The 55,723-nt window shown below is 52.4% G+C and carries 59 protein-coding genes and 3 pseudogenes (2 of these 62 running past the window's edge); 41 read left to right on the forward strand and 21 right to left on the reverse strand.

The genetic code is table 11. The features are described 5' to 3' along the window. On the forward strand, positions 1-15 hold the 3' end of the coding sequence (locus NRG23_RS08760) for a hypothetical protein (protein ID WP_041988511.1). Its footprint begins 405 nt before the window's first position; only the last 15 of its 420 coding nucleotides appear in the window; its start codon lies off the left edge, out of view; its stop codon occupies positions 13-15. A gap of 61 nt (positions 16-76) precedes the next feature. After that, complete coding sequence (locus NRG23_RS08765) at positions 77-493, forward strand: DUF4952 domain-containing protein (RefSeq protein ID WP_257374370.1); 417 nt, start codon at positions 77-79, stop codon at positions 491-493. A 12-nt stretch (positions 494-505) separates the two neighbouring features. Here the strand turns inward: NRG23_RS08765 and NRG23_RS08770 are convergent, their stop codons facing one another. Then, positions 506-1,342: an arylamine N-acetyltransferase gene (locus NRG23_RS08770; protein ID WP_124339846.1), complete on the reverse strand. Its 837-nt coding sequence runs from the start codon at positions 1,340-1,342 to the stop codon at positions 506-508. A 187-nt stretch (positions 1,343-1,529) separates the two neighbouring features. Between NRG23_RS08770 and NRG23_RS08775 the strand changes: the two genes are divergently transcribed. Further along, positions 1,530-2,120, forward strand: a complete 591-nt coding sequence (locus tag NRG23_RS08775) for a GNAT family N-acetyltransferase (protein ID WP_257374371.1) — start codon at positions 1,530-1,532, stop codon at positions 2,118-2,120. A 3-nt stretch (positions 2,121-2,123) separates the two neighbouring features. Here NRG23_RS08775 and NRG23_RS08780 read toward each other — a convergent pair whose 3' ends face one another. Beyond that, the gene (locus NRG23_RS08780) at positions 2,124-3,686 is read right to left on the reverse strand and encodes a sensor domain-containing diguanylate cyclase (RefSeq protein ID WP_257374372.1); all 1,563 of its coding nucleotides are present in this window, start codon (positions 3,684-3,686) and stop codon (positions 2,124-2,126) included. Positions 3,687-3,943: 257 nt separating this feature from the next. Here NRG23_RS08780 and NRG23_RS08785 point away from each other — a divergent pair, with 257 nt between their 5' ends. After that, complete coding sequence (locus NRG23_RS08785) at positions 3,944-4,432, forward strand: hypothetical protein (protein WP_038631255.1); 489 nt, start codon at positions 3,944-3,946, stop codon at positions 4,430-4,432. Positions 4,433-4,484: 52 nt separating this feature from the next. On the opposite strand, the gene NRG23_RS08790 is transcribed toward NRG23_RS08785, so the two are convergent. Then, positions 4,485-5,339, reverse strand: coding sequence for a LysR substrate-binding domain-containing protein (locus NRG23_RS08790; RefSeq protein WP_009048077.1), 855 nt, complete (start codon positions 5,337-5,339; stop codon positions 4,485-4,487). 94 nt (positions 5,340-5,433) lie between these two features. Here NRG23_RS08790 and NRG23_RS08795 point away from each other — a divergent pair, with 94 nt between their 5' ends. The 3 genes from NRG23_RS08795 (at position 5,434) to NRG23_RS08805 (ending at position 8,392) form a co-directional block, all read left to right on the forward strand. Next, entirely contained in the window at positions 5,434-6,072 is a 639-nt protein-coding gene (locus NRG23_RS08795) for an FMN-dependent NADH-azoreductase (RefSeq protein ID WP_016704927.1), read from the forward strand. A gap of 875 nt (positions 6,073-6,947) precedes the next feature. Beyond that, positions 6,948-7,241, forward strand: a complete 294-nt coding sequence (locus tag NRG23_RS08800; protein WP_257374373.1) for a hypothetical protein — start codon at positions 6,948-6,950, stop codon at positions 7,239-7,241. Continuing rightward, complete coding sequence (locus NRG23_RS08805) at positions 7,238-8,392, forward strand: relaxase/mobilization nuclease domain-containing protein (protein ID WP_257374374.1); 1,155 nt, start codon at positions 7,238-7,240, stop codon at positions 8,390-8,392. Before NRG23_RS08800 ends, NRG23_RS08805 begins: the two co-directional genes overlap by 4 nt. A 461-nt stretch (positions 8,393-8,853) precedes the next feature. Here NRG23_RS08805 and NRG23_RS08810 read toward each other — a convergent pair whose 3' ends face one another. After that, complete coding sequence (locus NRG23_RS08810) at positions 8,854-9,714, reverse strand: hypothetical protein (protein ID WP_257374375.1); 861 nt, start codon at positions 9,712-9,714, stop codon at positions 8,854-8,856. A 99-nt stretch (positions 9,715-9,813) separates the two neighbouring features. Between NRG23_RS08810 and NRG23_RS08815 the strand changes: the two genes are divergently transcribed. Together NRG23_RS08815 and NRG23_RS08820 are read left to right on the forward strand one after the other, a co-directional pair. Further along, positions 9,814-10,113, forward strand: a complete 300-nt coding sequence (locus NRG23_RS08815; protein ID WP_257374376.1) for a hypothetical protein — start codon at positions 9,814-9,816, stop codon at positions 10,111-10,113. Continuing rightward, positions 10,103-10,528 carry a hypothetical protein gene (locus NRG23_RS08820; RefSeq protein WP_257374377.1) on the forward strand — a complete coding sequence of 142 codons (426 nt, stop codon included), beginning with the start codon at positions 10,103-10,105 and terminating at the stop codon, positions 10,526-10,528. Before NRG23_RS08815 ends, NRG23_RS08820 begins: the two co-directional genes overlap by 11 nt. Positions 10,529-10,607: 79 nt before the next feature. Here the strand turns inward: NRG23_RS08820 and NRG23_RS08825 are convergent, their stop codons facing one another. Next, positions 10,608-10,835: a hypothetical protein gene (locus tag NRG23_RS08825; RefSeq protein ID WP_257374378.1), complete on the reverse strand. Its 228-nt coding sequence runs from the start codon at positions 10,833-10,835 to the stop codon at positions 10,608-10,610. 309 nt (positions 10,836-11,144) lie between these two features. Here NRG23_RS08825 and NRG23_RS08830 point away from each other — a divergent pair, with 309 nt between their 5' ends. From NRG23_RS08830 to NRG23_RS08855, 6 genes are all read left to right on the forward strand, one after another. Next, on the forward strand, positions 11,145-12,095 hold the full coding sequence (locus tag NRG23_RS08830; RefSeq protein WP_257374379.1) for a hypothetical protein: 951 nt from the start codon (positions 11,145-11,147) through the stop codon (positions 12,093-12,095). 69 nt (positions 12,096-12,164) lie between these two features. Further along, the gene (locus NRG23_RS08835) at positions 12,165-13,151 is read left to right on the forward strand and encodes a hypothetical protein (protein ID WP_257374380.1); all 987 of its coding nucleotides are present in this window, start codon (positions 12,165-12,167) and stop codon (positions 13,149-13,151) included. Positions 13,152-13,604: 453 nt separating this feature from the next. Continuing rightward, positions 13,605-13,847, forward strand: coding sequence for a hypothetical protein (locus NRG23_RS08840; RefSeq protein WP_257374381.1), 243 nt, complete (start codon positions 13,605-13,607; stop codon positions 13,845-13,847). Positions 13,848-13,875: 28 nt separating this feature from the next. After that, complete coding sequence (locus tag NRG23_RS08845; RefSeq protein WP_257374382.1) at positions 13,876-14,340, forward strand: hypothetical protein; 465 nt, start codon at positions 13,876-13,878, stop codon at positions 14,338-14,340. A gap of 336 nt (positions 14,341-14,676) precedes the next feature. Next, a complete protein-coding gene (locus tag NRG23_RS08850) occupies positions 14,677-15,342 on the forward strand; it encodes a histidine phosphatase family protein (protein WP_257374383.1) in 666 nt (221 codons plus the stop codon). A gap of 189 nt (positions 15,343-15,531) precedes the next feature. Next, positions 15,532-16,083 (forward strand): hypothetical protein, encoded by a 552-nt coding sequence (locus tag NRG23_RS08855; protein ID WP_257374384.1) that lies wholly within the window; start codon positions 15,532-15,534, stop codon positions 16,081-16,083. A gap of 171 nt (positions 16,084-16,254) precedes the next feature. Here the strand turns inward: NRG23_RS08855 and NRG23_RS08860 are convergent, their stop codons facing one another. Further along, complete coding sequence (locus tag NRG23_RS08860; RefSeq protein ID WP_257374385.1) at positions 16,255-16,443, reverse strand: hypothetical protein; 189 nt, start codon at positions 16,441-16,443, stop codon at positions 16,255-16,257. Between the two features lie 260 nt (positions 16,444-16,703). Here NRG23_RS08860 and NRG23_RS08865 point away from each other — a divergent pair, with 260 nt between their 5' ends. The 3 genes from NRG23_RS08865 (at position 16,704) to NRG23_RS08875 (ending at position 19,382) form a co-directional block, all read left to right on the forward strand. After that, a complete protein-coding gene (locus NRG23_RS08865; protein ID WP_257374386.1) occupies positions 16,704-18,125 on the forward strand; it encodes an alpha/beta hydrolase in 1,422 nt (473 codons plus the stop codon). A gap of 197 nt (positions 18,126-18,322) precedes the next feature. After that, positions 18,323-18,541: a hypothetical protein gene (locus NRG23_RS08870; RefSeq protein ID WP_257374387.1), complete on the forward strand. Its 219-nt coding sequence runs from the start codon at positions 18,323-18,325 to the stop codon at positions 18,539-18,541. 532 nt (positions 18,542-19,073) lie between these two features. Continuing rightward, positions 19,074-19,382, forward strand: coding sequence for a hypothetical protein (locus tag NRG23_RS08875; RefSeq protein ID WP_257374388.1), 309 nt, complete (start codon positions 19,074-19,076; stop codon positions 19,380-19,382). Between the two features lie 506 nt (positions 19,383-19,888). On the opposite strand, the gene NRG23_RS08880 is transcribed toward NRG23_RS08875, so the two are convergent. Then, the gene (locus NRG23_RS08880) at positions 19,889-20,383 is read right to left on the reverse strand and encodes a GGDEF domain-containing protein (protein WP_373922250.1); all 495 of its coding nucleotides are present in this window, start codon (positions 20,381-20,383) and stop codon (positions 19,889-19,891) included. Positions 20,384-20,452: 69 nt separating this feature from the next. On the opposite strand from NRG23_RS08880, the gene NRG23_RS08885 reads away from it, so the two are divergent. From NRG23_RS08885 to NRG23_RS08895, 3 genes are all read left to right on the forward strand, one after another. Continuing rightward, a complete protein-coding gene (locus NRG23_RS08885; protein ID WP_257374389.1) occupies positions 20,453-20,887 on the forward strand; it encodes a YeeE/YedE family protein in 435 nt (144 codons plus the stop codon). Positions 20,888-20,889: 2 nt separating this feature from the next. After that, positions 20,890-21,309, forward strand: a complete 420-nt coding sequence (locus tag NRG23_RS08890; RefSeq protein ID WP_257374390.1) for a DUF6691 family protein — start codon at positions 20,890-20,892, stop codon at positions 21,307-21,309. A gap of 100 nt (positions 21,310-21,409) precedes the next feature. Beyond that, the gene (locus tag NRG23_RS08895) at positions 21,410-21,775 is read left to right on the forward strand and encodes a YidH family protein (RefSeq protein ID WP_257374391.1); all 366 of its coding nucleotides are present in this window, start codon (positions 21,410-21,412) and stop codon (positions 21,773-21,775) included. A 526-nt stretch (positions 21,776-22,301) separates the two neighbouring features. Here the strand turns inward: NRG23_RS08895 and NRG23_RS08900 are convergent. Continuing rightward, the gene (locus NRG23_RS08900) at positions 22,302-23,759 is read right to left on the reverse strand and encodes a TrkH family potassium uptake protein (protein ID WP_257374392.1); all 1,458 of its coding nucleotides are present in this window, start codon (positions 23,757-23,759) and stop codon (positions 22,302-22,304) included. Between the two features lie 627 nt (positions 23,760-24,386). Between NRG23_RS08900 and NRG23_RS08905 the strand changes: the two genes are divergently transcribed. Together NRG23_RS08905 and NRG23_RS08910 are read left to right on the forward strand one after the other, a co-directional pair. Then, complete coding sequence (locus tag NRG23_RS08905) at positions 24,387-25,874, forward strand: SulP family inorganic anion transporter (protein ID WP_257374393.1); 1,488 nt, start codon at positions 24,387-24,389, stop codon at positions 25,872-25,874. An 11-nt stretch (positions 25,875-25,885) separates the two neighbouring features. Further along, the gene (locus NRG23_RS08910) at positions 25,886-26,737 is read left to right on the forward strand and encodes a universal stress protein (RefSeq protein ID WP_257374394.1); all 852 of its coding nucleotides are present in this window, start codon (positions 25,886-25,888) and stop codon (positions 26,735-26,737) included. Positions 26,738-26,800: 63 nt separating this feature from the next. Here NRG23_RS08910 and nhaA read toward each other — a convergent pair whose 3' ends face one another. Continuing rightward, positions 26,801-27,997 carry a Na+/H+ antiporter NhaA gene (gene nhaA / locus NRG23_RS08915; RefSeq protein ID WP_257374395.1) on the reverse strand — a complete coding sequence of 399 codons (1,197 nt, stop codon included), beginning with the start codon at positions 27,995-27,997 and terminating at the stop codon, positions 26,801-26,803. Between the two features lie 295 nt (positions 27,998-28,292). Between nhaA and NRG23_RS08920 the strand changes: the two genes are divergently transcribed. The 3 genes from NRG23_RS08920 to NRG23_RS08930 all read left to right on the forward strand — a co-directional run bounded on the left by NRG23_RS08920 (position 28,293) and on the right by NRG23_RS08930 (position 34,137). Continuing rightward, on the forward strand, positions 28,293-30,503 hold the full coding sequence (locus NRG23_RS08920; RefSeq protein WP_257374396.1) for an LTA synthase family protein: 2,211 nt from the start codon (positions 28,293-28,295) through the stop codon (positions 30,501-30,503). Between the two features lie 399 nt (positions 30,504-30,902). Then, the gene (locus NRG23_RS08925; RefSeq protein ID WP_257374397.1) at positions 30,903-33,635 is read left to right on the forward strand and encodes a cation-transporting P-type ATPase; all 2,733 of its coding nucleotides are present in this window, start codon (positions 30,903-30,905) and stop codon (positions 33,633-33,635) included. Positions 33,636-33,702: 67 nt separating this feature from the next. Then, on the forward strand, positions 33,703-34,137 hold the full coding sequence (locus NRG23_RS08930; RefSeq protein ID WP_257374398.1) for a universal stress protein: 435 nt from the start codon (positions 33,703-33,705) through the stop codon (positions 34,135-34,137). Between the two features lie 489 nt (positions 34,138-34,626). Here the strand turns inward: NRG23_RS08930 and NRG23_RS08935 are convergent, their stop codons facing one another. Both NRG23_RS08935 and NRG23_RS08940 read right to left on the reverse strand, forming a co-directional pair. Continuing rightward, positions 34,627-35,268: a haloacid dehalogenase type II gene (locus tag NRG23_RS08935; protein WP_257374399.1), complete on the reverse strand. Its 642-nt coding sequence runs from the start codon at positions 35,266-35,268 to the stop codon at positions 34,627-34,629. A 278-nt stretch (positions 35,269-35,546) separates the two neighbouring features. Beyond that, a complete protein-coding gene (locus NRG23_RS08940; protein ID WP_257374400.1) occupies positions 35,547-36,119 on the reverse strand; it encodes a carboxymuconolactone decarboxylase family protein in 573 nt (190 codons plus the stop codon). 321 nt (positions 36,120-36,440) lie between these two features. Here NRG23_RS08940 and NRG23_RS08945 point away from each other — a divergent pair, with 321 nt between their 5' ends. Together NRG23_RS08945 and NRG23_RS08950 are read left to right on the forward strand one after the other, a co-directional pair. Beyond that, complete coding sequence (locus NRG23_RS08945) at positions 36,441-36,971, forward strand: TetR/AcrR family transcriptional regulator (protein ID WP_257374401.1); 531 nt, start codon at positions 36,441-36,443, stop codon at positions 36,969-36,971. A gap of 58 nt (positions 36,972-37,029) precedes the next feature. Next, on the forward strand, positions 37,030-37,713 hold the full coding sequence (locus tag NRG23_RS08950) for a haloacid dehalogenase type II (RefSeq protein ID WP_257374402.1): 684 nt from the start codon (positions 37,030-37,032) through the stop codon (positions 37,711-37,713). Between the two features lie 157 nt (positions 37,714-37,870). On the opposite strand, the gene NRG23_RS08955 is transcribed toward NRG23_RS08950, so the two are convergent. From NRG23_RS08955 to NRG23_RS08970, 4 genes are all read right to left on the reverse strand, one after another. Further along, positions 37,871-38,572, reverse strand: coding sequence for a TIGR04283 family arsenosugar biosynthesis glycosyltransferase (locus NRG23_RS08955; RefSeq protein WP_257374403.1), 702 nt, complete (start codon positions 38,570-38,572; stop codon positions 37,871-37,873). Further along, positions 38,562-39,248 carry a DUF2064 domain-containing protein gene (locus NRG23_RS08960; protein ID WP_257374404.1) on the reverse strand — a complete coding sequence of 229 codons (687 nt, stop codon included), beginning with the start codon at positions 39,246-39,248 and terminating at the stop codon, positions 38,562-38,564. The genes NRG23_RS08955 and NRG23_RS08960 overlap by 11 nt, the downstream gene beginning before the upstream one ends. 96 nt (positions 39,249-39,344) lie before the next feature. Then, positions 39,345-39,986: a DUF1109 domain-containing protein gene (locus tag NRG23_RS08965; protein ID WP_257374405.1), complete on the reverse strand. Its 642-nt coding sequence runs from the start codon at positions 39,984-39,986 to the stop codon at positions 39,345-39,347. Continuing rightward, positions 39,983-40,555, reverse strand: a complete 573-nt coding sequence (locus NRG23_RS08970) for a sigma-70 family RNA polymerase sigma factor (protein WP_257374406.1) — start codon at positions 40,553-40,555, stop codon at positions 39,983-39,985. Before NRG23_RS08970 ends, NRG23_RS08965 begins: the two co-directional genes overlap by 4 nt. Positions 40,556-40,803: 248 nt before the next feature. Here NRG23_RS08970 and NRG23_RS08975 point away from each other — a divergent pair, with 248 nt between their 5' ends. The 7 genes and pseudogenes from NRG23_RS08975 to NRG23_RS09010 form a co-directional block, all read left to right on the forward strand. Next, on the forward strand, positions 40,804-41,076 hold the full coding sequence (locus tag NRG23_RS08975) for a DUF2282 domain-containing protein (RefSeq protein WP_257374407.1): 273 nt from the start codon (positions 40,804-40,806) through the stop codon (positions 41,074-41,076). A gap of 27 nt (positions 41,077-41,103) precedes the next feature. Further along, positions 41,104-41,958 (forward strand): DUF692 domain-containing protein, encoded by an 855-nt coding sequence (locus NRG23_RS08980; RefSeq protein ID WP_257374408.1) that lies wholly within the window; start codon positions 41,104-41,106, stop codon positions 41,956-41,958. Then, positions 41,955-42,737, forward strand: coding sequence for a DNA-binding domain-containing protein (locus tag NRG23_RS08985; RefSeq protein ID WP_257374409.1), 783 nt, complete (start codon positions 41,955-41,957; stop codon positions 42,735-42,737). The genes NRG23_RS08980 and NRG23_RS08985 overlap by 4 nt, the downstream gene beginning before the upstream one ends. 15 nt (positions 42,738-42,752) lie before the next feature. Continuing rightward, positions 42,753-43,226, forward strand: coding sequence for a DoxX family protein (locus tag NRG23_RS08990; protein ID WP_257374410.1), 474 nt, complete (start codon positions 42,753-42,755; stop codon positions 43,224-43,226). A gap of 293 nt (positions 43,227-43,519) precedes the next feature. Then, complete coding sequence (gene arsS, locus NRG23_RS08995) at positions 43,520-44,497, forward strand: arsenosugar biosynthesis radical SAM (seleno)protein ArsS (protein ID WP_257374411.1); 978 nt, start codon at positions 43,520-43,522, stop codon at positions 44,495-44,497. 11 nt (positions 44,498-44,508) lie between these two features. Further along, positions 44,509-46,338 carry a hypothetical protein gene (locus NRG23_RS09000; RefSeq protein ID WP_257374412.1) on the forward strand — a complete coding sequence of 610 codons (1,830 nt, stop codon included), beginning with the start codon at positions 44,509-44,511 and terminating at the stop codon, positions 46,336-46,338. Positions 46,339-46,522: 184 nt separating this feature from the next. Further along, positions 46,523-46,816, forward strand: a pseudogene (locus NRG23_RS09010) (chromate resistance protein ChrB domain-containing protein); the annotation flags it as partial. A gap of 48 nt (positions 46,817-46,864) precedes the next feature. Here NRG23_RS09010 and NRG23_RS09015 read toward each other — a convergent pair. Then, a complete protein-coding gene (locus NRG23_RS09015; protein ID WP_257374413.1) occupies positions 46,865-46,996 on the reverse strand; it encodes a YHYH domain-containing protein in 132 nt (43 codons plus the stop codon). 298 nt (positions 46,997-47,294) lie between these two features. Between NRG23_RS09015 and NRG23_RS09020 the strand changes: the two genes are divergently transcribed. Beyond that, a complete protein-coding gene (locus tag NRG23_RS09020; RefSeq protein WP_257374414.1) occupies positions 47,295-48,377 on the forward strand; it encodes a 2OG-Fe(II) oxygenase in 1,083 nt (360 codons plus the stop codon). Positions 48,378-48,457: 80 nt separating this feature from the next. On the opposite strand, the pseudogene NRG23_RS09025 reads toward NRG23_RS09020, so the two are convergent. Further along, positions 48,458-48,712, reverse strand: a pseudogene (locus NRG23_RS09025) (YqaA family protein); the annotation flags it as partial. On the opposite strand from NRG23_RS09025, the pseudogene NRG23_RS09030 reads away from it, so the two are divergent. Together NRG23_RS09030 and NRG23_RS09035 are read left to right on the forward strand one after the other, a co-directional pair. After that, positions 48,710-49,279 (forward strand): annotated as a pseudogene (locus tag NRG23_RS09030) (transmembrane anchor protein); the annotation flags it as partial. The pseudogenes NRG23_RS09025 and NRG23_RS09030 sit on opposite strands and share 3 nt — an antisense overlap. A gap of 92 nt (positions 49,280-49,371) precedes the next feature. Next, entirely contained in the window at positions 49,372-49,500 is a 129-nt protein-coding gene (locus NRG23_RS09035; protein WP_256556348.1) for a hypothetical protein, read from the forward strand. Between the two features lie 45 nt (positions 49,501-49,545). Here NRG23_RS09035 and NRG23_RS09040 read toward each other — a convergent pair whose 3' ends face one another. Together NRG23_RS09040 and NRG23_RS09045 are read right to left on the reverse strand one after the other, a co-directional pair. Continuing rightward, entirely contained in the window at positions 49,546-51,093 is a 1,548-nt protein-coding gene (locus NRG23_RS09040) for a TerC family protein (RefSeq protein ID WP_257374415.1), read from the reverse strand. A gap of 600 nt (positions 51,094-51,693) precedes the next feature. Then, positions 51,694-52,059 carry a histone-like nucleoid-structuring protein, MvaT/MvaU family gene (locus NRG23_RS09045; protein WP_257374416.1) on the reverse strand — a complete coding sequence of 122 codons (366 nt, stop codon included), beginning with the start codon at positions 52,057-52,059 and terminating at the stop codon, positions 51,694-51,696. Positions 52,060-52,434: 375 nt separating this feature from the next. On the opposite strand from NRG23_RS09045, the gene NRG23_RS09050 reads away from it, so the two are divergent. From NRG23_RS09050 to NRG23_RS09060, 3 genes are all read left to right on the forward strand, one after another. Continuing rightward, positions 52,435-53,280, forward strand: a complete 846-nt coding sequence (locus NRG23_RS09050) for a hypothetical protein (RefSeq protein ID WP_257374417.1) — start codon at positions 52,435-52,437, stop codon at positions 53,278-53,280. Beyond that, on the forward strand, positions 53,277-53,621 hold the full coding sequence (locus tag NRG23_RS09055; RefSeq protein WP_257374418.1) for a hypothetical protein: 345 nt from the start codon (positions 53,277-53,279) through the stop codon (positions 53,619-53,621). Before NRG23_RS09050 ends, NRG23_RS09055 begins: the two co-directional genes overlap by 4 nt. A 275-nt stretch (positions 53,622-53,896) precedes the next feature. Beyond that, positions 53,897-54,919, forward strand: a complete 1,023-nt coding sequence (locus NRG23_RS09060) for a reverse transcriptase family protein (RefSeq protein ID WP_257374419.1) — start codon at positions 53,897-53,899, stop codon at positions 54,917-54,919. A 91-nt stretch (positions 54,920-55,010) separates the two neighbouring features. On the opposite strand, the gene NRG23_RS09065 is transcribed toward NRG23_RS09060, so the two are convergent. Both NRG23_RS09065 and NRG23_RS09070 read right to left on the reverse strand, forming a co-directional pair. Further along, complete coding sequence (locus NRG23_RS09065; protein WP_373922251.1) at positions 55,011-55,451, reverse strand: DUF4113 domain-containing protein; 441 nt, start codon at positions 55,449-55,451, stop codon at positions 55,011-55,013. After that, on the reverse strand, positions 55,348-55,723 hold the end of the coding sequence (locus NRG23_RS09070) for a DUF3732 domain-containing protein (protein WP_257374420.1). It continues 1,601 nt past the right edge of the window; 376 of the gene's 1,977 nt are visible here — the last part of the coding sequence; its start codon lies beyond the right edge, outside the window; it ends in the stop codon at positions 55,348-55,350. Before NRG23_RS09070 ends, NRG23_RS09065 begins: the two co-directional genes overlap by 104 nt.

The raw sequence follows: 55,723 nt of genomic DNA on the forward strand, positions 1-55,723 counted from the left end.
CCTTTATGGCGTTGACCCTGAGCTGCCCGGGGGCCTTGCTCAGCAAAAGACTGCTCAGCCTGGAAGGAATCGCCACATGAACAGATGCCTCTCGATCCTGATCAGCCCTGCATTGTTGATACTGGCGTCCAGCGCCGCGCCGGTCTGCGGCGATTTCCTGGTACAAATCGGCAACAAACCCGCCTATATCGAGTTCTTCGAATGTCACGCCGAACCCGAGTTGCAGACCAAGCCGCTGCGCGCCACCTATCGCCTGGCAGGGCGTGATGCCCAGGCTGCCGAACGCTACCTGGGCGAGCAGTTCCGGATGCCGCCCCTGCGGCGCTCCTGTTGTGTCTGGGATGCGCCGCCTGGCTTCTACCGCGACCCGCGCAACCAGTTGGGCTACAGCGTGTTCATGGGGTCGGCGGAAACCTTCGTCGATCGCCGCGAAGCCTGGGGGGATATCGACTATTTCTATCTGACTATCGACCTCGACACCGAGGAACCCTGAAGCCCGGACCGATCAGGCCGATTGCGGCACTGCCAGCAATTCGCCAAGGACCTCTCGCAGCCGCGGATGCTGCGGAACCCGAATGGCGAACTCGTTCTGCAACAGGGCAATCAACTCGTCGGGGTCGGTGATCTGCCGCCGCTCGCTGTCCTGGCCCAGGCGATGCACGGCGTAGCTGCCGTTATTCAGGGTCCGGCGCAGGCCTTCGCCCATCAGCGCGACTTTCAGCTGACCGAGAAACGGCGAGTTCTTGTGGGTCGAGACGAACCAGTTACCCATTTCGTAATCCACGGCTTCCTGCCGCTGCAGATCGAATACATACATCGCCCGCCACTCGCCGGCGACCTTGGCGCGCAGGGTGTAGCTGCCATCACGCTGGGTGATGCGATAGGGCTCGTGGGGCGTGGCCTGCTCGTCCTCGGTATCGAGCAGCAGCGGCGCGGTGGGCACCATGCCGCCAAAGCCGACATCCGAAACATAACGCACGCCATCCAGGGTCAGCAGCACCAGGCGGTGAGCGCGCGCGGACCAGGCATCTTCCGGCCCGCCCATCACCACCCGCCCGGTAATGCCGCGCGCCTCGTAACCCAGGTACTGCAACAGCACCTGGTACATCTGGTTGAGTTCGTAGCAGTAACCGCCACGGCCCTCATGCAGGACCTTGTGCTCCACCGAAGCCAGGTCGATCGGCACCGGCACGCGCAACAGGGTCGACAGGCTTTCAAAAGCGAAGGTGCTGGTGTGGCGCAACTGCAGCTCGCGCAAGGTCGCCAGGGTCGGTGGCGGTGCACTGTCATAGCCGAGCCGTTGCAGGTAAAGCGCGAAGTTCATCAGGTGGGGCTGACTCATGGGGTTGTCCTTATGCATGAGGTGTCGCATATCGGCGCTATGTATAAGCCATTAATGCCCCGAACCGACAATTGATTTGGCCAATATCCCTGCTCGAAACAGCCCATTAATGGACCTTGCCAAGGCTTGGGCGTGTGCCTGTAATAGGCGGCCGAAGCCCCCTCCATCACTGCCGGAAAAACCTGTCATGGAAACACTGGAAGGCCCGCGAATCCTCCTGCGACCGCTGCAACTCTCCGACGCCGACGCCCTGGTCAAGGCCGCCGAGGATGGCCAGTTGTGGAACCTGCCGTTCACCGTGGTGCCGTCCAGCGAGACTGTGAACGATTACTTGCAGATTGCCCTCGGCGGCCGCGATGCTGGCACAGTCCAGCCCTTCGCCACCGTCCTTAAGGCCAGCAACGAGGTGATCGGCTGCACCCGCTTCTGGAAGATCGACCGCAAGAACCGCAAGCTGGAAATCGGCAGCACCTGGATCGCCACGCGCTGGCAGAAAACCTTCGTCAACACCGAAGCCAAGTACCTGATGCTGCGCCATGCCTTCGAGGTGCTCGGCTATGTGCGAGTGCAATTCACCACCGACGAAATCAATGAGAAATCGCGCAACGCCATCCTGCGCCTGGGAGCCAAGCAGGAAGGCATCGTGCGTCATGAACGGATCATGCCCGATGGCCGCAAGCGCAACTCGGTGCGCTTCAGCATCATCGACGATGAGTGGCCACAAGTGAGGAAACAGCTCGAACGCAAGCTGGGCTACCCGGATCAGGACCAAGCCTGACTGTCAGCGGTCCGAGCGCGCCAACGGCTGGTTGACGCTCTCGATCGCCACCTGATTGCGCCCGGATTTCTTGGCCTGGTACAGCGCGGCATCGGCGTGTTCGAGGAACGCCTCGATGCTGTCGCGCCCGCTCGGCACGAAGCAGTAGCACCCCAGGCTGAGAGTGACCAGGCCAAAGGGCGAGCCGGTGTGCGGGATGTGTTTTTCCATGACACTGCGACGAATCTGCTCGGCCATGGCGAGGGCGCCCGGCATCTCGGTGTCGGGCAACAGCACCACGAATTCCTCCCCGCCATAACGCACCGCCAGGTCGGCCTTGCGCTGGCAGCAATCCCTCAGCACCTGCGCCACCTCGGCCAGGCACTGGTCTCCGGCGACATGGCCGTAGGTGTCGTTGTAGCGCTTGAAGAAATCGATATCGAGCATGATCAGGCTCAGCGGGCTCGCCTGCCGCCCTCCGCGCCCGAACTCGGTCTCCAGCGCCCGCTCGAGCAGCCGGCGATTGGCCAGGCCGGTCAGGCTGTCATGGGTCGCGATCACCTCCAGCGCCGCCTGCGCGGCCCGCAGGTCCGCCTCGATGCGTTCGCCGTTGCGCAGCTGATGCACGAACACCCAGCCGAACAGGCCGATGCCCAGCACCACCAGGGCGACAATGGCGCTGGACTGGTAGGCGCTGGCATACCAGTCCTTGAGGACCGCATCCTTCGAGCTGGCCGCGCCTACCACCAGCGGGTAGGCCTCCAGCTGGCGATAGCCGTAGAGCCGCATCTTTTTGTCGACCAGCGAACGAATCATCGCAGTGCCCGAGGGCGCCTCGGGCAAGTACTTGCTGAAAATCTCCCCGCGCGCCAGGGACGCACCGATCTGCCGCTCCTCCAGCGGGCGCCGCGCCAGCAAGGTGCCATCGGACAGGGCGAGGAACATGGTGCCGCTGTCATCGATATCGAAGCTTTTGAAGAACTGGTCGAAATAGGCCAGCCTGATGCCGGCCAGCAATACGCCCTCGAAATTGCCCTGCCTGTCGTTCAGCCGCCGTGTCAGCGGAATGATCCACTCACCGTTTTCCCGGCTGCGGATCGCCGGCCCGACATGAGCCAGCAAGGAAGTGTTCTGCTGATGAAAGCGGAAGTAGTCCCGATTGGCCACGCCTTCGCCGCGGGGCAAGCGATCGAACGAGGTGACCACCCATTGCCCCGTCCGGTCGAACAGGAACAGGCCATGCATCTGTTTGAGCGCCTGCGCTCTCTGCGCAAAGATCTTCTGCAGGAAAGGCTTCTGCGCCGGGCCATAACCGTCCTTCTGAATCCAGTCGGCCAGGCTGGCCAGCACCAGGTCGGCCTCGATGAAGGTGTCCTCGGCCTGTTGCGCCATGGCCCGGGTCAGGTTCGACGAGGCGACCTGCGCCCGCGCCATATCGTAGTGATAGGACTGCGCCAGCTGCAGATAAAGCAGGCCGCACAGGCACAGGCAAACCATCGAAATGAATACCACCGCGGCCTTGAGCAGCGGCAGTCGCTTCAAGGTTCGATCGGAAGAATGGTGAGGATCGTGAATCGGGATAGGCAAAGCATCATCCTGGCAAGGTAAGGCATGCGATGCAGCCGGGCTGGCCAATCCTAAGAGGTAATAGCGGACAATTCAGGGTGGCACCGTCTGAAAATGTAGAGCATTTTTCTGATGCCCATCAGGGATATATAAAAAACACCTCGTCACAATACAAGCATCGTCATCCAGCAGAGGGTCATGAATCGCTGGTCACCGTCCGCCAAGGTAAAGTACCTTCAGAGACTACACTTACCCTCACATCACGATAGGAAATCGGAATGAGTAAGGTCGATGAACTCGCCGCAAGGCTGAAACAAAAACAGGACAGCTGGGCCAAGGAAGACATCTCGGCAGACAAGGCTATCGAGCTGTGGCCTGCACAGGTCTATGAGATGTACCACCAGGTCGAGACCTGGCTGACACCCTTGTCAGAGGTCGGCCTGAATATCCGGCGCGTCCCCACTCGCGTGTTCGAGAGCCACTCCTCTGGCGCCACCTTCAACTATGCCATCGATCAACTGCTGATCGAGGGCAACCATAAAAGCATCCTCCTCGACCCCATCGCCCGCTTCACCACCGGTGGCGCCGGGCGTGTCGAAATCCATGGCAAAGGCCCGGAGCGCTATATGCTGCGCAGCGGCAGCGAGCATGGCGAGGGGCACTGGCTGATCCAGACGGTTCCAGGTCCCGGTAAAACTAGGCCGGACCCGCTCGAACTCAATGAAGACACCCTGCTGTCGGTGATCCAGGAAGGTCTGGATCTCTGACCTTCGCTCAAGCGACTGCCCCTTCGGGCAGTCGCGCCGCTGAGGCCGACGGCTAGACCCGCCGCGCCGCACAATAAGCCACTATCACCTGGGACAACGCAGCCACTATGCCCTGATCGGCATCCTTGGCCGTGAACAACCGAAACTCCGCATCGGGCAATGCCGGCAAGCCATGCTCGGCCCCTAACACCGCAAGCCCCTGCCCCACCTGACTCGTCGCTATCGGCGCCACCGCAAACCCGGACAGGGCGGCCGTGCGCAACGCCGCGTTGCTGGGGCAAAGCATTGCCGTACGCTGGGCGATTCCCGCTTGCGCCAGACGCTGCAGGGCCACCGCCCGATAAGGGCATGGCTCGGGAAACAGCGCCAGCGGCAAGGGTGTCGGCAAGCGCCCGACCAGGTACGCGGAACTGGCCCATACCAGCGGTTCCTGCCACAGCAGCAGGCCCGACTCACGGGTTTCACACAGCGAACCAATGACCACCTCAAGACCGCCCTGCTGCATGCGCTCCAGCAGCGTGCCGGGAATATTCACTTGTATATCGATTTCCATGCCCGGGTACTGCGCCGCGAACTCCTGCAAAAGGCGCAGCAGGCGGGGCTCGACAAAGTCCTCGGACATGCCTATCCGCACCCGGCCGTGAAACGGCGAACGCGTCAGCTCGGCCCAGGCATCGCGGTTCAAGGCGAGGATGGCGCGGGCATAGGCCATCAGGCGCTCGCCATCGGCGGTCAAATGCTGGGAACGCGTGGTACGGGTCAGCAACGGCTTGCCAACCTGCTCTTCCAGGCGCCGCAGATGCCCGCTGACCGCCGACTGCGTCAGGTGCAGCCGCTCGGCGGCACGGCTGAAGCCTTCCTCGTCCACCACCGTCACAAAAGTCTTGAGCAACAGAACATCGAACATATAGAGATACGTGATCAATCAGCCATTTATTTACGATTTATATTCCGTCAAGCGCTATGTTGCAATGCCGGCATTCCTCCTCCGAGATGCCGTCATGACCCGCCTGTTGCATATCCAATGCTCCCCCCGCAAAGAGCGCTCCGCCTCGCAACAAATCGCCCGCGGTTTTATCGACCGCTACCAGACCCACCATCCCCACACCGAAGTCAGCACCCTGGACCTGTGGAGCCTGGACCTGCCGGAGTTCGACCAGCACGCCATGGACGCCAAATACGCCGGCCTGCAAGGCATAGCCCTGTCCCCCGACCAGCAAGACGCCTGGAGTACCCTCGAAACCCTCGCCGCCCACCTGCACAACGCCGACCTGCTGGTACTTTCCGTACCCCTGTGGAACTACAGCATTCCCTACAAGCTCAAGCACTTCATCGACCTGGTCACGCAGAAAGACATCCTCTTCAGCTTCACCGCCGAACACGGCCTGCGCGGCCTGCTGCACAACAAAACCGCGGTCGTCGCCTACGCCCGCGGCCTCGACTTCTCGCCGCAATCCGACACACCAGCAGAGCGCTTCGACTTCCAGAAGCCCTACGTCGAGGCCTGGCTGAAGTTCGTCGGAGTTACCCAGGTGCACGCGTTGATCGTGGAAAAGACCATCCTGGGGTATGAGGTGGATCAGGCGGCGCGACAAGAGGCCGGGAATCGCGCTCGGGAGCTGGCGGACAGCTTCAAGTGATTCAAATGCAGCGAAAACTCACCTAACCAAGCAGCTATCGAACCACACAAAAAAGCGGGCAACCTTAAGGCTGCCCGCTTTTTATTACCCTGCCGCTGTTCATACAACCGACCGGAATATAAGAAACGAAGACCATTCATCCTCCTGGTACGCGCGCCCTCCCAACCCCGGAACGCCATTCCTGATAAACTTCCCCTCCTTCGCCTCACCCATCCAGATTGCCCAATGCTCTTATCTCCTGCTCCAACTGCTTCGCCAGTCCTTTCTCGCCGCTTTTCCGTGGCACCGATGATGGATTGGATCTACTAATCCTGCATTCATTAGGAAAAACCAATATCATGTACGAATTATGTTCACCACTTCGTACCCTTTTCGTACCCTTTTCGCGTTTTTATTGGACAGACAGATTGGACTCGACAGTGCGCGGAAATCTGCCCTGACGTGGCACTACCGATTCACCATCGACTTATTGGCTATCTAATATCAAAATCCGCAGCTGTATATTGCGAGCTTCGCATACTGTCAATGCGAATTCGCACTCCCCTACAGCGAAAACTAAGTTAGTTCGCACTCCACCATTGCGAATCCGCACTCACTGACTGCGAAATCACACTACACCGATGCGAAGGTCCAAATCTTCGCAATGCACTACTGTGATTTCGCACTTACACTTTGCGACAAGCTATCTATACATAAAAATATTTCAAAAATAACTAACAAAACACTACTCACACCCATTGCTCATTTTCCATAATAGATCTAGAGCTTGTTTATAGCCAGTTGTGTCTATGTCAGACAATTAGCGGCTACTCACATCCCTTCGGGTGTTGCGTACTAAAGGCTCTCCTAAAACAACAATAAAAAGGTGAGACAAGATGGAAACTATTGAGAAGCAAAACAAGGACACTAGGATCACTATCAGACTTAGTAAGTCCGAGATGGAGTCACTTGAGAGCAAGATGTCCGAGGCTGGCTACAAGGCCGCAGGAGCATTCATCAGGGACTTCGTAGCGAACAATAGCGTCAAGCCAAAGGTCGCCTCTGACGTGGTTCAGATCGCACGTGAGCTTATGAGCCTGGCAGCGATGGTCAATGCTGAGAGGCCAGGTTGCGAGCTTCTGGCCAAGGTAAAGCACATCGCCAAGATTAACGTTGGGGGTCTTCTATGATTGGCAAGATCTTCCCCAAGTCTTCAGGCTCTTTCAAAGGCCGAATCCGGTACATCTTCGGCTGCACCAAGCACGATCACAAAATAACCGGCATCCGGACAATCGACTCGAACTGCCTAAGCCCAGACCCGCTTCCAGGCATCCTTGCAGGCCGCGAAGATGATGTGCTGGAACTGGTCAGGGAATTCGACAGCGTTGAAAAGATGAGACTCATGACAATCGACTCAGAGAAGCTCATCAAGCCAGTGTTTCACGCGATGCTATCTCTGCGCCCAGGCGAGTCCCTCACGCCGTCACAGTGGCGCTCAGCAGTGTGTAAGTATCTAAACGACCTTGGCTTCGACGAAACGAATCAATACGTCGCTGTTATGCACCAGGATAAGGATCATCAACACGTTCACATCGTTGCCAACCGCATCCGCCTAGATGAGACGCTCAGCATGGTCAAAGACAGCAACGAGCGCACTGTCAGCATGGACTCTGTGTCAGAGATTGAAGATTGCTTCGGCCTAACCAAAGTACCAAGACCAAAGGACACCTGGGGCGTCTCCATCACACACGCAGAGCTCCAGGCCTCGCTGAAGGATGACGAGCTGCCATTCAAACACCGCACGATCGCCAAAATTGCCGGGGCCATTGAGGCTACCAACGCGGTCGATGGCGATATGTTCACGTTCACACGCTTGCTGAGAAAGCAAAAGGTCTACATCCACCTCACACTCAATGAAGAAGGCCAGCCCAAAGGCATCAGCTTCGAGTTTGATGGCAAACACATCAGCGGGAGGCAACTCAAGCGCTCCAGGCTCACTTGGCACAAACTAATCACACAGGAAGGAATTCAATATGACCCCGAAACCATTCATGAACTTCAGGAAGAAATTGCAAGAAGAGATAGCGACGAACAGGAAAGAGCTAGAGTCTACTACTACGAGTTCATTGCAGTTAATGGACGCAGGAGAAAGCCAATCTACATCAAGTTCACAGCCAGAGACTATCAAGTCCAAAAAATGATCAAGGAGATCCTGGAACTTATAGACGCTATATTTGACGCTCTATTCAAACCCAAGGAGTGCAAGCTCAAGCGGAATTATATTGAGTATATTCCCGACCAAGAACTTCGAGTATCGGAAGAGACTGGTCTAACTATTTGAGAAGTCGCTTATAGTAATCCATTAACAACTTGGCGTCGAGCAACGCATGATGCGGAAGCTCAGGCGCATCTTCCCCCTGAACATTCTTATCATTGAACATCTCAATCAAATTTAGCGGCCTGTTGGATTCATTGGCTGGCCACTTTCCGTTGTGGTAGCCGATATCAACGAAAAACTCCCAATCCCAATCTCAATCGGGTGCATCTGACATGATCTCAACTCTGTCAAATATCGACAGGAAACCCCAGAGTTTGTCTCTCGCAGCAATTTTGGAAATTGAGGCTTGACTACCAGTTAACAGAGGAAGCACTCGCTCAACAATAAATCACTGCAATCGACCCTTGTGTAGCTATCGTATAGTTCAAGTAAAGCTCCTGACCGTCTTCAGCGACGAGCGCCATGGAGATGAGCTTTGAATTCGGATTGAGTTGCGCGAACTCACAACCAACTACCACCTTAATTTATGCATTCTCGACGAATTTTATATCCTGGTAGTTGTCAATATAGTGGGCTAGACCATACGGCACAAACTTTTCCACCTCGGACTTTGTCTGATTGTAATGCTTAGCACTATCACTTACTTGCTCATCGCATGAGCGCAAGCGTGAAACGATTTTCTTGAGTCTCTTTAACTTGGATTCTAAGTCTCTGTAAAGCGACCCTTTCTCTACGAGTTGATAAAGTTTGCCAGGAGCTACTTCGAAGCGAATGTGCGTAGAAAGCTTTTCTCTTTGTTCATGTGTGGAGAACAAGCAATCATAGTCTGTGAAGTATCGATATATTTCAATCTGTTGTTCGATTTGAGATATCACCCTGTCGCTACAGTAATCCAAAATTCTCATGCGTAGCACGTCAGCATCAATATGATTAGAGCAGTCCTGCCACTTTAAGGACTCATCTTTTAATTCAGTGATTTTCTGAGCAATTAACTCTGCGGGTTGTGGGTGTACTATGAATGGACGAATCGGAAGGTTCATGAGAAAGCCGATTGAAGGAGCTTTCTCAACAAGAAGATCCCAAAATACTAACGATTGGAAGTCTATCGACAGGATCAAATCGCCCATACTGCGAAAAGTTTTGTTATAGGCGTCCACCTTTTTCTTATGATTCTCAACTGCCGTGGTAAAGCTTTCGGCAGCTGCTCGTGCTGGCAAGGAATCGATACCTGCGGCCAAATAAGCTAGTGCATGAGAGCGTTGAGGGTCTGATGAGTTTCGGGAAGCATCCAAATATAAATCATATACTGCTTGACGACCGTGCTCGGCTACCAGACTTGAAACGTGAAACGGCAAATTCGAAAAACCTGTGTTACCCCATTCCATAAAGCAAGTCTCCATATTTTTGTCAATTTTACCAGCATGGCAATTTACTGGCAAACCTTGCAAGCGGTACAATCAGGACAGACTAAAAAAGGAATTAGCATGTCATCAAAAACACTTATTTACGATGCTGTAGTTTGGAGCGGTAGTAGTCTTGAATCCACTTGCGTTGCTGGAACTTGCTTCGGAGTTGTGGGCCATGATGTGCTAGACGGCGACTATCATCGTACAGGTTTTATCCACAACGCCTGGGTTGATGAGCAAGGTATCGGCTTTGTAGACGTGAATGGGGTTGAATATGTCGTTATAGACTTCGAGACTCGCGAGCCGTCGAACCCCGAACGCCACCGGTATGCGGATCTTTTTGCATTAGCGCTTTTAGGAGCTGAGCATGAGAGTTAATTGGATGGTGCCTTTGCGAGCGCTCTTGGGCCTCATAGGCTGGATCGTTCGTCAGATCAACATCTGGGGTGGGATCATCATCTCTATCCCTGTGCTGCCGATAGTCTGGCTAGCAATCATGATGACAAAAGGTGCAAAGCGCGTCGGCAGGATGATCAAGAGATCTATGAGTCCGAGCGATCATGAGCTGAGTGGCGTCGTAGCTGACCACGGAGGATGGATATTTGGCCAAGTGGACGGCGACCAGACAGCTTTGGGGCTCTTCGCTGAGCGACATGTACGGACTCGCCTGTCTAAAGAAGGCCTGGTGCTTCAGACGCCTGACGGTAAGACGTTCCTCGTCAAATCATTCGAAAAAGGCCAAGACTCCGCAGCCCTGGCCCCTCTCTTAGCTGATGCTTTTTTACATCAGTAGCTCTCTCAGCTGTGCTTTGGGAAGACGGCACAGCTCGCTCGCTGTGTAAGCGCCCCTGAGCAGCAGTCCGGATGCCAGGTCATATGCCGTCCATATCACCTCCAATCCTCCCCACGACGCTTAGCAGAGCGATCTGATCGAACTCTGAGAGCCTCGCCTGGCCCAGCATTTTTTCCTCGCCGTCTGTAGCCAGCTTCGCTCGAACGAATAGATCCAGTTCGTCGGTATGTCTCTCTGCGCGGTTTATTAGCGCCCGTAAGCCGGCTTCGCCGAAAACTTCGATCACGTCCAGGGTCAGATCAATCAACCCCTCAAGTTCTTGAGCCTAGTCATGTTCATATTCCAGGCCACACGCACATCCATCTTTATGTAAGTCGCCGCTCTTCATGAGCGCTTTGAAACTTCCTCATGATTGATTCAAAATGGAAACTTTCTGCTCATATTTTTTTCCGTTTTGGCAGTTCAATATAAACATAATATTGAATTGGACTTACACACTCAATAGATAAATGCAATCTACATAAAGGCAGTTTGATGTCAAGTAGCCTGGCCGGCCTATTGCACTACCCGAAACCCCTTATATAATGGACTTATAGAGAGATTTTCGGAGTTCCCCATGAGCAAAAAGTTGTCGGCATTACTTGTCGCAATCGCATTCCTATTGTCTAGCGTAACTGCAATCTCGGTTGCGCTTGCGATATATGCGCTGATTGATGATAAGCGTCTGGCATTGCTATTTGCTTCGGCGGCGGTGCTCCTGGATATCTTTAAGTATCTGGCTTGGCCTGTAGCTATTAGGGTACTACGTGGGTCTACAGCTGCTCTTACTATTGCCTGCGCCTTTATGCTATCTATTGTAAGTGGCTGGGCAACTTATGATCGCCTTATGTCTTCAATCACTATCAGTAAAGCTACTCACGACGTTATGACGACGGATCGAGTGCAGTCCCTAACCTCCTTGGCTCAGAAGGACTCGCTCTTGATCTCTCAGCTTGATAAAGAGATCTCCCATGCCACTGTTCAAGCCAACGAACTTCGGGCGCGTGGGATGGTCTCAAAGGCCCTGGAGCTGGAAGAGTCTGTCGCAGCTCGTGCTGCATCTCAGCGAACCTCAGCTATCGCACGGATCAACGATGGGTCTTTAGAGATCGCTCACATCAAGTCGTCAGTAGCGAAAGCGTCGAGCCTGCCTGCACTTCTCGCTCATTTCCTGTGCTTGGGTTTTGCAATGTCCCTGGAGGTAGTTCCTGCACTGATCCTTTCTGGTGTTCGTAGCTCTAGACGCTCTTTCTTGCCGGTTGCAGACTCGAATAGTAGCGCTTCGCCACCATCAGGAATCTCGAAGGCAGAAACCCCGAAAACCCCAGAAACGCTGCTTGATACGAACGCAGAAATCCTCAAAACCTTGGTCAACCAAGCGAAAACTACAACGCCTGGAACGCCCATCAAACTCAAGGATTTCGCGAAAAACTCTCGGATTGGAAATCTGCGAGCTTGTGAGATTTTTAGAAACGCAGAAGCGCTAGGAGTAATAAAAAAAACAACAATCGGATACGTTGCGACTTAGAGAATAACAATTGACGGCGATTTCCATGGCAACTTAGCATTTAGTGAATATCAATAATAAGGATGTTAGATGAGCACTTCTAGATTCATTTGGGCTGTTTTCATGGCCTTGGTTGTTGCACCAGCATTTATTTTGGCCTCTAGTGTTGAAGGATTAGACTTTAATCAATCTATTGAGGCTGTTCGTGGTGGCCTGTACGGATTCTGGTTTCCAGATTTTCTAGGCGCCATTTTAACGATCCCTGTTACGATAGTTGCTACCACACTACCTGGCGCTAGCTCTTCCCTCCCATTCCTTGGAGAGATGATCTGGTCGGGGATTGGCATCATTGCAACTATAATTGTCTTTATCAACATCGCGCCCCCTTTCAACAAAAACAAAGATAGCCGACTCAGAGTAACTACGTTTTCTCGGGCATTTTCGATTCTGGTCGTTTACTGGGTCTGTGCTGAGGTTATGCTCGGATTTATTCGCGACCCTCTGGCTGACACCTATAGCGGGAAGGTGTACCTGGTAACCAACCAAAACGGGCGCTTAGTTAATACACCACTCAAAGCCGAGTTGAAGCTCGACGTGGTCGAGAGTGGCTATGTGTATGACCGTCGACCAGGTGTTACTGGTGACGGTGTAAGGATGGAGTTCACAGGCGAGGATCTTGAAATCCTCAAGCGCTATGGCGTCCCCTCTGAAATGATAAATGGCGACAACCGCCAAATGACCTTTGCAGAAGCTTTCTGCCAGGTAAATAACGTCGGGGCGAAAAAGCTTGCATCTTTCTTCGGCGGCGACCAGGCCGATTACGGAGGGGGCTTTACCAACTACGCGGCTGTGTTCCATCTTGACTTTGGCAAGCCTCTGCCTGGAAATATGAACTGCGGGAAGGTACACCTTGGCGTCCTTGACTTCAAAAACATGCAATTCGCGATGGATGACTTGAATCCAACCGGGTACATCTTCGCAAGACTGACTCGTGATAGCCATATCAGCTTAGGCCAAAGGATGATCATGAAATTCAGGTTCGACCGTAGAACAATGCTGACTGACTTTGGGAGCTAAGCACTCATCTAGTCACGTCGATTGTAATAACAGTCGAATCTGCGAACCCTGGCTTTTGAGCGACTATCTCGAATGCCGGGGACTTGAAGTAGATTCCGCCGTTGAGTGCTAGCTCATCATCAAACGTCCATGACTCCCCCGCAATACCACTCACTGTCTTGACCACTGTCGAACCTGACCTCACAGTAATTTTGTAAATCGCAGTCGCCTGACTCACATCATCACTGTAAAAAGTCACTGCCGGCAGAGCCCCATCACGCTTACGCCAAGTCAGTGTCGCCACACCTAAAATCAAACCACCCTCCCCACCATTGACTCTTACTCGCCCAGGAGCCCAAGGCGCGCTGTTAGCTCCGGTGACGTTGTACGACCGCAGTGTCGCGCTATCTGATAGAAGTGGCTGTGGTACTGGGTCTGTGTTCATAAATATTCTAAGTCAGGAGTAGGCTCACAATGACCGAGCAAATCGAATCAAACCTCGTTTCAGAAAACCCTTTTCACCAGGCAATCGAAAAACATGGTGAACACATCTATCTTCGAGTCGTCGAGCGGGCTACAACGGCGCAGCAGGAAGCAATCGCAAACGGAACCCCGGTAGTCGCCATTGCAAACAAAGTAAAAAAAATAGCTCTTGAGATGTTCGCAGATGCCAACTTGATGAAGGGAATGAGGCTAGAGCAGGATCTTGGGCTGTGAGATGCCGAATGTGTCAGCAACACTTCGATTGACTCTCACACTCATACGAAAATTTTTAAACCAATCCGAGTTGCTTTGTAATCAAAAGATAGCCGCGACATTCGTCGCGAAAAAGCGAGATAGCCGCGACTGCGTCGCAAAGAAGCGACCTCCCAAGCCCAGCAGAGCTGTGCAAGGCGAGACTGCTGCCCTGAGTATCGTTTTTATTTGTCCTGAATTTCTCATAAAAGCGAAAGCAACAGCGAAGCAATCGAATCGATTGCCTCAGATGCAACAGCAGGTAATCGGATCGATTACCCTAAAGCCAGCGAAGCCCTACAAATGGCAGGGTATTGGAGATCTTGGCTTTTTTTTGTACACAAACATAACAGCTCCGTTTTTGTTTTTTCTTTTCAAGGGGCCGACGAAATTATTTTTACAATTTTTTTCTGGAGCGGTTGAAAGACCGGTGAAACGGGCCGGTAGCAAGCATCGCGATGCCAACACAGCTTGAAAAATTTACAGACGTGCGCAAGCGGCATAGGTTAACGCGGCGTCCGGATCGCTCCACATTTGAGGGGCATAACCGCAGCTGGGCAAGTGTCTGGTCAGCTGAGTCAGGTTAAGCAAGATGCGCCTGATGTTGTCCGTCGCCTTCGTCTCAGCAGACAGCGCTCTATCCCTACGACTGCGTGCTCCCCTTCTCAGCATCCCTAGGATGACGGAACATGGGAAAAGTCCCTTACCTACTCAATGTGGGCCTCCGTGACCTCCTTCATTACTCCGTTGCCGATGAGATTCACAAGACAATCCCGACGGCCACACATACATATTTAAAGGTAGAAAATAAATGCCGAAGCAGATCAGGTTGATCAGGCACGCCGAGAGCGCCGCGAACGTCGGCTTTGCCACGACTGCCCCCGACTCCATACCGTTGACGGAGAAAGGCCAGCATCAAGCCGAGGCACTTGCTCAATCGCTTACCTCAATCCCAGACCTGATCGTGTCTTCGCCGTTTGTGCGCGCAGAGGCCACGGCATTACCGACCGCACAGCGCTACCCCGAGGTGCCGTCCGAGCTATGGGCCGTCGAGGAATTCACTTATTTGAGCCCAAGCCGATTTACCGGCAGCACCCAGACCGACCGAAAGCCACATGCGGAAAGCTATTGGAAAAATGGTAATGCCGCGATGATCGATGGGCCGGGTGCTGAGTCGTTTGATCATCTACTTGGACGCGCAGATGCGATGCTTGCCAAGCTTGCGGATCACGTTGCCCAGGACATCCTAGTTTTCAGCCATGGGCAATTCATCAGAGCCGCTGTTTGGCTGATCAAGCATGGAGACCGCGCTGGCTCGCAAGATTTGATGCGTGAGTTTCGAACCCTCGATGTACGGGAACCGTTTGGAAATTGCTGGAGTTATCAGCTTGTGTTCAACGACGGCAGATGGACAGTCGAATGCCAACTCGACGCATCTGGCCAAGTGAGGTTTATCGACGAGTTCTGCACGAGATAGCGCTCTCGCCTATGGCTATCAGTTACCGCGCTTGAGCTAGCAGCCGAGTATTCAGCAGTGCGTGATGGGGTACCTTTGGCAGCAAACCACCCCCACGAGATTGTCCTGCGTCTAGCAAAAAATATCAGGACATTTCCCCCCGCTTCACTGAAGATGCTCCTCATGGATCAAGGCAGGATGGAAGAATAAATGGGGTGGTTCATACGGTTCTGGGGCTGGCTCTTCAAAGACAAAAGGTCTGCTTGGGAGCAGAAACAAGACCGCCAGGCCATCGAAGCATTCAACAAGCTCAAGAATTACTCAGTCAGTGATCGTGGTGGATTGTCCATGGATCCCGAGGAGCTTCGCGAGCGCGTTATGACTGGGCGAGAAGAGCTGAAGCACCTTGTTCAGCCGTCACCGAACCGCTCAACCCACGCGCACCATTCCACTACTGCTCCTCTGATCGCCAATCAGGGGCACCCGGCGCAATACGCGTCGAGAGTGCATGACTTTGTTGAAGTAGTGACTTGGCGTCGCCTAAACTCCGGCGCATCCGCACGCTACATATGCCTCGAATCTTTGACAACAAAGCAATACGCCGTCGCCACTGCCGACCTCTTTTCGGAGCCTCTTGATAGCCTCTTCGGAAGCCTTGCCGCAAAGGTCAACCACCGAGTCGCTAGCTCCATTACGTCTGGCGAATTTGAGTGGTTCGATACACCCAGGGAGGCCATGGATGCTTACGATGCTAACTTGTGAAATTCACTGAGCAGCAATGCATGACGGTCGCAACCGACACCGAGAAGACGGTTACGTTTGGTTGTTAGGACACAGAGCCAAAGGATGATTTATTGGCTCATTCAAAGGAAAGTCAAAGGTGGGTCAAGCGCTATGCAGGGCGAGGTAGGTTTTTGTGAGTGGCAACCATGGTCAATGCGAAGCGAGTTGCCTGGGAAGAGTTTTCCAGGTGTCTACTTCATCGCTCGAAGCAGGCGCAAGCCGGACAACCATCGTATAAACAATGATTTCATTATCTATGTCGGTGAAACGACGGGCCAGACACTCGCAGACCGACTCCGCCAGTTCAATACGTCCGCGTTTAGTGAACGACCAGGTCACTCAGGCGGCAACACCTTTCGGCTGACGCTGCTGGAAACCACTCCGATTGAGCACCTCTGGGTATCCGCTTGCCCGGTAGACATGGGCGATCCCTATACAACAGCCTATATCAAGCATCTCGAGCGAAAGCTGCTCTGGGAGTATGTGTGCACGTGGGGACGTTATCCGGAGTGCAATCGATCATGATTGCCAGTTTACGAAGAAACCTGTGACGCCTTGATGAGCTGCGCCAGGTAAAAACCATTTGACAGGGAATTCACATGCGGACAACCCAGGAACTCAAGCTAGTTATCGCTCTGTTGCTGATCAACTTCACAACCACGCGAACTCGCAAACGTATTATCAGCACCTCACGCCTGCTTTTTTACTGGGAAAAGGCTCCAGCGGACACCCTCCTGGATTTCCTGCTAAGTGAAATTTCATCCGTTTCAACGAAACTGCATTTTCGCAAGCTCATCGCGCAGAGTGCTCGCCTGATGCTCCTCGAGTCTGCTCAAGAGGTCGAAAACATACTGGGCCAGCAGAGCAAGAATAATCTCCGCCCTCAAAAGCTTGCGCGAAGCCCGGTGTTTCGCACCTTAGTAGCCAGGTCAATCCTTTTGCCGTCCGAGCTTATTAGCCAGAACGACAATCTGGAGGATTCAGACTATGCATTCGGAGAGCCAATTAAGGAAATAAAGCATTTCGATTACAGGACTGTATGCAAAACCAGCTACCGAATTGACGATAGTTACAGTTCGCGTTCTTCTGAAGAACTACACGAATTGGAAATCTTCACCCGCCACGTGATCCATTTTGGTACTGATCGACTGATAGAGCCTCGTCGAGGCCCCCTTCGTTTTACAGATTTCCGTGGCGACGACAAGGTTACCTATGGACTTGCTCATGTGTCGGTACCACACATCCACAAAGAGGGTTACATAGAGCGGCCTACCTCGACCTGGAAAATCTGGCGTGCTCGCAAGCAAGACCCGAACGAGCACATCGTCATCCATGAAACCTCGGAACTAAGCTTGAGCTCATGGTTGGAGAGCGTTCAGTTGAAAGATTGTGACGGCCTGTTATTTATTCACGGTTTCAATGTGACCTTCGAGGAGGCTATCTGGCGAGCGGCTCAGATCGGCCATGACTTGAAGTTTCCCGGCGTGAAGCTCTGCTACTCCTGGGCCTCTTGTGGGAAAGTAATGAGCTACATGTCTGACGAAGCAACGGTCGAATGGTCTGCCTCACATCTTCGCGATTTTTTGACCGAGATCACGCAACACCTTGGTCTTACTCGCCTTCACATCATCGCTCATAGCATGGGCAATCGTGCACTGCTTTCTGTGCTCGAGGATTGGGAGGACAAACCTGGGGCAACCCCTATTAGCCAAATAGTCCTCGCCGCTCCAGACGTTGACGCTGGTCGATTCAAGCAAGTAGGAAAGGTCTTCGGCGCATACGAACAAGTAACGCTCTATGCCTCCCAGCATGATAGGGCAATCCAGCTATCCCGTAGTCTCCGTTCGCTGCCGCGAGCGGGTGACTCGTCGGTGGTCATCGCCGATGTCGATGACGTCTGGAGGTTTGCCGGCATGGTCACGCTTGCAAGCGAGAAGAATGACCTTTTAAATTTCATCCCCGCAGAGAAGATTGCTTACTATTTGAACAAGATGATGCTGATGGAAATGATGGCGCGTTGATAACGACTCGAGAGAAACGCCAGCAGGCTCTCTCCCGTCTGGTTGGCCGACGTTATCAGCACTCGCGAAGGCCAAAGCTTGATTAAGCTCGCAATAGGTTGTTGTAGTGGTCATGGCTTCCCCTTGCTGGTAAATGTAAGAAGAGTTCGGGACAGTTCAGCTACGCTTCCCGAAACGGATACTCAAGGAAGACTCCGATGCCAGACAGCTCCGAAGCGAATGTAGCCGCAGCAGACGCTCTCACACTGCTGCTGCACAACCAGCACGCAATATGCGCAGCCATTGAAGAGGTGACTAAGTGGCTCCTTGATAGCGGAGCGGAGAATTTAGCCGCTAACGCAATCGGGGCGATGGAGACGCTGGACAAAAATGCTCAAGGCATCACAGATGCCATCATGCGCCTACGTCAATCTTAGGCATAAACTTCATCCTGTCTCTCCTCCACACGTGTGAAGTCATTTTCCAAACGTTCGTTTCTGCCCAGTATTAAAGCCTACAGCGATGCGGCCATCAACGTAGCTGCTCCAGTTCTCAGCCATACGCGGCGGGTGCAGCACCTTCCCAAAATCAGCGATATAATGCCGCCAAGCCCTAACTCCGCTGGATGGTGGTAGTCATGTCGCGCTCACTCTTCACTCCCGCTGAACTCGAAGAAATTCATACTCAGATCTCCCAATTGAGAGCTGAGTCGATGCGTCTCTGTGATCAAACCAGCAAGACTATCTGCGCACCTACCTTCGTGCCGCATGTGCATTTCTTGCAAACGATAACAATGGCGTTCTGCTTAGTAGCCACAGTGGGGACGATCACCGCCGTTGTGATCAAATACCTTCTCTAGCCTTGAGCAGTGCACGAGTGCAATCCAGCCCGGATGCTCCCCCCATCTAACAGCCCCTCGAACCGCCACTCTCCATGACTGGTGCTTCGCTCCTAAATAGGAGTAACAAATTGCTGACTCGCCCCGACAAAGACGCACTTCGTGCGATGCTCGAATCGCAAGTTCAAGAAAAGCTACAACACGACCCTGATGCGGTAACGATTTATGCAGCGCAGCCTGAACCCGAACGAAAGCCATACACCAGTAAACCCACGGTTCAGGACAAGGCGTTTCACAAGGAGCTCGAACAGATGCGTGTGGATGCTGAAGCTGGTGTGCTTCATAAGCTGGTACCCGCACCGATGGACGATGGCGGGCCTGACTTAACGCTCAATGATTACCCAGGCTTAAGACACGCAGGCTTTCCATCAAATCAATGATAATTATTTGTAGTCGATCCTCGTTCGTCATTTGAAGGGATTACCAGAGACAGCCACCGTTCACAGCTACCCTCTCTACCACCAACGTTATTTGGCCTTGACTCGAACAAAGAATAATTTGAACACAACCTCCCCTCTCACCGCCCGCAAGGCCTACCAGGTGATGAAGGACGTCGCCCTCAGCAAACGCACGCGACCTAGCAGTTAGTCATGGACTGTGATCCACGGCCTCAGGACGGTCGAGATTGATGGCTGGCATCTCACGCTTTTCAGAGATTGCGACAGCCTGCACTACTGCGAGGAATGCAGGTCGCCTGACGGTCGTGTCGGGTCTCTTGAAACCTAGCAGCGCTTACGGCACTGATCCAGTCGAGCTTCTGCACGGGTAGGAGCGCGTGCAGCTAGAACGCCTCATTAACAACCTCTAACCTCCGCCACTTGGATCGAGGAAACACGAATAACCTCAACCCCCCCCTCGTTAGGTGGGTCCCATTCGAAATCAACGTTCAGACGCAGGCTTGAACACTTATTGGGCACCCATCACAATGAAGAGCCTGTTTACGACGAAGCTGCTTATTGGCGTACATCGCGGCATCTGCACCAGCGAGCAGCTCACCCAGAGGCTTCAGCTCCTTCGGCGAACAACGAACAGCGCCGATGCTTAAGCCGACAGGATAACGACAGCGATCACTACCATTGAACTCATCGACCAGTGTTTGCACGCGAGCAGAGAGAGCATCGACCGACTCCCTCACGTCGACAGCCAAGACTACAAATTCATCCCCCCCGATCCTAGCAACAACATCGCTAACTCTAAACGCTGCCTTAAGCACCTGCGCGGCAGCTATGATCGCCAAGTCGCCCGCCTCATGGCCGTGGACATCATTGAGTTTTTTCAGACCGTCGAGATCAATAAAAAATAGCGCGCAGGATTGATCATTACGGCGAGATGAGCGCAATAGCTGGTCAGCTAAAAGGAAAAAACTGCGGCGATTGTGCAAGCCCGTCAGCCCAGCAGCGCTAGCTGTGATCCACGTCCTTTACCAGCACTTCTGTGCAGGAGATGCAAAATGAGCATTAATTGGATCAACTTCACACCTTGGACTTCATTAGGCGGAGGCGCCTTGATAGGGCTGGCGGCCAGCTTGTTCGTTCTCGCTAATGGTCGCATCGCCGGCATCAGCGGCTTGCTTGGAAGCGTGATGCAATTTGATAGCGAAGGCTGGAGCGAGAAGGCGCTGTTCCTTCTGGGTCTTTTGCTTGCGCCCTTGTTGTGGGGAGCATTGACCGTTTTGCCGGAAATAGAGTTCAAGACAGATTGGCCGGCCCTGATCATTGCGGGCCTGCTCGTTGGCGTGGGAACCCGTTACGGTTCGGGCTGTACGAGTGGTCATGGAGTGTGTGGGATCTCCCGGTTGTCTCCTCGCTCCATCGTGGCAACGGTGTGCTTTATGATCGCCGGCTTTGCAACGGTGTACGTCATTCGTCATGCGCTGGGAGCTTGAAGATGATCAAGTTGACCGCATTTTTTGCAGGGCTGATCTTTGGCCTGGGTCTACTCCTGGCAGGCATGGCGAACCCTGCCAAGGTATTGGCTTTTCTTGATGTGGGCGGGGCCTGGGATCCGTCACTTGCTCTGGTGATGGGAGGGGCCATCGCAGTGGCGGTTATCCCCCTGAATTGGGCGCGCAAGAACAAGCAATCCTTGCTGGGCGCCCGCATGCAGTTACCTGTGAAAAGGGAGTTGGACGCCCGTTTGATTGGCGGCAGCCTAGTGTTCGGTATAGGTTGGGGAATTGCGGGGATCTGCCCTGGGCCAGCGGTCGCTATTCTGCTTACGGGGCGCTGGCAAATCATCATTTTCGTATTGGCCATGTTGACCGGTATGTATTTGTTCTCTGCCCTGGAAAGCCGACGCACGCATTGATTAGGTAATCGCCATGGACGCAAATGGCGCAAGCACTGTTCGATATCTGCAGCAACTGGATAGAGCGATTTTCGTGCATTGTGGGACTTAGGAGTATTGGATGTCCGATTTGAACGATCCACGAGTGTTCTTTGCCGCTGAGAGAACCCTGCTGGCGTGGAACCGAACCAGTCTCTCGCTTATGGCCTTTGGCTTTGTAATTGAACGATCAGGGCTACTGCTACAGATGTTAAAATCAGGAGCCTCGGGCAGCCCAGAAAGACATTTTTCCTTCTGGATCGGACTGGCCTTTCTCATGCTGGGCTCGTGGGTTGCATGCTGGTCGTCTTGGCAATACAAACGCGTCGTTAAGGCACTGAAACCAGTTGAAATTCCTGAAGGGTACAGTATCAATTCTGGCCCTATAGCGAATGTGCTCACCGCCGCTCTGGGAGCGTTGCTCATGGTTTATCTTGCCATCATCTGAGAAAAGCTCAGCCTCGAAGTTTTACAGAAAAAGGTGTTAACGGGACGTCTAATATTGAGGCGTCGCCAGAATAGATTCGGCTTTCTGAGTCACCAATTTTGGGGAGTAACTCACTTGCTGGCTCAAATCTATACCACCAAGCTCTTGAGGATTTAGCGGAGCTACTTGGTTAGCCATAATCACGGCAAGAATCAGTATGGTAAAGCCTACTAATACGGGGAATGAGCCGCACCAGAGTACGATACGTCGACGGCGTTGGTATGCGTTCATTTGTATTCCCCCTTTCAGCTTTGGCGAGATTGTCTCGCTGACTTTTACTATCCCCAATGTAGTTACTGTCGTCGCTTATTACCAGCCCTTGCAAGCGGGGTGGTGGCAGCGTCAATCTGTCGAACATCCGCAAAAACATAAAGCTGGACACTGGCTTTGCAGCTGCTTATGCGCAGAACGAGGAAGTCCTTCTGTAGCCCTTGATTATTGCCTGGACAACCACGACTAACATCGCGGCGTCACCGTTATGCCATGATTAGTACCTCCAAAAAACCGGCGTGATGAGCACCAACACAGTTAGGATTTCCAGCCTCCCTAATAGCATTCCAACGGTCAGTAGCCATTTGGCGGCATCAGGTAGTGATGAAAAATTACCTGCCGGCCCGATGATCGTGCCCAGACCTGGGCCAACGTTACACACCGCTGTGGCGGCACCACTCAAAGCGGTCGTCCAATCAAGCCCAATGAGAGCCAAGCCCAAGGCGATAGTGGCAATAGTAATGGTGAAGAAAAACGAGAAGGTCAAAAGCGAACGCAATATTTCTTCGTCAATGGGGTGACCGTTGTACTTTTTCTGAATCACTGCTCGAGGATGGATCAACTGCTTCAAACTACTTACCAGTAGGGCGGCAGCAACCTGAAAGCGGAAGATTTTGAGGCCTCCAGCCGTGGAGCCCGAACACCCACCGACAAAGGTCAAATAAAAGAACAAAAGAACGGCAAAACTCCCCCATAGCGTGTAATCGCCAACCGCAACTCCGGTGGTCGTGACTACCGAGGTCACATTGACCGCCACGATACGAAACGCATCCCACCATCCGTAATCGCTGTGGAAACACAGCCATGTCCCCACAGCCAGCCAGGTGACAATCAAGAAACCAATAAATCCGCGTACCTGGTGATCCTTGATCAGCGCACGCCGATGGCCGCGCAATGTCGCGACGTACAAGGTAAACGGCAGGCTACCCAGAATCATGATGACTACCGCTACCCAGTGAATCGCTGGCTGCGTCCAATGCCCCAGTGAGGCGTCCGAAGTAGAGAATCCACCAGTTGAGATCAAGGACATGGCGTGGTTGACCGCTTCAAAGGGCGTCATCCCGGCGATCCAGAGAGCTAGTGCTCCGGCGCCAGTGAGTCCCACATAGAGAAAGAGGATGTACTTGGCGGCCACATGGGAGCGAGGTGTCACTTTCTCCGACCAGTCTGAGGATTCTGTCTGGAAAAGACGCATGCCACCCACTCGCAACAGTGGAAGGATCGCCACAGCCATGCCGATGAAGCCGATACCACCGAGCCAGTGCAGCATCGAGCGCCAGATCAACAATCCAGGTGAAGCGGTATCCAAACCACTCAAGACAGTTGAGCCCGTGGTTGTAATGCCGGACATCGTTTCAAAAAAAGCGTCCGTGTAACTTATGTGGCTGATGAACACCATAGGCAACGCCGCGAAGGTACACACCACCACCCAACTGCCTGTCGTCAGTAGGTACATATCCCTCGGACGAAGCTGGACATTATCTGGGCGTCCCCGCACGATCAACAGGAGGCCACAGGTGAAGGTGATCAAACTCGACCAGAGGAAGGCCGAGAGATCGTCACTACTACGCTCATAGACCACCAGTGTGATCATGGGAATAGCCATGCTCATAGCCAGCGTGATCAGAAAAATGCCTAAGATGAAGCCGATAAGCCGCATTGCTGCGAGGGACATAACAGTAGCCTGCCAAATTAGCGCCGCGCAGTATCGGATGCCCTACCTTTAAGCCCCGTAAATTTTGCGTAAAATTTCTTCGGGCAATCAGTCAGCCAAGGTTCGCCAGTTATGTAGCAGAAGCTAGCTCGTCTTCATCCGCTAAAAAAACTCTTCGAATCACACTGATTAAAATTTGACCAGATAATAAAAAACCCGGCACTTGGCCGGGTTTTTACCTGAGCTTCTCAACTACGCAGTTCCCAACTGAGAGGGATGGAGAACTGACAAAAGAAGCGCAGGCGAGTGATATTGCCAAAAGACCTTTCTCAAAGCAATCCGCCCAAAGTGAGGTGGCGGGTCGCAATCGACGATAGCTTGATTGTATACTTCCCGCTCAGCCTGACCCCTTGAGCTACAGGAACACCAGCATGACTGTACTCCAAACGATCTACTGGCAGCCTACGCCGCCTTAGCGCTACGCCCCCTCGCAACACTCGCCCGCCTGTTTCGCTCGCGGCGCGTACTGCTGTATGCCCGGTTTTTACACCCAAAGCACACAGTCATACATTCCTCAAAATTTGAATTCGTATCGATGCGCTCGCCATTCGCCTGGCGTGGGTGCGATGCATTGCCTTGGATATTCTGATGCTGCAAACACTCAAACAAACGTGGTTTTCCAACGTCCGTGGAGACGTGCTCGCGGGTCTCGTAGTCGCTCTGGCGCTGATCCCGGAAGCCATTGCTTTCTCAATCATTGCCGGCGTCGATCCCAAGGTCGGCCTCTACGCCTCCTTCTGTATTTGTGCTGTCATTGCCTTCGTCGGAAGTCGTCCTGGCATGATATCGGCGGCTACCGGCGCCATGGCGCTACTCATGGTCACACTGGTTAAAGAGCATGGGCTTCAATATTTACTGGCAGCCACCTTGCTTTGTGGAGTTCTCCAAATCCTCGCTGGCTACCTGAAGCTTGGCTCACTGATGCGCTTTGTCTCACGCTCAGTAGTCACAGGTTTTGTGAATGCACTGGCGATTCTGATTTTCATGGCGCAATTGCCTGAACTCACCAATGTCACCTGGCACGTCTACGCCATGACCGCTGCGGGCTTGGGAATCATCTACCTGTTTCCGTATGTACCGAAGATCGGCAAGCTGATTCCCTCGCCACTGGTGTGCATCCTGACGCTGACCGCCGTCGCCATTTACCTCGGTTTGGATATCCGCACCGTAGGTGACATGGGCCAACTGCCGGACACTCTTCCGATTTTTCTTTGGCCTGAAGTCCCTCTAAACCTTGAAACCCTGCGCATCATCTTTCCGTACTCCGCTGCATTGGCTGTAGTTGGTCTGCTCGAGTCCATGATGACAGCGACCATTGTCGATGATTTGACTGATACCACCAGCAACAAAAACCGCGAATGCAAGGGCCAAGGTATCTCCAACATCATTGCTGGCATGCTTGGCGGAATGGCGGGCTGTGCCATGATCGGCCAGTCAATCATCAACGTAAAATCAGGTGGCCGTACCCGCCTTTCGACACTTTGTGCCGGCGTCTTCTTGCTACTACTCATCGTCTTTCTAGGTGAGTGGCTGTCTAAAATTCCTATGGCTGCGCTAGTCGCCGTGATGATCATGGTCTCCATCGGCACCTTCAGTTGGGACTCCCTGCGTAACCTCAAGCAGCACCCACTCTCAACCAACATCGTCATGGTTGCTACCGTTGTTGTGGTCGTGGCAACGCATAACCTGGCCTATGGTGTCTTGGTCGGCGTGTTGCTTGCCTCGCTGTTCTTTGCAAACAAGATCGGGCACTACCTCGATATCAAGTCCAGCCTGGATGCCAAGGCCTCAAACCGCACGTACACCGTGGTAGGTCAGGTGTTTTTCAACTCAGCTGAAAAATTCACCAACGTTTTCGACTTCAAGGAAGCACTCAATAAAGTCACCATCGACCTGACCCAGGCACATTTCTGGGATATTACTGCCGTTGCGGCACTGGACAAGGTGGTCATCAAATTCCGTCGCGAGGGTGCTGAGGTTGAGGTGCTGGGCCTGAATGAAGCCAGCGCCACTATCGTTGACCGCTTCGGCGTGCATGACAAACCTGACTCCATCGACAAGCTCATGAGCCACTAAGGAGATCAACAATGACTCACGTAATGGCATGCATTGATAACTCAAAGTCCTCACTGGCGGTCTGCGATTACGCAGCATGGGCGTCACAACAAATAGACGCGCCTCTTACCTTGTTGCATGTACTGGATGAAGAGAAATACCCGGCAGCCGTTGACCTGAGCGGAAATATTGGCCTCGGAAGTCGAGAGCATCTGCTGGAGGAACTGGCTACGTTGGATGCCCAGCGTGCCAGACTCGCTCTGGAGCAGGGACAGCATATGCTTGAAGCAGCTAGGGAGCGGACGGTCATCTTCGGTGCTGCTTATCCTGAGCTGAAGCAGCGCCACGGCCATTTGGTTGAGAGCCTGAGTGACCTCCAGGACGATATTCGACTATTGGTAATCGGAAGAGAGGGTGAAGACCGCATTCGCAGTGCGCGCACCCTTGGTAGCCAGATAGAAGCTGTCGTGCGGACAATTCACCGTCCTATCTTGATCACAGCCAATAGCTATAAAAATCCAGAAAAAGTAATGCTCGCTTTCGACGGCAGCCCCACAGCCTACAAAACCGTTCAGATACTTGCCACCAGCCAGCTTTGCGAAGGCCTACCCATTCATCTTGTTATGGCTGGAGCAGACTCAGAAGAGAATCGTGAGGCTCTGGGGAAGGCCGTAAGCATGCTCCTTTCTGCAGGCTTTGAAGTCCAACCCCAGATCCGACAAGGAGAAGTGGAAGCTGCTCTGCACGTTTATCAAGCAGAACACGGAATTGATTTGCTGGTCATGGGCGCCTACGGGCATTCCCGCATTCGACAGTTCCTGGTGGGTAGCACGACTACGACGATGCTTCGAACAGCCAGCATGCCTGTCTTGTTGCTTCGCTGACGCAGGTTTCTAAACCACAGTATTTCTATGCTTCGAGAAATACTGTGGTCATCTCAAGCGAGATTATTTGGCTACCGCAGCACCTGCGAGGACGCTGCTGCGGCGTAGGACTATGACACCACCAATCGCAGCCAGAATCGAACCGATCAATACCCCGACTTTGACTTCATCGATCAAAAGAGCTGATCCGGCGAACGCCAGGTTGCCAATGAATAGGCTCATGGTGAAGCCAATGCCGCATAACAGTGCTACGCCGTAGAGCTGTACCCAGGTACTCCCTTCCGGCAGCTTGGCCAAGCCCATACGAATGGCCAGAGCAGCCAATAGGAAAATACCGACCTGCTTGCCCACCAACAGACCCAGAGCTACACCCAGCGGAACCGGATCGACTAGGTTCTCCATTGAAATACCGGCCAATGAAACACCCGCGTTGGCGAAGCCAAAAATCGGCACCACAGCGAACGCCACCCAATAATGCAGCTTCTCTTCGAGATAGAGCAGCGGAGATCGGACTTCTTCATCAGGCCTGCCCATGGGGATACACAGTGCCACAGCGACCCCCGCCAGCGTGGCGTGTACGCCCGATTGCAGTACGAAGAACCACAACACGCCCCCGACCAGGAGATACGGGAACAACCGTCTTACGCCCAGTCGATTCATTGCGATCAGAATAACCAGGGTCGCAAGCGAGGCCAGCAACATCGGCATAGAAAGGCCGTTCGTATAGAAAAAGGCGATGATGACCACCGCGCCCAGATCGTCAATGATCGCTAGGGCAGCGAGGAATACCTTGAGCGAAGTCGGGACTCGCTTACCCAAAAGCGACAAGACGCCCAAGGCGAATGCGATGTCGGTAGCGGCTGGGATCGCCCACCCACCAAGGGTCTCAGGATTCCCCCAGTTGATTGCGATGTAGATCAGCGCAGGAACAACCATGCCGCCCAAGGCACCAAATCCCGGCAAGGCGCGTTGGCCCCAAGTAGAAAGTCCACCTGCTAGCACTTCTCTTTTGATTTCGAGGCCGACCATCAGGAAGAAGATCGCCATCAGGCCATCATTAACCCAGTGCTCGACAGACATGCCCATCCAGACACTGTGCAAGGCTGCAAAGTAACTCTGGGATAGAGGCGAGTTAGCAACAATCAGAGCGGCCAGAGCTGAGCCCATCAGCACAAGACCGCCAGCGGATTCCGACGACAGGAAGCGGGCCAGAATCGCGGCTGCTCTAGGGGTTTCGGCTGTAGCTTGATGCTTGGTCATCAACGTCCTTGGGATCAACTTAAAAGGCAATATATTAACATCTGCCCCGCGCAAGCACGGCGGCGTTAAACAGCCTGAAACAGTTATGTTCATGGCTATAATCAGGCATTAATGCTTTTCACTCAGTGCTCTGGAATGGGGTTTAAGACCAGAAGCTATTTGCATGCGAAACAATATTCATGCCGCCCATCGGCTCAATACCCCGTGCCCTTTTCGAATATCCCGATCAGTCTTCCCATCGCTTGATACCATCCAGCACACTTGTATGAAGATTTAATGTCTGGAAGGTCTTTCTGTGAACGTTATCCGTCACTGGTTACGACAACCCTATGCACGCCTCACCGCTTTGATTGGATTGGTTCTGATCGTGCCTTTGTGCCTGCGTGCGGCACTGGGTTGGTCGAATCCACTCGGCTATCTTTCAGATCTGGGAATTGCGAGCCTTCTCATCGTACTCCTGCATCGCCGTCCCTGGTGGCTAGCGCTTCCAGTGTTGCTGGTTTGGGGACTGATGACGCTGGCGACTGCCGAACTGGTCAGCGCGGTCGGTAGGCTTCCAAACGCCTCAGATTTGCACTACCTGATCGACCCTCAGTTTTTGGAAAACTCTACCGGTGGTGGTTTCGCCCAGCCGTGGCTAGTCGCCACTCTGTGCCTTGGACTGGTAATTTGGCTGATAACTCAGTGGATAGGACGCTCCACAGCCGCTCCGGGCTTACCACGAGGCGCGTGGGCAGCGCCGCTGCTGCTATTAATCGCCCATTGGGGCACTCAGCATCTATCCCCCTCCGAAGAAGACCAGTGGCGATTGTTCAACCTCCCGCATCAGTTTCTGGCCGCGAGCATTGGCGATGTGCAAATGCGCGCAGAAGAATGGTTGGAGGACGATGTAGTCGAAGTCCCCCCACAAATGGCGGGGCTCACTCAACTCGATCTGGACGGACAGCAACTACTTGCAGCACCGGGGCGTGCGCGCAACGTGTTGATCATCGCGTTGGAAGGTGTGCCTGGTGCTTACGTTGGCACTAACCGCCAGGCCCTGCACAGCAGCTATCAAGAAAACCTTATGCCCAATCTCAGTCGCTGGGCAGAACGCGGCATGAATACACCGGACTATGTGCTGCACAGCCACCAAACCATTCGTGGCCTGTACGCAATGCTCTGCGGTGATTACGACAAGCTGGACAACGGCACGCCCAAGGGGGTCGAAATGTTGACCCAGAACGAACGCAACCAAGCGTGCCTGCCGGCCCAGTTGCGAAAGAACGGGTTTGCCACGCACTACCTCCAGGGTGCGGGCCTACGCTTCATGGCCAAAGACAAGATCATGCCGCACATCGGCTTCGATGCCACCCATGGCTTGGAATGGTTCACCAACAGCAACTATCTGGAGTTTCCCTGGGGCAAAGATGACAAGGCCTTCTTCGAAGGGGCACTGGACTACGTCGGCCAGCTGAAAAAGCAGAAAGAACCGTGGATGCTGACGCTGCTGACCGTTGGCACCCACCAACCCTATTCAGCCCCTGAAGACTACCTGCAGCGCTATGACACCCCCAAGCAAGCCGCAGTCGGGTATCTGGATGACGCCCTTGGGCAATTTCTCAACGGCCTGGAACGTCAGGGCATCCTGAAAGATACCCTGGTGGTGATCACCTCGGACGAATCCCACGGCATTGAGGGTGTACGCCTAGCATCCTCTTGGGGCTTCAACCTGATGCTAGCGCCCGAACAGGATCAGTTACCCAAGGTGAAGTCTGGGGTCTACGGTCATGTCGATCTGAGTACCTCGATACTGGACTATTTCTCCTTCCCAGTCCCCTCTGCCTTGAGCGGTCGCTCTCTATTTCGTGACTATGAAACGGGCCGGGAGATCATGTCGTTCACCAACGACAAGCTTCGTTATCACGATGGCCAGGGAACGTTGACCGAATGCGACTTTCAACAGCGCTGTCGGTTTTACACCAGTAAAGGTTTCATCGCCGAGCGTGCGACCTTGACTGGTCAGTACGGCGGTAAACGCGCCCGACAAATCACAGCAAGAGCGACGGCGCTGGATCATTCGCTGCTCCGGACACCGTTGAACCAGCGCTACCAGTTTGGCAGCCCCGCCATCATCCCGCTTCAAGCGCAGATCAAAGATGACTGGGCCGACAACCTTATCGGTGCACAGTATCTGGAAATGCCCAAGGGCTCGCACACTCGCGTTCGCCTGACCGTGCGCTCGGTAGATCCACAACAGAACGCCTACATACTGCTCAAGGCCAAGGAGCTGGAGCAGGATGTCCAGCTGGGTTTGCCAGCCGAAATGGTCGTCACTGCAGACCAGCCACTGGAGATGGACTTCAGCTTTGACAATCTGCAGTCGCGTAAGGCGTTTTCGTTCCACTTGTTGGGATATGGATTGGGTGCCGTTGAGGTGAGCGACTTCAGCGTGATTACCGAGTTGCCAGAAGCACTAGAAGTGCTGGATGAGAATCCGGTCGACAGCAGTGCTCAATCAAGCTAGGTACCCCGTATGGTTGCACTCTGACGTCGAATGCAACCAATAGGCGGACTGTAATGTAATGATTTATCAACGTATTGCAGTAACGGTATTCAAAAGGCTTAACAGATCGAACTTACTAAAAAATAATATCAGGGTGCTGACGCCATAAATCACCAGAAACTTAGATCGAAGAATAGCTTACTCAGTAAAATATCTTGTCACACTACCGACAGCCAACAACTTGATTTAAGTCAATAATCATCAAGCGGTTGGTTGCATGACTCTTTTAGTTCGTATCAGCTAGATGACAGAGAGAATGTAAAAGCGACGAACGAGTTTCAGCATTCTGATATAGCCACGTCCGCTCATGACCACCTCAGCCCGTTTCAGTTGAGCTGTGCGCACAGGAGATAATCATTGATGAATCAGGTGGTCGACGCAGTCGCTGAGCAAAAGCCCATCCCCCCGCATTCCGTGGCTTGGCACTCACTGCCTGCAGAGCAAGTGACGAACCTGCTTGAGGTCAATGAGCATGTCGGGCTGGAGGCCGCCGAAGTTCAAGCCCGGCTTGACCGCACTGGTTTCAATCGCTTGCCAGAAGCAGCACGACGACCTGCGTGGCTGCGATTGTTGCTGCAATTTCACAACATTCTGATTTATGTGCTTCTAGGATCCGCTGCAATTACCGCGATGTTGCAACATCTGTGGGATACGGTGGTGATTCTTGCGGTGGTTATTGCCAACGCGATCATTGGCTACGTCCAGGAAGGCAAAGCGGAAAAAGCCATGGACGCTATCCGGCAGATGCTGGCACCGCACGCCGCCGTGATTCGCGCAGGCGAACGCTTAAGTATTGTGGGTGAGGAGCTGGTACCGGGCGATATTGTATTGCTGGAGGCGGGAGACAAAGTCCCTGCTGATTTACGTCTGCTGCACGCGAACAGACTACAGATTCAGGAAGCAATTCTTACCGGCGAATCCGTACCCGTAGAAAAGCATACGGAATCAGTAGCCCTTGGAGCAGCCCTGGGTGATCGTACTTGTATGGCATTCAGCGGTACGCTCGTGACTTGCGGACAAGCAACAGGAGTTGTAGTGGCTACCGCCGCAGCAGCCGAGATCGGACGCATCAGCACGCTGCTTGCAGGAGTAGAAACGCTGACCACTCCGCTGGTGCAGCAAATGAACGTATTGGCGCGCTGGCTGACGATCTTGATCTTGTTAATCGGCGGCCTTCTGCTCGTGTTCGGCCATTATGTCGGGCACTACGCGTTCACCGAGATCTTCATGGTAGTGGTCGGGATGTCGGTAGCGGCGATACCTGAAGGGTTGCCCGCCGTCCTGACCATCACGCTGGCTGTCGGCGTCAGGGCGATGGCACGCCGCAATGCCATTGTGCGTCGCCTGCCGGCCATCGAAACGCTCGGCTCGGTATCTGTCATCTGCACGGACAAGACCGGCACACTTACCCGCAACGAAATGATGGTGGCATCGGTAGTGACGAACGACCTCATCTTCACGGTCGATGGCGCTGGTTATCAGCCAGCGGGAAGCATCAGCCTTGCAAATCAGTTAGTCGACATATCGACTCACCCTGCGTTGGCTGAACTGGGGAGAGCAGCCGGCCTGTGCAACGATGCTGTACTGCGCCTGCATGATGACTTATGGAAGGTAGAGGGTGACCCAATGGAAGGTGCCTTGCTGGCATTTTCCGGAAAGACCGGTATCGATAGTGATGAAGATCATCGGGCCTGGCCCCGCACCGATGCCATTCCGTTTGACGCGAAACACCGCTTCATGGCGACACTGCATCACAACCATGATCGACATGCCTCTATCTATGTGAAGGGCGCTCCAGAGCAAATACTGGCCATGAGCACGCAGCAGCTCGTAAACGCTGGCGGGACTGAACTGCTCAATGCGGACTACTGGCACGAACAGGCAAACGCCATTGCTGCCAAGGGGCAGCGTGTATTGGCGTTTGCAGTTAGATCAGTTCCTCCCGAGCACACCATGTTGGAGTTTGGGGACGTACAAGGAAGGTTAACCCTGCTGGGCATGGTCGGACTGATTGACCCGCCTAGACCCGAGACGATAAAGGCAGTTCAACAATGCCAAGCAGCAGGCATTGTCGTAAAAATGATCACTGGCGATCACGGCGGTACCGCCGCCGCTATCGGTCGCCAGATTGGCCTGCAAAATCCCGACAGTGTGTTGACCGGCGTAGACCTCGACGCTATGAACGATGCCGCTCTGAAGGAGGCGGTAAAGCACGTCAATATTTTTGCGCGCACCAGCCCTGAACATAAGCTCAGACTGGTAATGCAGCTGCAATCGAATGGCATGACAGTGGCCATGACCGGCGATGGCGTGAACGATGCACCAGCACTAAAGCGCGCCGATGCCGGTATCGCCATGGGTGGAAAAGGCAGTGAAGCCGCCAAGGAAGCCGCAGACCTGGTGCTGGCCGATGACAACTTCGCGTCCATCGTGGCCGCTGTGCGCGAAGGCCGGACGGTCTACGACAACATCAAGAAAGTGCTGAGCTGGACGCTGCCTACCAACGCGGGCGAGACCATGACCATCATTGTCGCGCTGCTACTCGGTATTACGCTGCCGGTGACGCCGATACAGATTCTGTGGATCAATCTGATTACCGCAGTGACACTCGGCATCGCACTGGCGTTCGAGCCTACCGAAGAAAACACCATGCGCAGACCGCCCCGTTCACGTAAAGAGCCACTGATAAGCGGTGCATTAGTTTGGCATATGGTGCTTGTTTCTATTCTGTTTCTCTGCGGGGTTTACGGCATTTTTTCGTATGCGCTCGACCGTGGCTACTCAGTGGAGTTGGCCCGAACCATCGCGGTGAACACGCTAGTCGTGATGGAAATATTCCATCTGTTCTTCATTCGCAATCTCTACAGCACATCGCTTACCTGGAAGGGCATTCGTGGTACCAAGGTCGTGTGGATGACCGTCGCAGTGGTGACCTTCGCTCAGTTCGCCATCACGTATGCGCCACCGCTGCAAAAGGTTTTTGCAACGGAGGCGATCCCCTTCCTTGATGGCCTACTGATCATCGGGGTTGGTGTTGCGCTCTTTGCGATAATCGAGATTGAAAAACAGATTCGAATCCGCTTGTCCGAGTAGAACTGATTGCGAACTGGCCATACCCTAACGACAAGCATCTTCATGCCACTGAAAGAGGATTTAGAAAATGCATAAAATACTTGTAGCTGTCGATGGTTCCGAGCATTCGGAGCGCGCGGTGCGTTACCTAATCGGGCTGATCCAAGATGGCGGATTACTCGGCGGGAGCGTTGAGGTACATCTGGTTAACGTGCAGTCTCTTTTACCCACGCGAATCGCACACGACATGAGCGAAGATGAGATTGATCGTTACTACGGTGATAAAAGTGCTGAAGACTCGCAAAAGGCTGTGGCGCTTCTGAAGCAAGAAGGGATTGCATTCACATTCCATACCTTACAAGGCGATGCAGCCAGCAGAATCGTGGCGAGCTCGCAATCCCTAGGATGTGACAGCATCATCCTAGGTTCACATGGGAACGGTTTTCTGGCGGGGATCTTTCTGGGCTCTGTCGCGGCAAAAGTGATTCAGCTCTCAGATGTACCAATCACCTTAGTCAAATGAGAGATCGTGAATTGCTTGATAGCACGCCCCATAACTGGATTATCAACGACGGGTGTTCTGGAAAGGCTTTGATTGAGCCTTGCCCGTAGCCGACCATGAAGCACTATGCCGAGCGGGGGGGCTTGTTGATATTTTTTGAATCAAATGCCTTCTCGACAATGACTTGATATCGATTAGCCTAGGATTGCTACCCCCCAGAAGACCCTCGGTGAATCCAATTATCGCTTAGGGCCTTTGTGACCATGTTATCGCGTTGTCTGCGTTATGGGCGGGGTCGCGTCGGCACCCGAAAGGGTGGCCGACCCTAGTGGTCGGTACCCCAACCTTCGCGGCTTTGCCCACCACCATTGCCTCGTAAGTGAAGAAGTCCCCTCCTCTCGTTATAGTGATTTCGCGTTCAATCAAGCAGAGGGCGCCGTACTGAAAACGCTTAATTCGCCTTGGCTTGCTCATGCCCCTGATGAGAATATTTTGGAGACTCGTTTAGAGTTAACGAGCCGGTAGGATCTTCGAGAGCTCAATGATGTCGTTGACTGTATAGTCAGGCGTTTTAGCTAGTGGATAGATTGTCTGATCAGCTCGTGCTACAAACGCTGTATTCATGCCAGCCCGTTTAGCCCCAGCGACATCCCAGCCATGCGCTGCAACCAGTAAGGATTCCCTACTGCTGACTCCGATTTTTTGCATAGCCCAGTTATAAACCTTTAGATTTGGCTTATAACTATGAACAGCTTCGCCACTCAAATACTCGTCAAACAGATCGTACAGTCCTGCATTTTTCAATTGTTTCTCTACGGCGGGGCGTGACGAATTTGTCAGCGCCACCAATTTGTAGCCTTTACTCTTCAGCGCCTCTAATCCCTCGCGAACATCAGGATGCGTCGGAAGTTTGGTGATGGGGGCGATGGCTTCCTTTGCTTGGTCTTGACTAAGCTTCAATCCATTCGCTTGGGCAACCATAATTAATGCCGCCGCCCCTACTTGGCCAAAATCATGATATTGATCAATTGACGTCTCTACTAACGAATAATGCAGCACTGTCGAAAACCAAATTTTCAGCAAGTCAGGTCGACCACCGAGCGCGTCTCCGACTGATTTTTGCAGGGGGTGAAGATCCAGGATGGGTTTCATTTACATCAAAAAAAATAACTTTAACATCTGCTTCCGAAACTTTTGTTTTCTGGCTTGCGAATGCTGATGGGGATGCGACTAGCAATGTCGCCATTAGAAAATTAAAAACAGATCGAACACTTTTCATTATTGGCCTCTCTCTCATGATATAAAAAACCGGGCGGCGCTTGAATAAATCTGTGTTATATATTTCTTACGCGAACACGCATTCCTTACAACCTCACCAGTTGACGCTAAAAGGCAACCTAGAAGCGTTCAACCGGCATAACAGTTTTAAATCAGCTCTGCGTCCAAGCGCGGGCTGCAAACTTCTCATCAAGTGGAGTATGAAAGAGGTGATTGGAGTAATTGCTGAGGGTCTTCACGGCCAACGCTAGAACGATCTCGAGGATGTGCCGCTCGCTAAAGCCAGCCTTGAAAAACGCCTGAACTGACTCTTCAGTTGGTAGGCCACGGGTCTGGAACATTACATTGGTAAACTCGGCTAAAGCGGCAAGCTTCAAATCGCTGATTGGTGTGCCGTTGCGAATTGCGTCAGTCACCTCTGGGGTCACGCCTGACATGATGTCTGCCAACGTGCTATGAGCAGCCATACAGTATTCACATCCGTTCTCGCGGCTGATAACCAAGAAGATGACTTCTTGTTCTTCCGAAGAAAACCCTGATTCTTTTCTAAAGGCTGCATAGCCTTGCAGGTAGGTTTCGAGCAAACTTGGTGAATTAGCCATGCGTGCATACATGTTAGGGATAAACCCTGTCTGTGCTTTGGCCTTAGTCAGTACATCCCGGCCATGACCTTCGGTAGTTTCAGGAGTAAGCGACGGGAGAGTCATTTGGTATTCGCTGAGCATTGTGAGTACCTCGACTTGCGGACTAATCAGTCCTTAATATGGTTCGGTTGTAGCTCCGAGTGTCCAACGACCTCTGGAAAAATTTACTGAGGGTCACTTTTTATTTTGGGACTGATCGGTTCATAAGTCAGTTTCTACCTATGAACCACCCCAGTGGAATGATACTCGCACCAGTTGCAGGGGTTAAAGGAATGGACTCCTCAGTGTCGCCAGCAGCCTTACCCGGTCGGGCTTTGAAAAAAAATCCGATCAGTCCATAATGGAAGCATGAATCGCGGACGCCCCAGAATCTTTGACCCTGAACTCGTACTGGAAAATGCCATGGAGCTTTTCTGGAGCCGGGGCTATGACGCCACGAGCCTGCAGGATCTGCTTGAAGCTACCGGTCTTTCCAAAAGCAGTCTTTATGAAAGCTTTGGTAACAAACAGAGCATATTCGAGTCTGCATTCACTCGATATTTCGAGGGGCGAGCAAGGTTTATGCGTAAGCGCCTTGACGAGTCTGAGTACGCGCTCGATTTCATTCGAGAATACCTGATGTCCGTGCTCGAGGATGCCTCGCGAGATACCCCCCGTGGCTGCATGCTCGTGAACGTAGCTAACGAGTTTTCATCTTCTGACCCGGCGATACATCACTTGGTGATCCTAGCCTCCAAGCGATTCCGCCGAGTATTCGAGTTGGCGTTTGAACGAGCCCAGCAGAACGGTGAAATTCCTGCGGATAAGACTCCGGCAGAGCTTGCCCTCTTAATGCATTGCATAATGAATGGTCTGCGCACCCAAACCAAATCCGGGCTCTCGCATCAAGAACTGATTACGGTGATCGATCTAGTTATGGTGCGCTGGGCCTAAATTTAATAAGTTTTGGACTGTTAGGTTCTTAATTTATTCATGATGGGATTAACTAACCATGATCAAGGCAGTTGCATTCGATATCTACGGAACGTTAATCGACACTCAGGGCATGCTAGGCCAATTGACCCAACTGATTGGTGAAAAAACTGTAGACGTGGCGAAGACTTGGCGACAGAAACAACTGGAGTACAGCTTTCGCAGGGGGTTAATGCGTGATTATTGCGACTTTTCTATCTGTACTCGCCAAGCATTGATCTTCGCCTGTCGTGAGCAGTTGATAGAACTTGATAGTGCTGACATCCAGATGCTCATGGATGCCTACTCAGAGCTTGACGCATTCGCTGATGTAAGCGACGCGTTGGAGGAAATGGTAAGCAGTGGTTTGCACCGGTACGCATTTTCAAATGGTAGTAAGCAAGCAGTTGAGCGGCTGCTACAGCACGCAGATGTTCGCGAGTTCTTCACGGAGGTCGTAAGCGTAGAGTCGGTGCGCTCCTTCAAACCTGCGCCAGAAGTTTATGACCATCTGATCGACGTATGTGCGCTGCACTGCTCAGATATCTGCTTGGTTTCAAGCAACCCCTTTGATGTTCTGGGGGGAATGCACTCGGGTTTGAAGTGCGCCTGGGTTAATCGTGACTCAGCGGCGCAATTCGATCCTTGGGGGATTGAACCGCACATCGTCCTGGATGGCTTAGCAGGTGCCTGCCACAAACTACAAGGTTTGACTTGTAAATAGTCCCCCTATGCAGTCAGGACGCATCTAAAGGAGGCCTGATAATGGCCGCCGTTTTTTAAGTCATACCCTACCTTAGGATTTTGAGCGAACACTAGCAATCCAATCTGGGATGACCGAATTTTCGGGAGTGCACGGGCCATGCAGGCCAGCAAAGTGATTATTTCCGTGAACTATAAATGGCTGCTAATCGGGAAGCTGGGACACCCACGTAATAAGCTATCGCGAGCAAACGATTACGCAACGAACGACGCCACCAGCCATCGCGCTGCCAGCGCCTGGCATCAACTCCCACACCTTGAGCTAGCTCTACGAATCGGCCTTGCTCTCGGACGCGCTTCACCAGTTCGACCTCTTCAAACAACGGTGACGCATCATGTTGTCCGCACGACAGATAGATATCACGCTGGAAAAACAACCCCTGGTCGCCATAAGGAATCCCAAAACGGGTACGCACATTGATTAGTTTTTCTAACAACCTGCTTTGCCAGCAACTGGCATTGGAGAATCTGAATGCGAAATATCCTCCCGATGCGCCAGAGTCGATTGCATCACGGATAGCAGGCAAGCAATTACACGTCAGATGAGCGTCCGCATGCAAAAACCAGAGAATCGAATGAACTGTGTAGCTTGCCCCCAAGCGAAGCTGCTCACCTCGGCAGGGTGATGCAGGTACCCAAAGCGAACCATGGCGCTGACAAATCTCTAGGCAATTCGCGCTTTGGGCCGCATCAACCACGATCAGTTGTAGTGACTCACGCTCATTTTTTGCCATTAGATTTAAATGACTGAGCAGCTTTTCCAGCGCTGCTTCGTCATTCCAGCAAGGCACGATAACGCTGACAGAGCCTTTATTTTGCATCTGATACTTCCAGTAGATCTGCCAACGCGTTTTTCAGTTTTAATCTCGCAGGTCGTGCATCGTGAGCCAATGCCTCTAGCAAGGGCTTTAGGTCTTCTTGGAGGTCGATGTCGAATAACTCACCAGCCAGCGAAACTGAGTGGCCCGAACTCCGACAACATTCGACTAGCGCTTGACCGAGATGCTGAGAGCTCCAAGGCAAAGCGCTCAAGGTCGGCCAAGGCTTACGAGAGGCCATAAGAACAACGCCACCATCTTGCGCCATCATGAGCACTGTATCTGAGTGCTGAAGTTGTTCGCTCACACGTTGATAGTCATGAGGGCCTAACAATGGACAGTCGCTTCCTATGTAAATCAGGTACTGGTGACCCAGGTTACGGAGCTGCATATCCAATGCATTTAAGCGTTCACCGAGGTTTCCCTCATTCTGTGGAATGCAGAGTGCGCTCTCGCACAGAGCCTGACCCCATTGCTGGTGTTGTCCTTGATCAGGAGCCAAAGCTCGAGGGCCCGGAAAAACTAAAAGGTCTTCTATAGCGCAATCGAGAAGCAACTGAGCGATATCCAGGGCGCGTTCCTTACCAACGCCCTCTGCCAGGCGCTGTTTTGAGTGGCCTAAAGCAGGTCGCTTGCAAAGCAATACCAGGCATGGATCATGACATTTCAGCGTGCTCATTTGTTGATCCCACTATGCGTCCGGTTCACGCATCACCTGTAGTAACAGCGCAGGCAGATCTCTCTTGCCGCCAGCACAGGTGATGCGCACGATCTGCTACCAGCGCAGCAAACGTCGTCCGAGTAATGCGCCTAATGCCGTTGGCACCAGCATGCCCAGCAAGTACCACACCCCCCAAAATGGTACTTGCATCTCGGGGCATCGAATGGAGTACGCAAGTGTTGCCATAGAGCCTGCGAGTAGTCCGCCGCAGGCTCCTGACAGCGTCAGGTTGGTTGGTGCGAGACCGCGTAGCGCCCAAAACACAGCGATAAACCCCGGAATCGATAGCAAGGTTATGTTAAGTGCGCATACCTGCCAGGTTTCGCCGAGAATGATCGCAACACGGTCGTCAGGTGGGGCTACCAAGAGTACATAGATAGATCCGACCCACACCGAAGCGACAGCGGCAACAATCAGAATTTTTCCGGGGCCCGAGGCTACCCCAGGTCTAGCCAGCCTCATTACCATGCTCAGCGCACCGAGCATCAGACAAAGCGGGAAGGCGATCTTAGCCCAAAAAATCGGTGTAGCCATGACCTGGCCCAGGTCTGGCCGAACGCCCATTATTGCTATTACCAGCAAAGTGGCGCCCAAGAGGCCGGCCAGAACCGCGCCGCTGAATCGCTTAGTGAGCGTCCTGCGGTCAACCGGGGCCACACCCGACGCGAGCAGGGAAATAAAATCATCAGTATTCATCGTGCACCTCTAACTCTTAACGCCAGTGCTTTAAGACCTCGGTGTATCCCTATCTTCACCGCAGACTCAGATAACCCCGTCATTTGAGCGGTTTCAGTAACAGACAGCCCTTCTATTTTCACGTGCACGATAGGTAGACGCTGACGTTCAGGTAGCTGCTCAAGCAACCTGCCGAGGTCGCGACTGGCCTGCGCAGGTTCAAGATGTGGCTCGGCAAATAGCTCTGCCGCATCGTCGAGGGAATCGTTGAACACGTCATGACGTGACCTCCCTCGGAAAAAATCGGTGAGTTTGTAACGCGCAATGGCAAAAACCCACGCCGTCAGCGGTTGGTCTATCCGATAAGTCTGGCGCGCATTATGAACGGCCAGCAAAACCTCTTGCAGCAAATCCTCGACTTCACCAGGTCGCTGCTGAAGTCTCGAGCGTAAAAAACCACGAAGATGACCACTTAACTCCGATAAAAACGTTCGATAAGACCGCTCATCTCCGTCCAGACCTGCGATAAACAGAGCCTGAAGGTGGAGCTCTCGACTGCGCAACACGTCGTTATGTGTAGTTCGTTCCATCGTTCGCTCTGGTTACACGAAAAGTAAAAATATCTCGCTCCTGCATGAAGCCAGCGTTAGTGACGGGCAGCGGATCTTACATGCGGTTACCGGCATAAGGTAACAAGCGAATCAACTTTGCAGGTTTGAAAAATATTTTGCGGTCGCTGTAACCGGATGTGAAAAACCATCGAACTACCTTTTGGATCGCAAGCACGGTGCTCAAGCGCTGATGCGACGACCAACCCCCATCATCTGGAGACACAACCATGAACAATCTCAAGCTTGCCGCCCTCGCTGTTGCCTTCTCTACATTCGCTGCAGGTGCTATGGCCGCAGAGACTCCTGATGCCGCAGGCGCCATGGAGAAATGTTACGGCGTTTCCCTGGCAGGCAAGAACGATTGCAAGGCAGGTGCAGGTACCACCTGTGCAGGCACCGCCAAAGTGGACTACCAGTCTAATGCCTGGAAAAACGTCCCTGCGGGTACTTGCACCTCCATCAAGACTCCAAAGGGCATGGGTACTCTCGCACCTAAGTAATCGTAATACCACGGGGGCACACCAACCATGAAAACTGAACGCCAGATGGGGGCCGGGCTCGGCCTGAAACCGAATCATTACTCAGATGCGCTTGACTGCACGACTGAGGGGCTCTGGTTCGAAGTTCATCCGGAAAACTATATGGTAGGTGGTGGCCCCCGTCTCGCATGGCTGGAGGCAATTGGGAGTCAACACCCGCTGTCGCTGCACGGCGTTTCACTTTCACTAGCTGCCGATTGTCCGCCGGACGAAAACCATTTGAAGCGCCTGAAAGCACTGGTAGATCACGTTCAGCCTGCGTTGATTTCCGAACACCTAGCCTGGTCAGCATGGCGTGGGCAGTATCATCCTGACCTACTGCCATTTCCTCGCACGGTCGAGGCATTACAACGCATCGTAAGCAATATCCATCGGACACAGGACGCCCTAGGACGTCCTATTGCCGTTGAAAACCCCACCCATTACCTACGCCTGGATGGTCATGAATTCAGCGAACTCGACTTTTTGACCGAGCTGAGCGCGAGAACTGGTTGTGGGTTACTGCTGGATGTCAATAACGTCCACATCAGCGCGCAAAACCTGGGTTTTGATGCGGGAACGTATCTGGATGCCTTCCCGGCCAAGGCAATCGTGGAAATCCATTTAGCAGGCCACGCGGTGGATCCTGGAGATACGCGGTTACTGATAGACACTCACGATGCCCCAATCGCTGACGACGTCTGGTTGCTCTATCAACGCGTTATCGAACGGATCGGAATGCGCCCGACCTTGATCGAGCGCGACGACAATATCCCAGGGTTCGACGTCTTGCTGGCTGAACGAGACAGAGCACAGACGGTGCTGAACATCGGTAAGAGGCGACCATCGGAAGTGACGATATGAACACACCACTCGCAAGCTTTCAGGATGCATTCGTCGATGCGTTATATGAGCGAAATTCGACTGGAATGACTGCTCTAATCGAACAGCCCGGTTTTTTGGTGTACCGCAACACTGTATTGAAAGGATCCACGGACGCATTGCTCGCCAACTTTCCCACCATCGAGCGTTTGGTCGGGACAGACTGGCTCAAGGCTGCCGCAGCGATTTATGCCCGGCAGTCGCCACCGACGGATTCCCGGCTGCTGCACTACGGCGCTGATCTCCCGGATTTTCTCGACGCTTTTGAGCATGCGCGAGAAATGTCATATCTGGGTGATGTCGCCCGCCTGGATCTGCTCTGGACACAAGTCCATTGCGCTAAAGATGAACCCGACATTAATCCGAGCGCGTTAGCGAGCCTGTCCCAAAAAGAGTTGGCCCGTAGCCGGCTCACACCGAAGGTCGCTTCCCGTTGGGCCTGGTTCCCAGACCACCCGGCCTACACCATTTGGCGCCTCAATCGAGAACAGAGGGACATGCCTGACGAGCTAGACTGGCGCGGCGAAGGAGCACTTCTGACGCGCAAGCAAGGTCGTGTTTGTTGGGAGGCCGTCAGTGCAGCGGATTGCACGTTTCTAGACGCCTGCGCGGCACACCTGCCGCTTGAACTGGCCGCAGAAAAAGCCCTTGAGGTTCAGTCTGATTTGGATCTGGCAGAACTCATTGCCCGCTTGTTCAGTGTCGACGCGTTCGTCGCTGTAAACACCCATAGCTCTGCTGAAGACTTAACACCAACTTAACCAACGGAGCACATCATGGACGTGATACGAAATACGTCGTCCACAGCCGACAAATCTTTGCGAGGCATGTGGAACCGCATTGCAGACCGACTCGGCTTAATGATTGGTGACTCGCTATTGGTGCTGGTTGCTCGCCTATCCATCGCGGCCATTTTCTTGATGTCAGGACGCACCAAAGTCAGTGATTTTTTGACGATCACGCCCAGTACCTATGAGCTGTTTCGCACAGAATACTCACTGCCATTTATCTCTGCGGAACTAGCCGCGCATCTTGCTACCTACAGCGAACATTTGTTTTCACTGCTTCTTGTGCTGGGCCTGTTCTCACGACTATCAGCATTCGCATTACTGGGCATGACTTTTGTAATCCAAGTGTTTGTCTACCCTGACGCCTGGCCAACACACCTTTCCTGGACAGGTCTGCTATTGCTCATAGTCGCACGTGGTGGTGGTTCAATGTCGCTGGATCGACCACTCGGCATCAAATGATGCTTTGTATCTCGATCACGTACTGTCTGTCGGAGGCGTGTGATGAGTCAAAACCAATTTTTTCTGACAGATAATAGGCTTCTAGCATCGGTGCTCAATACTGAAATACGTAAATTTTCCTGGTTTACGGACTGAAAAGTCCAATAGTCAGCAAGTAGATATTTGGCGACGTCGGGGTTGAGAGGACGCGTGCTAGAAGGCCTCAGAGCGATCACTAGCCGGTTAAGAGAGATCAATCTGGAACATCGAGAGGCTATGGCCTCAGAACATCAGTTTTCGAGAGTAGGTACGCCATGCACGCAATGTTACCGCTTCTGAATGCACTGAGCTTTCCGCCCCTCCGCCGTGGGCATCTGGAAGCCTTGCAGATCAACCTCACCTACCTTTGCAACCAGCGTTGCCTGCACTGCCATGTCAATGCAGGCCCTACTCGCAAGGAATCCATGACGGATGAAAGTCTGGCGCTGTTGCATCAAGTCATTGATGCCCATCCAGTGAAAACCCTTGATCTGACGGGTGGCGCTCCTGAAATGCATCCCCGTTTCAAAGAAATCGTTGTCCATGCTCGGCGAGAAGGATTGCGAGTCATTGACCGCTGTAACTTAACGATCCTCAGTGAGCCAGGGTATGAAGGCTTAGCGGAGTTTCTGGCAGAACAAGGAGTAGATGTGACTGCATCTCTGCCTTGCTATTCCCGTGAGAATGTCGACAAGCAACGAGGTGATGGGGTATTCGACGCCAGTATTGAAGGCCTCAAGAAGCTCAACAGTCTTGGATACGGCCTTTCTGATACCGGCTTAATCCTGAATCTTGTTTACAACCCTCAAGGCGCAAACTTGCCCCCGCCGCAGGCTCAGCTCGAGATCGATTACAACGCTCACTTGGCTGAGGATTTCGGCATTCAGTTCAACCATCTCCTGACTATTACCAACCAACCGATTGCCCGATTTGGAAGCACCCTGGTTAGCAAGGGGCAGTTCGGTAATTACATGCAGCTGCTGAGAGATAGCTATCGATCAGAGAATCTCGATGCAGTCATGTGCCGGAACTTGGTCAGCGTCGACTGGCAAGGTTACCTCTACGACTGCGACTTCAACCAAATGCTAGACCTGCCGATGTTCATGCCTGATCTGATTGGTCGTGACCGGCCTCATCTGCGTGACTTGCTCCAATCTTCAAGCTTGGAAAATAACCCCATCAATACACGCGACCATTGCTTTGCTTGCACCGCTGGTCAGGGCTCGAGTTGCGCCGGCGCATTAAAAGATTAGGGAGTGGATCAATGGAGCCGAATAGTCTACTAGGTGTGTTTTTTTGGGGGTTTTTACTGATTTATGGCCTCATTATGTTTGCATTGTCACCTCGTGCTGTAACCCTGGGTGGCTTTTTCCATGGCGAAGATTCTCAAGGTCGTAGCGCGGCTCCCTGGCTACTTACATCGAGTATTTTTATCAGTTGGATTTTCGCCAAATCGGTGACGAACGCTGCCAACTTGGGCGCAAGCTATGGGTTGATTGGTGGCCTGGCTTATGCCACGTATTGGCTTTCGATCCCGCTGGCAGGTTTAGTCATATTCAGGCTGCGCCGACGTTTTGGAGCGACGGGACTGGTCAGCTTTCTGACCACCAATTACGGTCGATCTGCTGCACTGGCTTTCAGCGCGGCTATTCTTATCAGACTCTTTAACGAAGTCTGGAGCAACACCGCTGTGGTCGGTGGCTATTATGGTGCTGCCGGTAGCACTGGGTTTATCTTAGCCGCCTCGTTGTTCACCGTGGTGACGCTGGCTTACAGCCTGCGTGGTGGACTTCGCAGTTCCATCATGACCGATGCGGCCCAAGCTGGAATTTTCTTGATTGCCCTTGTCTGGGTGCTTGGCTTGGTTTTACCGCAGCACAGCACCAAGGAGCTGATGAGCACCAGCCATTGGGCGATGAGTTCAGGCGTTGATTTATTACTGGTCGCAGGGCTTCAGATTTTCAGCTACCCGTTTCATGATCCCGTCCTGACGGATCGTGGTTTCATCAGCGAAGAACGAACGATGCGTAGGTCTTTCTTCGTTGCTGGACTGCTGGGTTTTGTTGCCATTCTTGCGTTCAGTTTGATTGGCGTACACGCCACCCTAGTAGGGATAAATGTTTCTGATAACGTCCCTGCGGCGCTGGCGAAATCCCTGGACTACAGGTTGCCGCCCACGGCATTCAACGGCCCAGCACAATTTGGCTGCAAAACGCTCTACGTCGTGGGTGGCCTTTACGGAAACACTTATGCGTTAGATGCGCTGGAAATGTTGCTAGCAGATGAGCCAGAAGCTCTTGCTGTATTCAACGGCGACTTGCACTGGTTTGATCGTGATCCAGAAATCTTCCGGGGTATCGAGGAACGCGTTACCCCTCACGTTCTTCTTCGCGGTAACGTCGAAACTGAGTTAGTTCGCGTGGAAGACAGCGGAACGGGATGCGGGTGCGCCTATCCTGAGGAGGTAACCGAACTCACGGTCGCTCGGTCAAACTCTATCCATGAATTGCTGTGTGAGACCTTCGCTACTCTTCCCTCGTTGAGGACTTCAGTTTCGTTGCGTCCTGCCCATGCACTGGTCGAAGTCGCCGGACGTACAGTCGCCATCAGTCATGGTGATGAGCGTTCACTTGCCGGCTGGCAGTGTTCACGTCAGGCATTAAAATCTGTTGATCGCCAAAAGGAATTGGCGGATTGGATGGCTGAACGAAAAATCGACGTATTAGCCACCAGCCACACCTGCTCCCCCGCAGCCTTGAGCTGGGGTTCTGGGGCGGTGATAAATAACGGTGCTGCCGGCCTTCCAAACTTCAACGCAGAACGTAAAGGGCTTGTCACACGGATAGCTTCCACCCCCCATCCCCAGGCGCTTTATCGCGCTCAGTTGCTCGGACTCTATGTCGAAGCAATCTCGCTTGAATACGACCATGCGGCCTTCCTCCAGGACTTCGATCGACAATGGCCTTCACAGAGCCCTGCAGCACTTTCTTATCGTGATCGTTTACTCAATGGAACTGACGATCTTCCACCATCAGCCTTGCTGGGCGGCTTTCAGGAGTGTTCAGTTTCTACGCTAAAGGATCCACTCTCATGAACCTTCGTAAGCTCATACTTTTGGTGGTGATAACTGCGCTGATCAGTTCTTTTTTTATCTTCGATCTAGGCCAATATCTCGACCTGACAAATCTCAAAACCCAGCAGGAAGCGTTTAGTGAGCAGGTGTCTGCCAACCCTTGGGTCATTGGCGGCGCGTATTTCTTTCTGTACGTATTGGTGACGGCACTGTCACTACCCACGAAGGGGAGTTGTGCAGCTTCGATGCGTTTCTGCAGAACTACCAACTCAGCGAGCCCTCCTTGCAGCAGTTGGCCAAGATCGTGCGCGGAGCAGATACCTCGCGCCTGGATCTGACGCCGCAATCGGCTGGGTTGTACGCAATCTCACTGGGACTGTCACATCGCTTTGCAGACGACCATGAGATGCTTATGCATGGCCTGATCATGTACGACGCACTCTATGCCTGGTGCAAGGAATGCCAAGGTGAATCGCATAACTGGCCTCCACAAATGTGAAGAAGCCAGCTTGCATCAAAGCCCAGCCTCAAGCTGGGCTTTTACCGTTTAGTGGCAGTGGTAGTCGTTCGTTTTATGGTTGCGATGGCAACCTTTTGAATCAGTACCGCCGCTGTGCGCGAAGGCAGCAACGGACGTAATCGAAAGTAAAGCGGCGATCAAAACGGCAGACAGTTTCATCAGGGCTTGCTCCATGCTCATATTTTTTTAGCCGTGAGACCTCTCACGCTTCGTACAATATGGCCAATAGCCTTCATCAATCAAGCATGCTTATTTTGTTCATGCGTGGTGATCGACCGATTCCGGAAATTTGCCAGATCCATCGGTACTTCAGCTAGAGGGTTTACCTCTGCCTTCGTTATCACAGCTTTCGGCACCGTAGCCCACCTGTAAGCGACTCAATTGACAACAAGGCATGCACGGCACGTCTTTCTTGGCTTTACTGCTATTACGATCACTGCTACGGCAAGGAGTTGTTATGCGTGCCACTGCATTTTCAGTCGGTGAACCTGCCCCTTGGTTCTATTGCCGCACTCAACTAAAAGAGCGTTTTTGCTTCGACACTATTGCCGGTCGGTATGTAGTAATTTCTTTCCTGGGATCTTCGGTTGATCCTACATCAATCAAAATTCTGGAAGGCGTTCAGACTCATCGCAGACGGTTTGATGACGATCACGTCTGTTTCTTTGGTGTTTCCGTAGACCCAGAAGACGAAAAGCTTGGGCGGATACAGGATTCGATACCAGGGATGCGCGTCATCTGGGATTTTGACCGTTCAGTGAGTTCGCTCTACGGTGCATTGCAGGTAGACGGTAGCATCAGGCAAATGACCTATATTTTAGATCCTGCGCTGCGCGTCTTAGCTGTCATTCCAGTAGAAGAACCGACTCAGAGCCATATCCTCTCATTGATGCGCTGTCTGGATAATTTGCCGTTATTGGAAAAAGCACATGCAGCCACTCAACAAGCACCCGTTCTGGTGATTCCCCGTATATTCGAACCTGCATTGTGTAAAGCGCTGATACGTTACTACGATGACCATGGTGGGCAGGAATCTGGCTTTATGGTGGAAAGGCAAGGAAAAACAATCCAAATCACCGACCATAACCACAAACAACGACGCGACTGCACTATAGAAGATGAGGCTCTATCCAAAGCATGTACGCGGCGTATAAACAGCCGACTTATTCCGGAGATACACAAAGCCTTCCAGTTCAATACCACTCGGATGGAGCGCTGTATGGTGGCCTGTTACAGCAGCGAAGAAGGCGGGCATTTCTTCCGCCATAGGGATAACACTACAAAGGGCACAGCGCATCGCCGCTTCGCCGTGTCCTTGTTTCTTAATTCGGGAGAGTACGATGGAGGTGCGCTGAATTTTCCAGAGTTTGGAAAAGCTCTGTACAGTGCCCCGACTGGAGGAGCGGTGGTGTTTTCATGCTCCCTTTTGCACGAAGCCACTCCTGTAATCCGGGGCCGTCGCTATATGTTCCTCCCGTTTCTATACGATGAAACCGCTCACGCCGTTAGAGAAGAGAACCTCCCGTTTCTTGGAAAATGACCTTCGCTCATCTTGCTTAGCATGACCGGTGGGCTGAGAACCCGGATTTAGCGAAGCATGCGGGGTCGTATGAACCGTCGTCATGCCCACCCCAGTGTAACGGCGGTCAGCACGAGATAACGCACGCCCTTGGCCAAGGTAACGATGAGCAGGAAACTCCAGAATGGCTCGCGCATGACCCCGGCGGCGACCGTCAGTGGATCGCCAATGATGGGCACCCAGCTCAGCAGCAACGACCAACGCCCGTAGCGCAGGTAGGACTGCTGGGCCTCTTCGAGCTTGCTTTCGCTCACCGGGAACCAGCACTTGTGGCGCAATCGCTCAATGGAGCGACCGTTGTCATGCCTTCGGAATATGCCGTTGATCCTACGGGTGTGGGCCGCGCACTGGGTCTGACCCAAATGGGCGAATTGAAGATCATCCTTGCCCAAGAGGCGTTGGCGGATGCAGCGCCACCGCAACCAGCAGCTCCAGCTCCAGCTCCAGCTCCAGCTCCAGCTCCAGCTCCAGCTTCGCAGGTTGCGCAAGCCCAACCTACTGCGAAACCTGCTGCCCAGCCGGTGGCGACACCTGACCCTGCTTTGAAGACGGATCAAATGACCGTCACGCTCAAGCCAGGTGAAGGGACAGAAATCAAACTGGAAATGTTGAAGAACAAAACCGTCAGCTATGAATGGACAGTGGCTGGTGGGCCTGTGAACTATGACACCCATGGCGAGCCCTACAACGGTGAAAAGGGTTACTTCCACAGCTACACCAAGGGCAAGCAAGTCAAAAGTGACAAAGGTGAGTTCACCGCCATTTTTGACGGCACCCACGGTTGGTTTTGGCGTAATCGCAGCAACAACGACGTGACCATCTCACTGAAAACGACCGGTGATTACTTGGGCGTCAAACAGTAGCCCGAAGCAGCGATGGCTGTCCTACTGCCGAAAATGCGGTGCTCAGCCTGAACACAGACCATTTATTTCATCCGTTTTTGAAGAGTCTTCCAATGAAAACCCCAACAACTCTGATCCGTTCGATGCTCCTGATCTGCTTCCTGGGTTTGATGACGGCATGCGGCGGCGGTGAAAAAGGCGCAACCTCCGAAAGCGCTGAGCACGGCCATTCACACGAGTAACACCCTAAAAAAACAAGGCCGCAAATGCGGCCTTTGTTTCTACATTTATTCTTTACGCAACAACACCCTCGTCACCCGGCGCTCTTCGACCTCTACAACCGTCATGCTCCACTCCTGCCACTTGAGCTTATCCCCAATGATTGGCAGACGATCCAGCAAACTCATGACCAACCCTGCGAGCGTCTGATAGTCATCAGTCGCTTTAGCTTGGAAGCTGATGTGCTCGCGAATCTGGCTGAGGTTCAGCGCACCGCTGACGAGGAAACCTCCATCCTCAGCAACGATGTTCGGGCCTTCAATTTCACTGGCATCGGGCAACTCACCTGCGATGGATTCGAGGATGTCGGTCATGGTAAGAATACCAATGAAGTCACCAAATTCGTTCACCACGAAAGCGATGTGAGTCGACTCTTTACGCATCTGTTCCAGCGCGTTGAGAATCGTAAAATTGTCCAGCAAGTTGATCGCTTTGCGGGCCATGGTTTCCAGATTTGGCTGGTTACCTGCCAACAGTTCTTTCAGCAACTCCTTCTTGTGGACGAAACCCAACGGCTCATCAACCCGACCCTCTCGGACTAACGGCAACCTGGAGTACGACGAGTGCATCAGTGTGGTGCGGATTTCTTCTGGAGTATCGGCCAAGTCAATGTGGTCGATTTCAGCACGAGGTGTCATGACACTGCGTATAGGTCGCTCCGCCAACTGAAGAACGCCACTGATCATGACGCGTTCCCGTCGATGGAAAACCTGATCGGCATCTCCGCCTGAGAGCATGTCAGCGATTTCCTCGCCGACTTCATCTGCCCCCAACTTGTGACCACCCAGCAAACGCAAAACGGCATGCGCGGTACGCTCACGCATAGGGCGATGACCTTGCACGCTCTTCTTGCGACGCGAGCGAGCCACCTGGTTGAACAGCTCAATCAAGATCGAGAAGCCAATCGCTGCGTAGAGATAGCCTTTCGGAATGTGGAAGCCTAGACCCTCAGCTGTGAGGCTGAAACCGATCATCATCAAGAAGCCCAAGCAGAGCATGATGACCGTGGGGTGCCCGTTGACGAAGTTAGTCAGTGGCTTACTGGCGATAATCATCAGGCCAATCGAGATCACCACAGCAATCATCATGACCGACAGGTGTTCCACCATGCCCACAGCAGTGATCACAGCGTCCAGTGAGAAGACCGCATCCAGTACCACAATCTGCGCCACGATAGGCCAGAACATCGCATAGGCCGCATTACCTGAACGCTCGGTCATGTGTCCTTCGAGTCGCTCATGCAATTCCATGGTTGCCTTGAACAACAGGAACACACCACCAAACAGCATGATCAAGTCTCGACCCGAGAACGTCTTGTCGAAGACCTCGAACAAAGGTTCGGTCAGGGTCACCATCCAGGAGATGCTGGCCAGCAAGCCAAGACGCATCAGCAACGCAAGGGATAGGCCGATGACACGGGCACGATCCCGCTGCTCTGGCGGCAGCTTGTCAGCCAGGATGGCAATGAACACAAGGTTATCGATGCCGAGCACCAGCTCCAGCACGATCAGGGTCAGCAGGCCAAGCCATGCCGTGGGATCAGCAATCCATTCCATAGGGATTATTCTATCTCTCGAAGAACTAGGGTGAATGAGTGTTTTTCACGAACAAGCGAATCCCTGCTCGAAGGAGCGGATTTGATGTTCAGAGCGAAAGGCGCAAGAGAGAAAGACTTCCCTGAGCGTATGCAAGGAGGCGAAGCTTTGGGGATGACACAGTTAGTCTTGGAGTAGGTAATCGCGGAGAAACTCAAAGACGGAACTTCGAGGTTAAGCGGCCTTAAAAAACGCGACCTACGCTTAATAGCGAAGAGCGAACTGATGCAGTATTCGGGTTGAAAAAAGCTACTGGGAGGCTCCAGGAGGGTGTTCATATAGACCTGAAAAAAATTGGGGATGAGATCCTACAATGTTTCGGAACGTCTTATGTGAAGCGAATTATTACAAAGTCTGACAGAGAGGTCGCGCGCCCCTCCCTTGTTGACCTCGGTGATTCTGCAATCGAACAAAGCAGACGCACATCCTCTTTGGGTCGAAAGCAATGGCAATCATTTGCCTCATTCGAGGTCTGATGCATAGTGCCGCTAGAATCTAATGTTACTGGAAAAACGCCATTAAAAAGGGCCCTCGAGGGGCCCTTTTGTACTCAAATCGAACTCACTTGGTCAGCCAAGACTCTACGGTGTCCGAGCCGAATTTTGCTTTCCATTCTTTCAGCGTTTTCTGGTTGCCGCCTTTGGTTTCGACGACTTCGCCGGTGTGCGGGTTTTTGTAGACCTTGACCTGGCGCGGCTTGCGGGTACCGGATTTGGACTCGGTTGCTGGTGCACGACGACCTGCGTGTGGGTCAAGCAAGTTGATCACGTTCTGGAGGCTATAGCCGTACTCGGCGAGCAAAACGCGCAGCTTTGTTTCAAATTCCATTTCTTTTTTCAGGCCGGAATCGCTTTTCATGGACTCAAGCTCTGCGAGTTGCGCAGCTAATTGTTGTTCGAGCTTTCGGTATTCAGCTAGACGAGACATTTGTTAGTTTCCTAGGATGGATTGCTTATTAAAACGCTATCCTAATGACTTTTAAGGGGGCGGTCACTCACCAGTAACCATTAATCAAGCACATTCAGACTATGGCATTTCCATCAAAAATAACGTTAAAAAACCCTTCAACGTTTCAGCATCGATAAAAACAGCGATATCTCGCGATGGTGAATCAGTGGCCAATCTGAGGGAGTGGCTGAGGCTTCAGCGAGGCTAATTTTTGAGCTAGGGCCAGGATCCCTGCGATGAGCGTTAACCTACCTTGATTACCCTTGAAGGATACGGCTATAGTCCTATAGCGCAGCCTTAGGCCATATTTTCTGTGGCAATCTAAATCCACCCTCAGCTCAATTAAGTAATAACATGGAAAATAAAGAATTTTTCAATGCCGTCATTACTCTGATTGCTCGACAGCCATGGGTTGGATCAAAAGTTGCTGAGCTAAGCCACATGCTTTATGAAGAATGTAAATGCGCTCGATCGCGTGAAATGCTGATCCAAATCATTAGCAATTTCTTCTATTTATCCAGTTCAGATTATAGCGAAAAGCTGACAGCACTGGCCCGAGAAGTAATGAGTGTAGAAAATTACGCAGAAAATACGCAGATCGTAGCTATGGCGGCAGATTCAGGGACGGATAGCTCTCAAGAAATCGTATACAATCTTAAGTATATTTTCACAAAAGAGGGCTGGAATGGTTTTCTAGGAGTTTCTAGTTTCGGTGCCGCATATAAAACATACAAACGATCTGGCCGTAATAAAATTGTAGTCGTTGATGATTTTGTAGGATCGGGCCAAACTGTAATTAGTAGATACAATGAGCTTATGCGCGTCTTTACGCAAAACAATGTTGAGAACTTCTCCATAACGTTCAAGGTTTTGGTCTCCACTCAGCATGGCCTCAAGGCCGCCAGAGATGCAGGAATAGAAATCACCGCCCAGCATGAAATAAAAAAAGCTATCGATGATTGTTATCCCGAGGAGCTGGCTAGAGAATATCGTTCATTGATGACTGCTCTGGAAGCTGGGCTTTCGCAAGAACACGGAAAAATCAAACTGCCTAGCTTAGGCTACAATGGCGCTCAAGCGGCTTACTGCAGAGAACAAGCCAATACCCCTAATAGTGTTTTTCCAGTTTTCTGGTGGCCTATTAACAGTGAGTTGAAAAAAAGATCTACGGTCTTGCATAGAGCCATGGAGGATGCATGATTTATTACACGAAACCTGATCGTCTTCGAGCGGACTTTGCAATTCTTCGAGTATTGCATGAGGCATCCTCAGGTTTACAGCCTTATACCTTGCTTAAACGAAGCAAGCTATCAGGAGAAGTCTTTTTTAAAGTTTTTAGCACTTTGGTTTCCAAGCAGCTCGTGATTGAACATAACTCCTTAATTTCGCTGAGCACTATTGGCCGATCCGTTTTTTTAGCGGGATCGGGCCGTGTTTTACCAGGCTCTAAAAGTTGGCGGAGCGTGCCTATACAAATGCGTGGCCGGAAGATCGACATAGACGAACTGTATGCGCCAAACATAAATCTTTTAGATTCATAAATTTTACAATTTTCTGTGGGTTGTTTTTTTTCGTCTCTGTAGTATCCTCACCCCCGCCCACAGAGGCTAGTACGTTGGAGTGTAGTCGCTCCCAAGGTTAAGGTGTTCGATAACCGATATCGCAGCCATCGGCGGTGAAGCATACCGATGTCCGCGATGCTACAACGCTGCGCGTTTCCGCAAACCGTAAGGCGCACAAAAGCGGGCTTCGCCCACTTCCGCACGCCTTACGGTTTAGAGCGCGAGTTTAGAAGGTAGTCGTCTGTGGGTTTTTTATGAAAAAAATTGAAGATTGGAAGCGTTTTTTTGTAAGTCGCGGCATCGCGCGCGAGCTCATCGACACCTATCTTATCCAAGTTTCGGCGCTATTAAAGTCAGGTTCACCAATTGTATTCGAACTTGAGCACCTATCATTTCTGATGGGAATAAAGTACGAGACTTTGCTACGCATGATAAATGGCAGCTCTAGTTTTTATAGAAAATTCACTATAAAAAAACGATCAGGGGGAGATAGGCTTATTGAAGCCCCTTACCCTAGTCTTCTCCAGTGCCAAGATTGGATCTATAAAAACATACTATTAAATTGTGCTGTGCATGAGAATGCGCATGGCTACGTTCCTGGCAAATCAATCTTCACTAATGCCAGCGCTCATCTGAATTGTAAAACGTTGCTTAAGATGGATTTAAAGGATTTTTTCCCCTCGATTAAAATTGGATGGGTTGTAAATTTCTTCTTCAGTCTCGGCTACGCTAAGAATGTCTCTTATTATCTAGCTGCTCTATGCTGCAACGAAGGCCGCTTAGTTCAGGGGGCATCAACGAGTCCTTACTTAACTAACATTCTTTTACGTGGCCTTGACGAACGGCTTTCCAGACTTTCGAAAAAGCACAACTTAAACTATACCCGTTATGCGGATGACATGACGTTTTCTGGCGGATACATTTCAACTAATTTTTTAGGAGTTGTCGAGTGCATTATTTCTAATAGCGGTTTGACTACAAACAACTCTAAAACCAGACTGATGATTGAAACAAACAAAAAAATTGTTACCGGACTCTCTGTTTCAGGAAAAAGCTTGAGAATAACGAGAGAGCTTCGAAGATCGATCAAACAAGATGTATTTTACATTCGCACGTATGGCTTTCTATCTCATATATCACAACAAAAAATCAAAGACCCATTTTATCTCGACTCTATCACAGGCAAGGTGAATTTTTGGCTACAGGCCGAGCCAAACAATATTGAGGCAATTGAATGCAAAAATGTGCTGCTACCACTTTTCGGTCGCAACTCATAGTTTACAAAATTCTCAGCGCCCCTGCAGGCTAGAAACATCAACCTTCTTTAACTAATGACAGCCTTTAAAGCTACAGGTTAGTTTTGACTATTTATTTACAATATACTGTCAAAAGCTGATCAACACGTGTCATAAAACTCTGACTCATCATCTCCCGGCGCATCCCCCAGTCCGGATCGGTCGGCACACTAGCCAAGCGCATCGTCCCCCTGCCCCACTTCCCATTTATAGCATCCAGCACACCCATGACTTTCTCGGTGGATTCTGGTTGAGAGATCGAGATTAGATCTTCGGTGCGCTCGCCTTTTTGGCAGAGGTTGGCCAATACAACCTCTGCTCTGCTGTACTTGAAACCTGGCCGGTAGACCCGATCCACAGCTCCCACCGCAGTTTTGTCATCAACCGAACTCGTCGGTGGGGTTAGCCACTTACACTGCGGCTTCCTCGAACCACGAAGGAACAAGCTTTTTGTCCCGCCATTCCTCGGTGAGAATAACCCCAGGAATTTCGCCCCACACCCCAGAGTCCGCATGGTCAAGTACGATGATTTGCAGACGCCCTTCAGATGAATTTACCGCAGCTGCGAGGGCAACAAAGACTTTCCTGACCGCATCGCGATCTTCGTCATCGAGCTCATGCTCCTCTTCATTTTTCGCCGCACGTTTCACCGGGAAATACACCTGGCTCGGCTGATCGAAGATCAGGAAATGGGGTACTGGATGCTCCACATTCTTCTTGCTCATGAAGAGCTTCTGCAACGCCAATAGCATGGCGACGTGGTAAGCGAGCCAGTTGGCACCACTG

This window comes from Pseudomonas sp. T8 (genome assembly GCF_024610635.1).
Taxonomy (GTDB): domain Bacteria; phylum Pseudomonadota; class Gammaproteobacteria; order Pseudomonadales; family Pseudomonadaceae; genus Aquipseudomonas; species Aquipseudomonas chlororaphis_I.

Coding starts and splice junctions, on each gene's coding strand:
- NRG23_RS09020 (WP_257374414.1), top strand. CDS start 47,295: ATGCGTGCCACTGCATTTTCAGTCGGTGAACCTGCCCCTTGGTTCTAT.
- NRG23_RS08965 (WP_257374405.1), bottom strand. CDS start 39,986: ATGAATACTGATGATTTTATTTCCCTGCTCGCGTCGGGTGTGGCCCCG.
- NRG23_RS08830 (WP_257374379.1), top strand. CDS start 11,145: ATGAGCAAAAAGTTGTCGGCATTACTTGTCGCAATCGCATTCCTATTG.
- NRG23_RS08775 (WP_257374371.1), top strand. CDS start 1,530: ATGGAAACACTGGAAGGCCCGCGAATCCTCCTGCGACCGCTGCAACTC.
- NRG23_RS08990 (WP_257374410.1), top strand. CDS start 42,753: ATGGACGTGATACGAAATACGTCGTCCACAGCCGACAAATCTTTGCGA.
- NRG23_RS08960 (WP_257374404.1), bottom strand. CDS start 39,248: ATGAGCACGCTGAAATGTCATGATCCATGCCTGGTATTGCTTTGCAAG.
- NRG23_RS08885 (WP_257374389.1), top strand. CDS start 20,453: ATGAGCATTAATTGGATCAACTTCACACCTTGGACTTCATTAGGCGGA.
- NRG23_RS08870 (WP_257374387.1), top strand. CDS start 18,323: ATGCCAGACAGCTCCGAAGCGAATGTAGCCGCAGCAGACGCTCTCACA.
- NRG23_RS08810 (WP_257374375.1), bottom strand. CDS start 9,714: ATGGAATGGGGTAACACAGGTTTTTCGAATTTGCCGTTTCACGTTTCA.
- NRG23_RS08895 (WP_257374391.1), top strand. CDS start 21,410: ATGTCCGATTTGAACGATCCACGAGTGTTCTTTGCCGCTGAGAGAACC.
- NRG23_RS08905 (WP_257374393.1), top strand. CDS start 24,387: ATGCTGCAAACACTCAAACAAACGTGGTTTTCCAACGTCCGTGGAGAC.
- NRG23_RS08955 (WP_257374403.1), bottom strand. CDS start 38,572: ATGCAAAATAAAGGCTCTGTCAGCGTTATCGTGCCTTGCTGGAATGAC.
- NRG23_RS09040 (WP_257374415.1), bottom strand. CDS start 51,093: ATGGAATGGATTGCTGATCCCACGGCATGGCTTGGCCTGCTGACCCTG.
- NRG23_RS09035 (WP_256556348.1), top strand. CDS start 49,372: ATGAAAACCCCAACAACTCTGATCCGTTCGATGCTCCTGATCTGCTTC.
- NRG23_RS08835 (WP_257374380.1), top strand. CDS start 12,165: ATGAGCACTTCTAGATTCATTTGGGCTGTTTTCATGGCCTTGGTTGTT.
- NRG23_RS08855 (WP_257374384.1), top strand. CDS start 15,532: ATGGGGTGGTTCATACGGTTCTGGGGCTGGCTCTTCAAAGACAAAAGG.
- NRG23_RS08805 (WP_257374374.1), top strand. CDS start 7,238: ATGATTGGCAAGATCTTCCCCAAGTCTTCAGGCTCTTTCAAAGGCCGA.
- nhaA (WP_257374395.1), bottom strand. CDS start 27,997: ATGACCAAGCATCAAGCTACAGCCGAAACCCCTAGAGCAGCCGCGATT.
- NRG23_RS08980 (WP_257374408.1), top strand. CDS start 41,104: ATGAAAACTGAACGCCAGATGGGGGCCGGGCTCGGCCTGAAACCGAAT.
- NRG23_RS08985 (WP_257374409.1), top strand. CDS start 41,955: ATGAACACACCACTCGCAAGCTTTCAGGATGCATTCGTCGATGCGTTA.
- arsS (WP_257374411.1), top strand. CDS start 43,520: ATGCACGCAATGTTACCGCTTCTGAATGCACTGAGCTTTCCGCCCCTC.
- NRG23_RS08975 (WP_257374407.1), top strand. CDS start 40,804: ATGAACAATCTCAAGCTTGCCGCCCTCGCTGTTGCCTTCTCTACATTC.
- NRG23_RS08795 (WP_016704927.1), top strand. CDS start 5,434: ATGACCCGCCTGTTGCATATCCAATGCTCCCCCCGCAAAGAGCGCTCC.
- NRG23_RS09050 (WP_257374417.1), top strand. CDS start 52,435: ATGGAAAATAAAGAATTTTTCAATGCCGTCATTACTCTGATTGCTCGA.
- NRG23_RS08865 (WP_257374386.1), top strand. CDS start 16,704: ATGCGGACAACCCAGGAACTCAAGCTAGTTATCGCTCTGTTGCTGATC.
- NRG23_RS08970 (WP_257374406.1), bottom strand. CDS start 40,555: ATGGAACGAACTACACATAACGACGTGTTGCGCAGTCGAGAGCTCCAC.
- NRG23_RS08910 (WP_257374394.1), top strand. CDS start 25,886: ATGACTCACGTAATGGCATGCATTGATAACTCAAAGTCCTCACTGGCG.
- NRG23_RS08800 (WP_257374373.1), top strand. CDS start 6,948: ATGGAAACTATTGAGAAGCAAAACAAGGACACTAGGATCACTATCAGA.
- NRG23_RS08765 (WP_257374370.1), top strand. CDS start 77: ATGAACAGATGCCTCTCGATCCTGATCAGCCCTGCATTGTTGATACTG.
- NRG23_RS09055 (WP_257374418.1), top strand. CDS start 53,277: ATGATTTATTACACGAAACCTGATCGTCTTCGAGCGGACTTTGCAATT.
- NRG23_RS08925 (WP_257374397.1), top strand. CDS start 30,903: ATGAATCAGGTGGTCGACGCAGTCGCTGAGCAAAAGCCCATCCCCCCG.
- NRG23_RS08900 (WP_257374392.1), bottom strand. CDS start 23,759: ATGTCCCTCGCAGCAATGCGGCTTATCGGCTTCATCTTAGGCATTTTT.
- NRG23_RS08935 (WP_257374399.1), bottom strand. CDS start 35,268: ATGAAACCCATCCTGGATCTTCACCCCCTGCAAAAATCAGTCGGAGAC.
- NRG23_RS08940 (WP_257374400.1), bottom strand. CDS start 36,119: ATGCTCAGCGAATACCAAATGACTCTCCCGTCGCTTACTCCTGAAACT.
- NRG23_RS09065 (WP_373922251.1), bottom strand. CDS start 55,451: ATGCGGACTCTGGGGTGTGGGGCGAAATTCCTGGGGTTATTCTCACCG.
- NRG23_RS08850 (WP_257374383.1), top strand. CDS start 14,677: ATGCCGAAGCAGATCAGGTTGATCAGGCACGCCGAGAGCGCCGCGAAC.
- NRG23_RS08820 (WP_257374377.1), top strand. CDS start 10,103: ATGAGAGTTAATTGGATGGTGCCTTTGCGAGCGCTCTTGGGCCTCATA.
- NRG23_RS09060 (WP_257374419.1), top strand. CDS start 53,897: ATGAAAAAAATTGAAGATTGGAAGCGTTTTTTTGTAAGTCGCGGCATC.
- NRG23_RS08840 (WP_257374381.1), top strand. CDS start 13,605: ATGACCGAGCAAATCGAATCAAACCTCGTTTCAGAAAACCCTTTTCAC.
- NRG23_RS09015 (WP_257374413.1), bottom strand. CDS start 46,996: ATGAAACTGTCTGCCGTTTTGATCGCCGCTTTACTTTCGATTACGTCC.
- NRG23_RS08930 (WP_257374398.1), top strand. CDS start 33,703: ATGCATAAAATACTTGTAGCTGTCGATGGTTCCGAGCATTCGGAGCGC.
- NRG23_RS08950 (WP_257374402.1), top strand. CDS start 37,030: ATGATCAAGGCAGTTGCATTCGATATCTACGGAACGTTAATCGACACT.
- NRG23_RS08815 (WP_257374376.1), top strand. CDS start 9,814: ATGTCATCAAAAACACTTATTTACGATGCTGTAGTTTGGAGCGGTAGT.
- NRG23_RS08785 (WP_038631255.1), top strand. CDS start 3,944: ATGAGTAAGGTCGATGAACTCGCCGCAAGGCTGAAACAAAAACAGGAC.
- NRG23_RS08945 (WP_257374401.1), top strand. CDS start 36,441: ATGGAGCTTTTCTGGAGCCGGGGCTATGACGCCACGAGCCTGCAGGAT.
- NRG23_RS08890 (WP_257374390.1), top strand. CDS start 20,890: ATGATCAAGTTGACCGCATTTTTTGCAGGGCTGATCTTTGGCCTGGGT.
- NRG23_RS09000 (WP_257374412.1), top strand. CDS start 44,509: ATGGAGCCGAATAGTCTACTAGGTGTGTTTTTTTGGGGGTTTTTACTG.
- NRG23_RS09045 (WP_257374416.1), bottom strand. CDS start 52,059: ATGTCTCGTCTAGCTGAATACCGAAAGCTCGAACAACAATTAGCTGCG.
- NRG23_RS08770 (WP_124339846.1), bottom strand. CDS start 1,342: ATGAGTCAGCCCCACCTGATGAACTTCGCGCTTTACCTGCAACGGCTC.
- NRG23_RS08790 (WP_009048077.1), bottom strand. CDS start 5,339: ATGTTCGATGTTCTGTTGCTCAAGACTTTTGTGACGGTGGTGGACGAG.